We start from the raw sequence: 56,937 nt of genomic DNA, 5'->3' as shown, positions 1-56,937 counted from the left end.
TGCGACGTCGGCCAGGGCTATCTGTTCGACCGCCCGATTCCCGGCGCCGAGCTGATCGAAAAGCTCAAGCGCTACCCCCGCGGGCCGCTCGTCTGACGGCTTTCGCTACCCCTACGTCCATCCCTTCGCCAACACTGTGCCTTTCTTAACTAACCGGCATTGGGCACACTGACGGCCTATTTCGCTCAACCCAATCTGACTGAGAGGACTGATGATGGTCTTGCGCTCGGAAATCCTGGTGAACAAAAACGTGCTCCCTACTCAAGAACAAGCCCTGCCTGGCCGTGAAACCCCGATGACCGTGCCGGAAAAACACTTCGTACTCGACGCGCCGCTATTGGGCCCGTTTGCCGTGGACGTGGATTTCGCGATCTTCGGCCTGGGCTGTTTCTGGGGCGCGGAACGCAAATTCTGGCAGCGCGAAGGCGTGGTCAGCACAGCGGTGGGTTACGCCGGCGGCTTCACGCCAAACCCGACGTATGAAGAAGTCTGTTCGGGCCTTACCGGCCACAGCGAGGTGGTACTGGTGGTCTACGAGCCGGCAAAAGTCAGCTACGACCAGCTTCTGAAAATGTTCTGGGAACTGCACAACCCGACCCAGGGCATGCGCCAGGGCAATGACATTGGCACCCAGTACCGCTCGGTGATCTATGCCACCAACCCGGCCCAACTGGCGGCGGCCAGACACAGCAAGCAAGTATTCCAGGCCGAGTTGACCAAGGCAGGCAAAGGCACCATCACGACCGAAATCGAAGAAGCACCGACGTTCTACTTCGCCGAGGCCTACCACCAGCAGTACCTGGCGAAGAACCCGGAAGGCTATTGCGGGATTGGCGGTACCGGCGTGACGTGCCCGATCTGACCCCTCTGTCCTGAAAAAAGCTTCGCGAGCAGGCTCGCTCCCACAGGTCTGACGGCATGCACGAATGCTGCATGCCCCCCGGGCCAATGTGGGAGCGAGCCTGCTCGCGATGGCGGCCTTCCAGACGCCATCGCTGCATCAGCTTTCAGCGATCAACCAATCCATCTGCCACCCACCCTGGGTCTGCCCCAGTTTTTTCGACAGCCACGGCAGCAGTTCACGCAGCTCCTCTTCCAGCCCCCATGGCGGATTGGCAATCGCCAGGCCGGAGCCGTTCAGGCTGTTGGGCGTCGCCAGTGGGTGCACCAGCAGCTCCACGCGTAACAGCTTGGGTGCCCCCGTGCCGGCCAGGTCCTGGTAGAAGCGGCGCAACATCCGCTGGTCCTTCACCGGGTACCAGATGGCAGCCACTGTCTGGCGCATCCGGCCAATGGCCTCCTTGAGCGAAGCGGCGCAGCGCTGCATTTCGTCAAGCTGCTCGAAGGGCGGATCGATCAGCATCAGGGCTCGCTTCTCCGCCACCGGCAGCAGCGCCCGCGACACATGCCAACCTTCACCCAGGTGCACCGCTACGCGCCGGTCACCTTTCATGTTGTCCTTGAGCAACACACCGTCTTCAGGGTGTTTCTCATTGAGCAGCACACGGTCCTGCGACCGGGTCAGGCGCCGCGCCAGTTCCGGCGAGCCCGGGTAGTAGCGCAACTGCCCGTCCGGGTTCATCTCGTGCAGCACCCTCATGTAATCGGCGGTCAGCGGCGGCAGATCGCTCTCGCCCCACAACCGCGCGATGCCTTCCAGGTACTCACCGGTACGGTTGGCCTGGTCACCCTGCAAGTCGTACAACCCGATGCCCGCATGGGTATCGAGGTAGGCGAAGGGTTGCTCCTTGCGCGACATCAAGGCGATGAGGCGGGTCAAGGTCAGGTGTTTGAACACATCGGCGTGATTGCCGGCGTGGAAGGCGTGGCGATAATTCATGGCGGCTCCTGCGAAGGGCGACGAGTTTACCTCGAAGCGCATCGGACGTCAGGCGTTCGCAGCCCGGCGGACAGGCCACAATCAACCCAGCTCTCGCGTCAGATACGCCAGCAATGGCGCCTTTGATGCCTCAACCGGCTCCGATCGCTCAAGAAAGTGGGCAATCTTGCAGCGCAGGACGCTGTCGTCGACCCGCTCGAACAAATACGGATGCTCTTCGCCCAGCCAAGTGAGCAAGTTATCCAACAGACAGTCCGTCGGAACCTCGGCCATTGCCTCCAACAGCGCGACGGGTACTTGCCACCACGGAAAAGCCCGGGCCGCCCGCTGGGCATTCCCCACGATCTCAAGGGATTGCCCGTTGATCAGGCAGCGCGTGATGACCGGCAAGAGTTGCCCGGCCTCCACCTCCGTCGATTGCAGGATCGGCCGCATAAAGCGCCCATCCCAAAACCGCAGGAAGACCGGCTTGCCACCCGGCAACAACACTTGCGTGAGCCCCCGCAAATGTTCGGCAAGGGTCTGCTGACTCACACACGAAACCGCCAGCCAGCCCCAATCGAGCGAGTCGGTGGCGGCTATCCAATCAAGAAATCCGCTGTCCACGCTGACAAGCCCCACATAGGGCATGACCGATTCCCACTCGGCGTATGGCGTGTCGGTCCAGATCGGGCTCGCCTCCGAGCTCATCGAGCGCTTCCAGGCCGACAATACTCCGGCGCTACTGGCATTGCTGAATATGACGAAAAGTTGCTCGCAAGCCTGCAAGGGATACGCCTCAAGCCAGGCGCGGGGAGATTGAGCGCTGTTCATGGTCGCTCCTGGATATCGACAGGTTTGCGAAAGACCGATGGCGCTACGCAGACGCCGCTTCTGCAACGTTCACACTCCTCGCAGAACGGCGCCGAGCCCTGGAAACTGAGGATTTGCGCGAGGGAAAGCGCAGGCGCCGCAGCGACCCGCTTCTCGGCACTGCCTGGAACGCCGGATGCCGCGCTCATGACCGCCATCGGCGCCCCGCCGACCTCGATCGGCACGCTGCTGGAGATCCCTCCGGCCCCGATGTTGATCCAATGGCCGCCAGCCTGGAGAGTCACACTGGCACCCGCCTCCAATACCACGTGTTGGCCGGCGCTGACATGGAACTGCTGGCTGGCACTCAGCACCTGGCTGCCGACACGAATATGCCGCTCGCCACTCACCAGCAGATGATCATCCTGCCGGACTTCAGCCCGGCGCCGACCATGGGTAAGGCGCTGCTCATCGGCCTTGAGCTCGTGTCGCGCCGTACCGGTGACGACAATGCTGCGCTCATGATCGACCTGCACCCGCTGGTCGTGCAGCACATGCTGGGTCCAGTTTCGCTGGGCCCTCAGGTAGATCTCCTCGGCCCCCTTGCGATCCTCGATGCGCAGTTCGTTGTAACCGCCCCCGCCAGGGCTGCTCCGGCTGCGCAACAGGCTGCGGGTCTTGTCCGCCGGAAAGTCCAGCGGCACCGGGTTGGCGCCATTGGGCAGGCAACCCACTACCATCGGCTTGTCCACATCACCGTCGATGAACCCGACCAGGACTTCCATGCCAACCCGGGGGATCATCACCGCGCCATAGTGATCGTGGGCCCAACCGGAGGCCACACGCAGCCAGCAGCTGGAATGTTCGTCGTGTTTACCGTCGCGATCCCAGGCCAACTGCACCTTGACCCGCCCGAACTCATCGCAATGGATCTCGCTGTCGACCGGCCCGGTCACCACCGCCGACTGATAACCATGGGCCCGAGGCTTTTCGTGATGCAGGGGTGGCCGAAAGAACACGTCCCATGGCGTGGCGAGAAAGGTATTTTTGTAACCCTGGAATTCCTCCGGGCCGGCACTGGCGACTTCTTCCAGCACCTGCGGTTGACGGCCATGATGGTCGATGCGCGTCAGGAGCCAGAGATCATTCCATTGCTCCCGAGGATGCTCCCTGATGCACATGAAATGTCCGCTGACGAAGGCGCGTTCATCGCTACTGCCCTCTGCCACGCGGTAGTCGGCGCCATGGCGCTCAAGGGCGCGCCGAGTCAGATACATGCCGTCGTCACGGGCAGAGAAACCGCCGGGATAGCGATAGTCTTCAAGGGCAGGACGCTGCCGATTATCCAGGTGCGTTTCCAATAACAAGCCGGGCTTGCGGAAGTCGTAATCGCGCAACGTCACGGCAGTGCTGCGGGTCTGGAGCCGCACCGCCAGGCGCTTGATCGCCGGCTCGTCGGCGACCATGCCGCTGTCCGGCAGGTACAGCGTCGATTCGGACAGGCGGGGAAACACCGTCTGGTCGTCACCGAACACCAGCAGATGGCCATCAGGACGGTGCCTGAAGTGGTAATGGATACCGACTTCGGCGCAAATCCGCTCGATGAAGGCCAGGTCGCTTTCGCCATACTGCACACAATATTCGCGCTCGGGGTACTGCCCGCCAAGCGTGAACTGGCAGGCATCCGCCAGGATCCCGTGTTCCTTCAACACCCGGGCGACGATATCGGGCACGCTCAGGTGCTGGAAAATCCGCTGGTTGATGCGATGGCGCAGGTAGGCCAGGCGGGGCACCAGGCTGATCTGGTAACGGGTCAGGCGCTTGCCCGAATCCCCCTGGGTTACGCTATAGACCTGACCGTGTATGCCACCTTCCCCTTCACCGAAACCCAGAAATGCCTGGCGATGCAGAAGTTCTTCCAGTGCCAGGTCAGACCGCTCACTGACCAGCTCCAGGTCAAAACGATAGGGTTGACTGATGGCTTCCGTACCCTTGAACTCAAGCACCTTGAGCTCATTCGGTCCGCTGTCGAGCGTCAACGTGAAACGCGGTTGGTTGGCAGGCGGGAACATCCGATGTGCCTCTGCAAAATGGAGGCGGGCGATTGTGCATGAGCCCTGCGCAAAGCTGATCGACCCTCATTAAAAACAGATTTGCCTTACACCCAAGAAGATAAAGGCATGCGGTATCCGCTGTGTTTTCCGACAGACATTCCTTGCGTGACGGCAAACTGAAGTCACCGCACGAACAATCAGCAACTTCCTACACATTGACGGGCTCGGGACTGCAACTGGCCGTGCTAACGTTCTTTCGTCGCAAAAAGCAAAGGACGCACCGATGACGATCCGTTACGCAAAAATCGCAATGATTCTGGCGCTCGCAGCGTTCGCCTTCCTGACCGTGTTCAACAACGTCACGGACTACAGCTCCAACTTCAACTTCGTCCATCACGTGCTGAGCATGGACACCACATTCCCCGACAATGCCGCCCGATACCGGGCCATCGATCAACCCTGGATGTGGCATGGCGCCTATTGGCTGATCATCTTCGGCGAAGCGCTGACAGCGGGGCTTTTGGGGTACGGCGCAGTGAAACTGTGGCAGGCACGCCGGGCCGAGGCCTCGGTGTTCGCCCGCGCCAAGGGGTGGGCCGTTGCCGGTCTGACAGTGGGTTTCTTCGTCTGGTTCTTCGGTTTCATGGTCGTCGGCGGGGAATGGTTCCTGATGTGGCAGTCAGAAATCTGGAACGGCCAGGATGCCGCGTTCAGGTTCTATATGGCGATTTTGGGCGTGTTGATCTTTCTCAACCAGCCTGACACGGAGGTGAAGTGATGTGCGTCCGTTGAAGATCAGCGTGGGAGCGAGCCTGCTCGCGATAGCGGCGTATCAGCTTGCCTGGATGCTGAATGTGACACCTAATCGCGAGCAGGCTCGCTCCCACAGGTGGCATGCGCCGGTGGATAAATCCCGCTCATAAAAAACGGCCCACCTCCAGTGGAGACGGGCCGTTTTTATTGGCACCTTCAAGCGAGCCATCCAGGCCTCGCGGAAGATCTTACTGGTTCAGGCGAAAATCTTTCTCGGCCGCATCGAAGCGCTGCAGCATACCGGCGGTAGGCGAACCCATCTTGCTGACGAGGTAGATGGCCAGGCTGGCGAAGATGAAACCCGGGATGATTTCGTACAGACCCAGCAACGAGAAGTGCTTCCAGACGATCACGGTGATCGCACCCACCAGGATGCCGGCCAGCGCGCCGTTACGGGTCATGTTCTTCCAGATCACGGAGATCAGCACAACCGGGCCGAAGGCGGCACCGAAACCGGCCCAGGCATAGCTCACCAGGCCCAGTACGCGGTTTTCCGGGTTGGCGGCCAGGGCGATGGCGACCAAGGCCACCAGCAACACCATGGCACGGCCGACCCAGACCAGTTCCAGTTGGGAAGCGCTCTTGCGCAGGAAGGTCTTGTAGAAGTCTTCGGTCAGGGCACTGGAGCACACCAGCAACTGGCAGCTCAGGGTGCTCATTACCGCCGCCAGGATGGCCGACAGCAGGACACCGGCGATCCACGGGTTGAACAGCAGTTTCGCCAGCTCGATGAACACGCGCTCATGGTTTTCGGTCACCGGACCGGCCACTTCAGGGTGCGCCGAGAAGTAAGCGATACCGAAGAAGCCGACAGCCACGGTGCCGCCCAGGCACAGGATCATCCAGGTCATGGAGATGCGACGGGCGTTGGCGATGGACTTGACCGAATCAGCCGCCATGAAGCGCGCCAGGATGTGCGGTTGACCGAAGTAGCCCAGGCCCCAGCCCATCAGCGAAATGATGCCGATGAAAGTGGTGTTTTTCAGCATGTCGAAGGACGAAGGGTCCTTCGCTTCGATGGCCAGGAACGTGGTGTCCACACCACCAGTGGCCAGTAGTACGATGATCGGCGTGAGGATCAGCGCGAAGATCATCAGGGTGGCTTGCACGGTGTCGGTCCAGCTCACGGCCAGGAAACCACCGACGAAGGTGTAGGCGATGGTCGCCGCAGCACCGGCCCACAGCGCCGTCTCGTAGGACATGCCGAAGGTGCTTTCGAACAGACGGGCACCGGCGACGATGCCGGAAGCGCAGTAGATGGTGAAGAACACCAGGATGACCACCGCGGAGATGATCCGCAACAGGCCGCTGTGGTCTTCGAAACGGCTGGAGAAATAGTCCGGCAGCGTCAGCGCATCACCGTTGTGCTCGGTCTGCACCCGCAGGCGACCGGCCACGAACAGCCAGTTGAGGTAGGCACCGACGATCAGGCCGATGGCGATCCAGCTTTCCGACAGGCCGGACATGTAGATGGCACCCGGCAAACCCATCAACAACCAGCCGCTCATGTCGGAAGCACCGGCGGACAATGCCGTGACCACGCTGCCCAGGCTGCGACCGCCCAGGATGTAATCGGAAAGGTTATTGGTGGAGCGGTAAGCCATCAGACCGATCAGGACCATGGCTGCGATGTAGATCACGAAAGTGATCAAGGTGGGATTACTAACACTCATGAGTTACGCCCTGGCTTTGTTTTTATGTAGCGGTGGCAGTTGAAAGCGTCGACAACGCGGACGTTGTAGCGACGATTGGCAGTCCCGCGAATTTATGACTGATGTTTCCCCAGGAAAGCCATCAGCCGATGCCCCTCGACTTTGCAGCCGGTTGCACCTTGGCCGCGAATGCTATTCAACAAATGAAATAAGGTGCAACCTGTTTCGCTCGAATAAGTTGCACCTGATCGGTTTTATCGCAGAATCTGTGCTTTTTGCTCCTTTTTAGTGCAGTCCATAGCGGTCCGCTAGAAGCCAAAGCACTAAGCCGGTGCAGGATTGACGAGACCGGATTTGCTTCCGGATGAGCTGCCTGTCATTTCGCGAAAAAAAGGGTTGCACCCGGTTGCACCTCAATCATCGCGCAGCTAATCTTGCCGCCAGCTGATGCCACGCCATACGTGGTAAACATGAGGATAAAAATATGGCTACCACCACCCTTGGGGTCAAACTCGACGACCCGACCCGCGAACGCCTGAAGGCGGCCGCGACCTCGATTGATCGCACGCCACACTGGCTGATCAAGCAGGCAATTTTCAATTACCTGGAAAAACTCGAGGGTGGTGCAACCCTGACCGAGCTGAACGGTTCACCCCGCGCCGACAGCGAGGATGCCGGCGATGTGCAGGTCGACCACGCTCACCAATGCTTCCTCGAATTCGCCGAGAGCATCCTGCCGCAATCGGTCCTGCGCGCCTCCATCACTGCCGCTTACCGTCGCCCCGAGCCGGAAGTGGTGCCGATGCTGATTGAGCAGGCCCGCCTGCCGGCGCAAATGGCCGAAGCCACCAACAAGCTGGCCGCCTCGATTGCTGAAAAGCTGCGCAACCAGAAAAGTGCCGGCGGCCGTGCCGGTATCGTTCAAGGTTTGCTGCAGGAGTTTTCCCTGTCGTCCCAGGAAGGCGTTGCGCTGATGTGCCTGGCCGAGGCGCTGCTGCGCATCCCGGACAAAGGCACCCGTGATGCACTGATCCGCGACAAGATCAGTACCGGTAACTGGCAACCGCATTTGGGCAACAGCCCATCGTTGTTCGTCAACGCCGCCACCTGGGGCCTGCTGCTGACCGGCAAACTGGTCGCCACCCACAACGAAGCCGGCCTGACCTCCTCCCTGAGTCGGATCATCGGCAAGAGCGGCGAGCCGATGATCCGCAAGGGCGTCGACATGGCCATGCGCCTGATGGGCGAACAGTTCGTCACCGGCGAAACCATCGCCGAGGCCCTGGCCAACGCCAGCAAGTTCGAATCCAAGGGCTTCCGCTATTCCTACGACATGCTGGGTGAGGCCGCGCTCACCGAACATGACGCCCAGAAGTACCTGGCCTCGTACGAGCAAGCCATCCACTCGATCGGCAAAGCGTCCCATGGCCGTGGGATTTATGAAGGCCCGGGCATTTCCATCAAGCTGTCCGCATTGCACCCGCGCTACAGCCGCGCCCAGTACGAGCGCGTCATGGACGAGCTGTATCCACGCCTGCTGTCGCTGACCTTGCTGGCCAAGCAATACGACATCGGCCTGAATATCGACGCCGAGGAAGCCGACCGCCTCGAGCTGTCCCTGGATCTGCTGGAACGTCTGTGCTTCGAGCCGCAACTGACCGGCTGGAACGGCATCGGCTTCGTGATCCAGGCGTACCAGAAGCGTTGCCCGTATGTGATCGACTACGTCATCGACCTGGCGCGCCGCAGCCGTCATCGCTTGATGATCCGCCTGGTAAAAGGCGCGTACTGGGACAGCGAAATCAAGCGCGCCCAGGTCGAAGGCCTGGAAGGCTATCCGGTCTATACCCGCAAGGTGTACACCGACGTGTCCTACATCGCTTGCGCGCGCAAACTGCTGTCGGTGCCGGAAGTCATCTACCCGCAGTTCGCCACGCACAACGCCCATACCCTGTCGGCGATTTATCACATCGCCGGTCAGAACTATTATCCGGGCCAGTACGAATTCCAGTGCCTCCACGGCATGGGTGAACCGCTGTACGAACAAGTCGTAGGCAAAGTCTCCGAAGGCAAGCTGAACCGTCCGTGCCGCGTGTACGCTCCGGTCGGCACCCATGAAACTCTGCTGGCCTACCTCGTACGCCGCTTGCTGGAAAACGGCGCTAACACCTCGTTCGTCAACCGCATCGCCGACCAGTCCATTTCGATCCAGGAGCTAGTGGCCGATCCAGTGGCCAGCATCGAGCAGATGGCAACCCTGGAAGGCGGCTTCGGCTTGCCGCATCCGCGCATCCCACTGCCACGCGATCTGTATGGCAGCGAGCGCGCCAACTCCAGCGGCATCGACCTGGCCAACGAGCATCGCCTGGCCTCGCTGTCTTGCGCCCTGCTGGCGACCGCCCATAACGACTGGAAAGCCGCGCCGATGCTCGGTTGCGCTGCCAGCGAAGAAACCCCGGCCCCCGTGCTGAACCCGGCCGATCACCGCGACGTGGTTGGCCACGTACAGGAAGCCACGGTTGCCGACGTCGACAACGCCATTCAGTGCGCCCTCAATGCCGCACCGATCTGGCAGGCCACGCCACCGGCCGAGCGCGCCGCGATCCTCGAACGTGCCGCCGATCTGATGGAAGGCGAGATCCAACCGCTGATGGGCCTGCTGGCCCGCGAAGCCGGCAAGACCTTCGCCAACGCCATCGCCGAAGTGCGTGAAGCCGTGGACTTCCTGCGCTACTACGCGGTGCAGGCTCGCAACGATTTCACCAACGACGCCCACCGTCCATTGGGCCCGGTGGTTTGCATCAGCCCGTGGAACTTCCCCCTGGCGATCTTCAGTGGCCAGGTCGCCGCTGCCCTGGCCGCCGGCAACCCGGTACTGGCCAAGCCCGCCGAGCAGACGCCATTGGTGGCGGCCCAAGCGGTGCGCCTGATGCTTGAAGCCGGCATTCCGGAAGGCGTCCTGCAACTGCTACCGGGCCGTGGCGAAACCGTCGGCGCCCGCCTGGTGGGTGACGAGCGGGTCAAAGGCGTGATGTTCACCGGCTCCACCGAAGTCGCCCGCCTGCTGCAACGCAACATCGCCGGTCGCCTGGACAACCAGGGTCGGCCGATCCCGCTGATCGCCGAGACTGGCGGCCAGAACGCCATGATCGTCGACTCCTCGGCGCTGACCGAACAAGTGGTCATCGACGTGGTGTCGTCGGCCTTCGACAGCGCCGGCCAGCGTTGCTCGGCCCTGCGGGTCCTGTGCCTGCAGGAAGATTCCGCCGACCGCGTGATCGAAATGCTCAAGGGTGCCATGGCCGAATCGCGCCTCGGCAACCCTGAGCGCCTCTCGGTAGACATCGGCCCGGTGATCGACGCCGAAGCCAAGGCCGGCATCGAGAAACACATCCAGGCCATGCGCGACAAAGGTCGCACTGTGTACCAGATGGCAATCGCCGACAGCGACGAGTGCAAGCGCGGCACCTTCGTGATGCCGACTTTGATCGAACTGGAAAGCTTCGACGAGCTGCAACGGGAGATCTTCGGTCCGGTGCTGCACGTGGTGCGCTACAAGCGCAAGGAGCTGGACCAGTTGATCAACCAGATCAACGCTTCCGGCTACGGCCTGACCCTGGGCGTGCACACGCGTATCGACGAGACCATCGCCAAGGTCATCGACAACGTCCATGCCGGTAACGTCTACGTGAACCGCAACATTGTCGGTGCCGTGGTCGGTGTCCAGCCGTTCGGCGGCGAAGGCCTGTCGGGCACTGGTCCCAAGGCCGGTGGTCCGCTGTACCTGTACCGCCTGCTCTCGACTCGTCCTACCGATGCGATCCAGCAATCCTTCGTACGCGGCGACGCCGTCACGGCACCGGACCTGCGTCTGCGTGATGCCATGAGCAAGCCGCTGACTGCCCTGCAAGCCTGGGCCGACAGCCACAAGCTCGCCGAACTGAGCGCCCTGTGCGTGCAGTTCGCCGCCCAGTCGCAAAGCGGTATTACTCGCCAATTGACTGGCCCGACCGGCGAACGCAACAGCTACGCCATCCTGCCGCGCGAGCACGTGTTATGCCTGGCCGACGTGGAAGGCGACCTGCTGACGCAACTGGCGGCGGTACTGGCCGTGGGCGGCTCGGCCGTATGGCCGGAAACCGACACCAGCAAGGCCTTGTTCGCCCGCTTGCCGAAAGACATTCAGGCGCGCATCCAGCGCGTTGCCGACTGGACCAAGGACGACGTGCTGTTCGACGCCGTGCTGCATCACGGCGATTCGGACCAACTGCGCGGCGTTTGCCAGCAAGTGGCCAAGCGCGCCGGCGCCATTGTCGGGGTGCATGGCTTGTCCCAGGGCGAAACCAACATCGCGCTGGAACGTTTGGTGATCGAGCGGGCGTTGAGCGTCAACACCGCTGCGGCGGGTGGTAACGCCAGCCTGATGACCATTGGCTAAACCGTTGTAGACCAGGCACCTGCAATGGGTGCCTGGTAATCGAATCCCTGTGGGAGCGGGCTTGGTGGGAGCAAAGCTTGCTCGCGATCCAGGCGCTGCGGTCCTCAAGAGACCGCGGCGCTTTCATCGCGGGCAAGCCTTGCTCCCACCAAGCCCGCTCCCACATAGGATTAGTGTCGCCCTCGCCCCTGCATCACTGCCATCAATCATCCTGTTCAGCCTCTATTCCCACGCCTAGACTCGGCCCATTCCACAAAAGGTAGGCCGCCATGTCCGAGACGTTGCTCAGTTCCCGCAATCTGGCTTTCGAGCTGTATGAAGTCCTTGATGCCGAGGGCCTGACCCAGCGCGAGCGGTTTGCCGAGCACAATCGCGAAACCTTCGACGCGGCCCTCGGCACGGCTCGCAGCATCGCCGAGAAATTTTTCGCGCCGCACAACCGCAAGAACGATGAAAACGAGCCGCGCTACGAGAACGGCCAGGCGATCCTGATTCCGGAAGTGAAGCCGGCGGTGGATGCGTTTCTCGAAGCCGGCTTTCTCAACGCCGCGCGTAGCTTCGAGGCTGGCGGTATGCAACTGCCGACGTTGTTGTCCCAGGCCTGCTTCGCGCATTTCCAGGCGGCCAACGCCGCTTCCACCTCTTACCCGTTCCTGACCATGGGCGCGGCGAACCTGATCGAAAGCTTCGGCAGCGAGGAGCAAAAGCAACGCTTCCTGCAACCGATGATCGACGGGCGTTTCTTCGGCACCATGGCCCTGACCGAGCCCCACGCGGGCTCTTCGCTGTCGGACATTCGGACCCGCGCAGAGCCGGCGCCTGACGGCACTTATCGACTCAAAGGCAACAAGATCTTCATCTCCGGTGGCGATCATCCGTTGTCGGAAAACATCGTGCACATGGTGCTGGCGAAACTGCCGGACGCACCGCCTGGCGTTAAGGGCATTTCGCTGTTTATCGTGCCCAAGTTCCTGGTCAATGACGATGGCAGCCTCGGCCAGCGCAACGACGTGTTGCTGGCCGGGCTGTTCCACAAGATGGGCTGGCGCGGCACCACTTCCACGGCGCTGAATTTCGGTGACAACGGCGAATGTGTCGGTTACCTGGTAGGAAAACCGCACCACGGCCTGAGCTACATGTTCCAGATGATGAACGAGGCACGGATCGGCGTCGGCATGGGTGCGGTGATGCTGGGTTACGCCGGCTACCTGTATTCCCTGGAATACGCCCGCGAACGACCGCAGGGCCGGGTGCCTGACAGCAAGGATCCGACCACGCCACCAGTGGCGATCATCCAACACGCCGATGTACGCCGCATGCTGCTGACCCAGAAGGCCTACGTTGAAGGTTCGTTCGACCTGGGCCTGTACGCCGCGCGGCTGTTCGACGACACCACCACCCTGGAAAGCGAAGCCGAGCGCCGGCGCGCCCATGAACTGCTGGATTTGCTGACCCCTATCGTCAAATCCTGGCCCTCGGAGTTCTGCCTGAAGGCCAACGAGCTGGCGATCCAGATTCTTGGCGGCCACGGCTACACCCGCGAATACCCGGTGGAGCAGTATTACCGCGACAACCGCTTGAACCCGATCCATGAAGGCACCCACGGGATCCAGTCCCTGGACCTGCTGGGGCGCAAACTGGCGCAGAACGGCGGTGCCGGGCTCAAGCAACTGATTCGCCTGGTGGCCGACACCACTGAACGCGCCCAGGCCCACGCATCACTGGCGCCATTGCTCCAGCCACTGGAGGCGCTGGTGGCGCGCCTGCAAACGGTCACCCTCGGCCTGCTGACGGACCTGGGCCAAGGCAAGGTCAACAGCAGCCTCGCCAACTCGGCGCTGTACCTGAAGGTGTTTGGGCACATGGTGATTGGCTGGCGCTGGCTGGAACAGGCGATTCGGGCCGAGGAAGGCTTGGCCAAGGGGAATACGGCGGACAGCGACTTCTATAAAGGCAAACTGCAAGCGGCGCGGTACTTCCTGACCTGGGAAGTGCCGGGTTGTCATCATGAGCTGGAGCTGCTCGAAGCGCGGGATGATACGTGCCTGGGGATGCGGGATGAGTGGTTCTGAGCCTGCTCCTGTGCCGCGGCTTAAACCCAATCGCGAGCAGGCTCGCTCCCACAGGGGACAGGTGGTGAATGCAGATTTCGTGCTCACCGATGTCTAACTGCGGGAGCGGGCTTGTTCGCGAAGGCGGTGGATCAGGCAAATCATTTGCGACTGAAATACCGCTTTCGCGAGCAAGCCCGCTCCCACAATGAGACCACCAACCCTTGGTCCTTAGACTTCAGGCCTGCTGAATTGTCTTGGCAATCACATCGACCGTGGCGCTGACTTGCTCTTGGTAACGGTCGAGTTCCGCCTGATGAGCCTTTTGCATTTCCATCTGTTGCGAACACAGATTCATCGCGGCCAATACCAGCAGACGATCGCCGATCAGCGTCGGGTATTTCCTTTTGGTATCGGCCAGGGCGGCCTTGAGCATGGCAGCGGCGTCCAGCAGGGTCTGCTCCTGCCCAGCCGGGGCCTTGATTGAATAGTCTTCTCCCAGGATCGAGATGACTGTCACCCCATCGGCGCCGTGCCTCATGCGCTGACAGGACCGGCGCTGGCGCGCTCGATCAGCGCCTGGATGCGGGCAGCGGTAGCGCCGTGCAGTTCTTCCTGTTCCATCAGGCTCAGTTGCAGGCTCTCGTTTTCATCCTTGGCCCTGGCAAGTTCCGCGCTCAGGGTTTCGTTCTGGCCGGTGAGGTGACGGTTCTGTTGCACCAGGTCGTTGACCAGTTGCTCCAGTTGGCTGAGGGATGTTTCCAACATATTGATTTCCAGGCATTTTCAAGGGGCGCGTACGATAAAGAAAAGTCACCGCCGATGCCACGGTTTACACGGCGGCGGTGCTTCGCTCGCGAGCTGTAGAGACTGCGATTCGGGAGCCTGGTTCCTACCCTTCGTCGCCCGGCACCCGTAACCCTGCGACAAAAGCACACGCCGGCCTCAAGACTTCAGTCGTATGACCGATAAGTCGGGTAACAGCAGTCACAGCCCCGCACGGACGCGTCTTCTTCCGGTACTTCCCATGTCCCTACGTAATATGAACATCGCGCCGCGGGCGTTCCTGGGGTTTGCCCTGATCGGCGCCCTGATGCTGGCCCTCGGGGTATTTGCCCTGGCCCAGATGAGCAACATCCGCACCTCTGGCGAAAGCATCGCCCGCAACAGCGTGCCCAGCATCAAGGCCCTGGATGAGTTCACCCAGCTCACCCTGCGTCTGCGGGTGCTGTCCTACCGTTTGCTGACCAACCGCGAACCGGACATCCAGCAGAAAACCTACGAACTGTTCGAGCAACGCAATCAACAGATCCGCGCCGCCCAGACGGCCTACGAAAAACTCATCAGCGCCCCGGAAGAACGGGCCGCCTACGATCAGTATGTGCAGCTGCTGGGTCAGTACCGTCAGCTCGAAGAGCGGATGAAAACCCTCTCGCGCAATAATCAGATCGAGGAACTGCGGGCATTGCTCAACACCGAACTGCTGAGCAACTCCGAAGCCATCAACGCAATCCTGGGCCGCCTGCTGGAAATCAATAACCACCAGGCCGAGGCTTTCAACCAGAGCGCTGAGCAGCAATATTCAAAAGCCTTCATGCTGGTCGTCACGCTGCTGGTCATCGCCACCGGCCTGACCCTGCTGTTCGCCTGGCTGCTGACCAATAGCATTACCAAGCCGATTGCCAATGCCCTGGACGCCGCCGAGGAAATCGCCAAGGGCAACCTGACCCGGCCAATCACCGTCGATGGCACCGATGAAGCCGGTCGCCTGCTCAAAGCGATGGCGACCATGCAGGAGAAACTGCGCGACACCTTGCAGCGGATCTCTGGTTCGGCCACACAGCTTGCGTCGGCGGCCGAAGAGCTCAACGCCGTCACTGACGAGAGCGCCCGTGGCCTGACCCAGCAGAACAACGAAATCGAGCAGGCCGCCACGGCAGTCAACGAAATGACCAGTGCCGTGGAAGAAGTGGCGCGCAATGCGGTCAGCACCTCCGAAGCATCGAAAGACGCCACCACTTCCGCCGGTGACGGCCGTGACCTGGTGCAGGAAACCGTCAGCGCCATCGAACGCATGAGCGCCGACGTGCAAAGCACTGCCACGCTGATTGGCAACCTGGCCAATGAGTCCCGCGATATCGGCAAGGTGCTGGACGTGATCCGCGGCCTGGCCGACCAGACCAACCTGTTGGCGCTGAACGCCGCTATCGAAGCGGCCCGTGCCGGTGAGGCCGGTCGTGGTTTTGCCGTAGTCGCCGACGAAGTCCGCGCCCTGGCTCACCGCACGCAGCAGTCGACCAGCGAGATCGAACGCATGATCGGCAGTATCCAGAGCGGCACCGAACAGGCCGTGGATTCGATGCGCAACAGTACCGAACGTGCCGAGTCGACGCTGAACATCGCTCGCGGCGCCGGCATGTCCCTGGACACCATCAACACCGCCATCGTCGAGATCAACGAACGCAACCTGGTGATCGCCAGCGCCGCCGAGGAACAGGCCCAGGTGGCCCGCGAAGTGGACCGCAACCTGGTGAACATCCGCGACCTGTCGGTGCAATCGGCCACCGGCGCCAACCAGACCAGCGCCGCCAGTGCCGAACTGTCGCGCCTGGCCGTGGACCTGAACAGCATGGTTGGGCGATTCAGCCTTTAACCGCAAACCCATTGATCGCTCACAATCCATGAGCGATCAATGCTGTTGTGGCGAGGGAGCTTGCTCCCGCTGGGCTGCGAAGCGGCCCCAAAACTTCAAAAGCGACGACTGCTTCGCAGCCGAGCGGGAGCAAGCTCCCTCGCCACAAGGGCTGCGCCCAGAACCCGATCCCCCAACCTTTTTTGACAGCATCACATTTCAACAGGTTAGAATCGCTGGCACGCAGACTGCATGGTCAGTCTGTGCCCGCCCTTCAGTTTTCCCGGAGTAACGCCTTTGACTGCAACGACCATCAACAGCCTGTTCTTGATCGGCGCGTTGCTGGTAGGTGCGAGCATCCTGGTGAGTTCTCTTTCGTCCCGCCTGGGCATCCCGATCCTGGTGATCATCCTGGCCGTGGGCATGGTGGCCGGTGTCGATGGCGCCGGTATTCTTTTCGATAACTACGCCACGGCCTACCTGGTCGGCAACCTCGCATTGGCCGTCATCCTGCTCGACGGCGGCTTGCGCACGCGGGTCTCGAGCTTTCGCGTGGCGCTGTGGCCGGCGTTGTCGCTGGCCACGGTCGGGGTGTTGATCACCACTGGGCTGACCGGCCTGGCGGCGGCGTGGCTGTTCAACCTGAACCTGATCCAGGGCCTGCTGATCGGCGCGATTGTCGGCTCGACCGATGCGGCGGCAGTGTTTTCACTGTTGGGCGGCAAGGGCCTGAACGAGCGGGTCAGCGCCACCCTCGAGATCGAGTCCGGCAGTAACGACCCTATGGCGGTGTTCCTCACCGTCACCTTGATCGGCATGCTCGCCAGTGGCGAAACCGGCCTGCACTGGAGCCTGCTGGGACATCTGGTGCGCGAGTTCGGCATCGGCGCGGTACTTGGCCTGGGCGGTGGCTGGCTGATGTTGCAACTGGTCAATCGCATCAACCTGGCCAACGGTCTCTACCCGATCCTGGTCATCAGCGGCGGCCTGGCCGTGTTCGCCCTGACCAACGCCCTGCACGGCAGTGGTTTCCTGGCGGTGTACCTGTGTGGCCTGGTGATCGGCAATCGTCCGGTGCGCAGTCGTCACGGCATCCTGCACATGCTCGACGGCATGGCCTGGCTGGCGCAGATCGGCATGTTCCTGGTGCTGGGGCTGCTGGTCACGCCCCATGACCTGCTGCCCATTGCCCTGCCGGCCCTGGGCCTGGCGCTGTGGATGATCCTGTTCGCGCGCCCGCTGTCGGTCATGGTCGGCCTGCTGCCATTCAAGGCGTTCCATGGTCGCGAAATAGCTTTTATTTCCTGGGTCGGCCTGCGCGGCGCGGTGCCGATCATTCTCGCCGTGTTCCCACTGATGGCCGGCCTGCCCCACGCCCAGCTCTATTTCAACCTGGCGTTCTTTATCGTGCTGGTCTCGCTGCTGGTGCAGGGCACGAGCCTGCCGTGGGTCGCCAAGTTGCTGCACGTGACCGTCCCGCCCGAGCCGCTACCGATTTCCCGGGCGGCGCTGGAAGTGCACGTCACCAGCGAGTGGGAGCTGTTCATCTATCGCCTGGGCGCGGAAAAATGGTGCATCGGCTCCCCCCTGCGGGACCTGAAAATGCCCGAAGGCACGCGTATCGCCGCACTGTTTCGCGGCCAGCAACTGCTCCATCCGTCGGGTAGTACGGTGTTGGAAGTCGATGATTTGCTGTGTGTTATCGGCCATGAACACGATTTGCCGGCCCTTGGAAAACTGTTCAGCCAAGCGCCACAACGGGGCCTGGATCTGCGCTTCTTTGGCGACTTCGTACTCGAAGGAGACGCCCAACTGGCCGCGGTTGCCGCCCTGTACGGATTGCAACTGGATGGCATCGACCCGGACATGTCCCTGGGGCGCTTCATTGCCCAGAAAGTCGGCGGTGCGCCAGTGGTCGGCGACCAGGTGGACTGGAACAACACTCTGTGGACTGTCGCGGCCATGGACGGGAACAAGATCGCCAAAGTGGGCGTCAGATTCCCCGAAGGAAGTCGCCCGGGTCCCGGCTTGTTCCTCTAAACTGCTCCCACTCTCACTTGCTTGACCGGTCTCTATGCCTACCCTGCGCTCCTTTTTCGCCATCGCCCTGCTGGGCCTGAGTCTCTCCGTCTGCACACTGCAAGCCGCTGATCTTCCCACCAGTGCTTCGGTGCAGGCCAGCCTGGACAAGATCGCCGACCGCAAACTGCCGGAAGCCGACCAGAAAGCCCTGCAGGCCATCCTGCAGAACACTCTGACCCAGCTCAGCAACAAGGCCGACTACGAACAGAAGCTGCAGGCGCTCAAACAGCAACTGGCGACCGCGCCCAAGCAGAACATCGAGAACCAGCGCGAACTGGCGCGGCTCAAGGGCACCACGGTGGTGCCGGTGGCGCAACGCTATGCCAACCTGCCGATTCCCCAGCTCGAGCAAATGCTCTCGGATCGCTCCACCCAGCAGGGTGACCTGCAAAAAGCCCTGGCCGATGCCAACAGCCTGATCATCACCGCCCAGACCCGTCCCGAGCGCGCCCAGGCGGAAATTTCCAACAGCCAGACCCGCATTCAGCAGATCAACGCCACCCTCAAGGCCGGTCGAGACGCCGGCAAAACCCTGAGCGCCGAGCAGCGCGACCAGCTCAACGCCGAGTTGGCGGCGCTCAACGCGCTGATTCCGCTGCGTCGCCAGGAGCTGGCCGGTAATAGCCAATTGCAAGATCTGGGCAACGGCCAGCACGATTTGCTGATGGAAAAAATCGCCCGCACGGAGCAGGAAATCCAGGACCTGCAAAACCTGATCAACCAGAAGCGCCTGGCCCAGTCCCAGGAGACGGTGACCCAACAGTCCATCGAAGCCCAGAAGGCCGGTGGCAGCAGCTTGCTGGCGACCGAAAGCGCGGCCAACCTGAAGCTCTCCGACTATCTGCTCAAAAGCACCGACCGTCTCAACGAGGTGACCCAGCAGAACTTGCAGACCAAGCAACTACTGGACAGCGTCACCCAGACCGACGCCGCCCTGGACGAACAGATCAGCGTACTCAAGGGCAGCCTGCTGCTTTCCAAGATCCTCTACAAGCAGCGCCAGACCTTGCCGCGCCTCAAGCTGGACCAGAACCTGGCCGACCAGATCGCCGACATCCGCCTGTATCAGTTCGAAGTCAGCCAACAGCGCGAGTTGCTGAACAATCCCAGCGCCTATGTCGACAGCCTGCTGGCCTCCCAACCGTCGGAGCAGGCCACGCCGCAACTGCGCAAGACCCTGCTGGACCTGGCACTGACCCGTGTCGACCTGCTGGAACGCCTGAACCGCGAATTGAGCGCGGTGCTCAACGAATCCATCACCTTGCAGCTCAACCAGAAACAACTGCTCAGCACCGCCCAGAACCTGCGCGAAACCCTTGAAGAGCAGATGTTCTGGATCCCCAGCAACAAACCGCTGGATTTCGAATGGATGCGCGGGGTGCCAGTGCGCCTGGAGAAACAGGTCGACTCACTGCCCTGGGCTTCGAGCCTCAGTGAACTGGCCGATGGCCTGACCCAACGACCGCTGCTGTTCCTGCCCCTGGCACTGCTGATCGGAGCGCTGCTGTGGCGGCGCAAGAGTCTCTATGCCCGGCTGAACAAGGTTCACCAGGACGTTGGCCACTTCAAGCGCGACAGCCAGTGGCACACGCCCCAGGCGATCCTGATCAATATCCTCCTGGCGATGCCGTTGGCGTTGGCGCTGGCGCTGTGCGGCTACGCCTTGCAGATCGACGCCCGTGGCCAGAACGCCAATCTCGGCGCGGCGTTGCTGCAGATCGGCCAGGCCTGGCTGGTGTTCTACACCGCCTATCGCGTGCTGGCCCCCGGCGGCGTGGCCGAGTTGCATTTCCGTTGGGAGAAACCCCAGGTCGAGTTCCTCCAGGGCTGGATCCGCCGCCTTGGGTTGGTGGTCCTGGCGCTGGTGGCCGTGGTGGCCGTGGCCGAACTGCAACCCTCGGCCCTGGCCGACGACGTGCTTGGCATGCCGGTGGTCCTGACCTGCTACGCGCTGATGGCATGGTTGCTCAGCCGCCTGTTGCTGAGCAGCCCGACACACAAGAACGCCTCGCTGTTTCGCAAGGCTGTCGGCGTGCTGTTCACCGCGCTGCCGATCGCGCTGTTCGTGGCGGTGTGCTTCGGCTACTACTACACCGCGCTGAAGCTCAGCGACCGGCTGATCAACACCTTGTACCTGCTGATGTTCTGGCTGGTGATCGAGGCGACCTTCGTGCGCGGCCTGTCGGTGGCGGCACGGCGCCTGGCCTACCAGCGCGCCCTGGCCAAGCGCCAGGCCGCCAAGGAAGCCGGCGACGGCGAAGCGGTGGTCGAGGAACCGACCCTGGACATCGAGAAGGTCAACGAGCAATCCCTGCGCCTGATCCGCCTGGCCTTGCTGGGTGGTTTCATCGCCGCGCTGTACTGGGTCTGGTCGGACCTGATCAGCGTGTTCTCGTACCTGGACAACATCACCCTCTACGAATACACCAGCGGCACCGGCGCCAACATGAGCATGGTGCCCATCAGCATTGGCGACCTGCTCGGCGCGTTGATCATCATCGGCATCACCTTCGCCCTGGCGCGCAACCTGCCGGGCTTGTTGGAAGTGTTCGTGCTGTCGAAGCTGAACCTGGCCCAGGGCAGCGCCTATGCCACCACCACGCTGCTGTCCTACGTAATCGCCGGCGTCGGCTTCGTCACCACGCTGTCCACCCTGGGCGTGAGCTGGGACAAACTGCAATGGCTGGTGGCCGCGCTGTCGGTGGGCCTGGGCTTCGGCATGCAGGAGATCTTCGCCAACTTCATCTCCGGGATCATGATCCTGTTCGAGCGTCCGGTGCGGATCGGCGACACCATCACCATCGGCAACCTGTCGGGCACGGTCAGCAAGATCCGCATCCGCGCGACCACCATCACCGACTTCGACCGCAAGGACATCATCGTCCCGAACAAGACCTTCATCACCGGGCAACTGATCAACTGGTCGTTGACCGACACCGTGACCCGGGTGACCCTGAAACTGGGTGTGGACTACGGCTCGGACCTGGATCGGGTGCGCGAACTGCTGCTCAAGGCCGCCCGCGAGAACCCACGGGTACTGAAGGAACCGGAACCGATCGTGTACTTCCTGAACTTCGGTGAAAGCACCCTGGACCATGAGCTGCGCATGCACGTACGCGACCTCGGTGACCGCAACCCGGTGCTGGATGAGATCAACCGCTTCATCAACCGTGAGTTCAAGAAGGAGCACATCAACATCTCCTTCCGGCAGATGGAAATCTATCTGAAGAACCTTCAGGGCCAGGAGTACAAACTGGTGCCTGCCGAGCCCGACAAAAAGACCATCACGCCCGTGCCTTCGGCTGTTGCCAGCATCAAGCCGGTACCCGAGCCGCCGCAAGAAACACTCGACTGATGCGCGCTGCCTGAAGGCGTCGCGCCGGAGACGGCCATGAAAACGCTGGAAACGTTGACCTTCGATAACCGCTTCGCCCGCCTGGGCGACGGGTTATCGACCCACGTACTGCCCGAGCCCATCGACAACCCACGATTGGTGGTCGCCAGCCCGGCCGCCATGGCGTTGCTGGACCTGGACCCGGCCGAAGCCCAGACAGCGTTGTTTGCCGAGATCTTCGGCGGCCACAAACTCTGGGCCGAAACCGAGCCCCGGGCGATGGTGTATTCGGGGCATCAGTTCGGTCACTACAACCCGCAACTGGGCGATGGCCGTGGGTTGCTGCTGGGCGAGGTATACAATGAGGCCGGCGAGCACTGGGACCTGCACCTCAAGGGTGCCGGCCAGACGCCCTTCTCACGGATGGGCGATGGCCGGGCGGTGCTGCGCTCCTCGATCCGCGAATTCCTCGCCTCCGAAGCCCTGCACGCCTTGGGCATCCCCACCACCCGCGCCTTGTGCGTAATCGGTTCGGACACCCCGGTGTGGCGCGAAAAGCAGGAGCGCGCCGCCATGGTGCTGCGCCTGGCGCCGAGCCATGTGCGTTTCGGCCATTTTGAATATTTCTACTACACCAAGAAGCCCGAGCTGCATGCCGCCCTCGCCGAGCACGTGTTGAACCTGCACTTCGCCGAATGCCGCGAGCAACCGGAGCCGTACCTGGCGATGTTCCGCGAGATCGTCGAGCGCAACGCCGAGCTGATTGCCAAATGGCAGGCCTACGGTTTCTGCCACGGCGTGATGAACACCGACAACATGTCGATCCTGGGCATCACCTTCGATTTCGGGCCGTTCGCCTTCCTCGACGACTTCGACGCCAACTTCATCTGCAACCACTCCGATGACCAGGGCCGCTACTCGTTCAGCAACCAGGTGCCCATCGGCCAGTGGAACCTCAGTGCCCTGGCCCAGGCCTTGACGCCGTTCATCAGCGTCGAAGCCCTGCGCGAAACCCTTGGCCTGTACCTGCCGCTGTTCCAAGCCCACTACCTGGACCTGATGCGCCGCCGCCTCGGCCTGACCCTTGCCGAAGAAGACGACCAGAAACTGGTGGAGCGCCTGCTGCAACTGATGCAGAACAGCGGCGTCGACTACAGCCTGTTCTTCCGCCGGCTGGGCGATCAATCCCCCGAACTGGCCATCGCCACCCTGCGCGATGACTTCGTCGACCTCAAGGGCTTCGATGCCTGGGGCGAGCTGTATATTGCCCGCGTCAACCGCGAAGGCGTGGTCGACCAGGACCAGCGCCGCGCCCGCATGCACGCCGTCAACCCGCTGTACGTGCTGCGCAACTACCTGGCGCAGAAAGCCATCGACGCCGCCGAGTCAGGCGACTATGAAGAAGTCCGTCGCTTGCACACGGTGCTGAGCAAGCCGTTCGAAGAACAACCGGGCATGGACAGCTACGCGCAACGTCCGCCGGAGTGGGGCAAGCACCTGGAGATCAGTTGTTCGTCGTAACGTTCAGGTTTGCCTGAACGACAGTCATCGCGAGCAAGCTCGCTCCCACAGGGATTGGGTGTTGTCGCAAATATCGCGGCCACACAGTTCCCAATGTGGGAGCGAACTTGCTCGCGATGGCGATCTTCAATTCACCACAGACTTCTCAGTCCAACGCTTGAACATCAAGCCAATCCACTCCTGTAACAGTCAGCGTGTTTATTCCGATGTAGGACCATTCAGGACCAGGCTACGCCGCCTTGCGCCGTTACCTACAACTGCGCCAGAATCCGCCGGCTTGTGCGCCTTGGGGTCGGGCTTTATCGTTTCCTGGTCGCTGAAAATCAGCGATCGGGTTTAGCGATCCGACTCAACACAGACGCAACAATGCCCAGTCTCGATTGCAGTCTTTTACGTCTGCACCTCGCGTAATGGTGGCTGTGCGTGGGAGACCTTCTGGTCTACCCGGGGTTTCTGTGACCCGGATCGCTAACCTGCGTACAGCCGCCACCTTTACTTGTTTAGCGATAGGTCGTGGCGGCTCAACCAATCACGGAGATTCGCCATGTTCAAAGCAACCCCCAACCCGCCAGATACCGATCCAGCCCACCCAAACTCAAAAGAATTCGACGAAACGGCCGAGCGCGTCCTCGACTACTACCTCAACCCCAAACCCAGCAAACCCGAGGCTGATCCCAGCCAACTGTTCACCGTCGTCAATGGCGTCGACACCGAAACCCTGCTCGCCAACCTTAGCGAAAACCTAGCCTCGGCCAACGCCATGGTTAGCGACCTGGCCTTCGACCTGAAAGGCTCCAGGCGGCACGTAGCCATGGGCATTCAGCAGTTGATCGAACTGAGCAGCTTATTGGCGAACCGCGCACTGGACAACGTCGAGCCCCGCCAGTCGACATAGCGCCTCCCCTGTGGCGCGGGAGCAAGCTCCCTCGCCGCAGTTAGTGCGCCGCGCCAAGCCATCAAATAAAGGTCTCAACCGATACGCCGAAGCGCTCCGCCAACCAGCGGATCTGCCTTAAATTGAGCTGGCGCTTGCCGCTCAATATCTCCGATACCACCGACTGGGTGCCTATGCCCGGCAAATCGCTCTGGCTCAAACCGTGTTCGCGCATCAGATAACGAAGCGCCTCAACGCCAGTGGCCTTGGGCATTGGCCGGTGTTGATGATCCCAGGCCTCGATCCATTCACCGATGATGTCCACCAGGCTCATCAGCGGATGGGCTTCTTCTTCGCCAACCAACTCCAACAATTCATCGAGCGCTGCGACCAATCGGTCGTAATCCTCTTCGCTCCCGGGCTTACGCAGCAGGGGCGACACAAACTCCCAATGGGCGGCGACTTGTTCGATCAGCGGACTCATCTTTTTACTCATCTCATTTTGCTATGGACGAGTTAACCACGGACTTGGCTAATCGCAAACTGCGATAATTTCGGCAAGAGTGATGAAAACAGACGAAGCTTCTGTGGCGAGGGGATTTATCCCCGTTGGGTTGCGAAGCAGCCCCAAAAACCAGTCAACGTGGTGCAGCAGATAAGCCGCATCAGCCGGGTTACGACTGCTTCGCAGCCGAGCGGGGCGGTGCGACGTTTCGCTAAATCCCCTCGCCACAATGTTTCTGACTGGCGTTGAGTGGTTCATCGCCCGCCCAAACCGTCTGCCTGCTCATCCAACCTTATCGTTCCCCTGCTCAGGCGTCTCGATCCCCGGTTCTGCCTCCTCAACCCCCTTCTCCTTGGGTTTGGCAGGTGGCTTTTCCTCGGGATAGCCGGGCATGCCGCGGGCGTCTTCGGGGGTCAGTTCATCCCGTTCATGGCGGCGGTCGATGGCGTAGGCCGGGGCGGCGTTGGGGTCTTCGTCGCGGCCGGCGGTGCCGAGGACGAAGCCGTCGTCATTGGGGTTGTCCACTGCCTGGGGAGTGGTTGGGTCTTGAGGATGGCTCATGGGACCTCCTGGGTTTGCAAACAGGTACGTGGTGTCTTTTTGAGGCCGTGAGACCTTTTCAGTGCGGCGCACCTGATGAATGGCAACCTTGATAAATGTCGTTGGAAAAGCCTGGAGCGAGTCCCTGTGGGAGTGGGCTTGCTCGCGAAGGCGGTCTGACAGACAGCAGCTCTATCGAATGTGCCGACCTCTTCGCGAGCAAGCCCGCTCCCACAAGGCAAATACGCTGGCATAGCTGCCTCCACGCTACGCCATATCACTCTGGCTGAACTCCTCGGCCAGAAAATCAATCAACGTGCGCACCGACGGCAGCAACCCGCGGCGCGAAGCGAAGATCGCATGGACGATGCCGCACTTGGGCGTCCAGCCCGGCACCAGCTCCACCAGCCGCCCGGCAGCTACGTCTTCGCGCACCACCACTGTGGGCAGATGGGCGACACCGATGCCGGCCAGTACGGCGTGACGCAAGGCCAGCAGGTCGTCGGTGACCATGCGTGGTTCATGGCGGATCAGCGCGCGGGTGCCGTCGGGGCCGAACAACTCCCACTGGTATTCGCGCTGCGCCGCGCCCCAGTGCACGCTCGGCAGGCCGTTGAGGTCTGCCGGGGAAGCCGGGGAAGACAAGTGCTCCAGGAACGCCGGACTGCCCACCAGGCATTGGGTGCTGTTGCTCAGCACTTTCATGACCATGTCGGTGTTTTCCAGCGGCGGAAAGCGCACCCGCAAAGCGATGTCGAAACCTTCGTGGATCAGGTCGACCCGGCGGTTGGTGCTCTCGATGAACAACTCCACCCGTGGGTACTTGAGCATGTAGCGGGTCAGCATCGGCCCGACCCAACTGTTGAGCAGCGCCGTCGGGCAACTGATGCGCACCAGCCCCTGGGGTTCGGAGCGGTTGCGCTCGATCACTTCCGCCGCGCTCTCGGCTTCGACCCGCATCGCCAGGCAACGCTGGTAATAGGCCTGGCCGATCTCCGTCAGCGTGCAATGGCGACTGGTGCGGTGGAGCAGCCGCACCCCGAGTCGCTCTTCCAGTTGGGCGATACGCCGGCTGAGTTTTGACTTGGGCATGTCCAGCGCGCGACCGGCGGCGGCGAAACCACGGTGCTCCACGACCTGGGTGAAGTAGTACAGCGTGTTGAGGTCTTCGATGATCGTTCTCCAAATAGAACGCTAAGGCTGATTTTCGCAGTCTAGCGATTCAAAGGTGCCAGTTTTAATCTACACCCATCGAAACGCAACACGGTTTGAAGCCGAAGCGCTTCGACCGGATGAGTCACCGATCAATCGCTACACCGACATTAAAAACCTTAACCACGCCGAAACCTTCGGCAACCAAAACTTAATGAGGGCTACGCCATGACTACTTCCTACAACCGTCTCGACAAAGATAACGCCGCCGTTCTGCTGGTGGACCACCAGGCTGGCCTGCTGTCGCTGGTGCGTGACATCGACCCGGACCGTTTCAAGAACAACGTGCTGGCCCTGGCCGACCTGGCCAAATACTTCAAGCTGCCAACCATCCTCACCACCAGTTTCGAAACCGGCCCCAACGGCCCGCTGATGCCAGAACTCAAGACCCTGTTCCCGGACGCGCCATACATCGCCCGTCCCGGCCAGATCAACGCCTGGGACAACGAAGATTTCGTCAAGGCCATCAAGGCCACCGGCAAGAAGCAACTGATCATCGCCGGCGTGGTGACTGAAGTCTGCGTGGCTTTCCCGGCACTCTCGGCCTTGGCTGAAGGTTTCGAGGTATTCGTAGTCACCGATGCCTCCGGCACGTTCAACGAACTGACCCGTCAATCGGCCTGGGACCGCATGTCTTCCTCGGGGGCGCAACTGATGACCTGGTTCGGCCTGGCTTGCGAACTGCACCGCGACTGGCGCAACGATGTGGAAGGGCTGGCGACCTTGTTCTCCAACCACATCCCGGACTACCGCAACCTGATGACCAGCTACAACACGCTGACCAACGCTAAATAACAGCCACACCGATCCACCTTTGTGGGAGCGAGCCTGCTCGCGATGACGGCAGGACAGTCAATGATGTATTGACTGTCAGGTCGCAATCGCGAGCAGGCTCGCTCCCACAAAGGTTTGCGGTGTGCTTTGCACGGTGTTCAAATCTTCGCCAATGATTTTCTGGAGACTGCCCAATGCTGATCCCCTGCCCCCATTGCAACGGGCTCAACCGCATCCCCGCCGAACGCCTGGGCGACCAGCCCAAGTGCGGGCGCTGCAAGGCCCAGGTGCTATTGAGCAAGCCGTTCGAACTCAAGCAAGGCGACTACGCCAGCCAGATCAAGGGCGATCTGCCGTTGCTGGTGGATGTCTGGGCCGATTGGTGCGGACCGTGCAAGTCTTTCGCGCCGGTGTTCGAACAGGCCGCTGCGCAACTGACGGGCAAATGCCGGTTGGCCAAGCTCGACAGCGAGGCTAATCAGCAGTTATCGGCGCAGTTGGGGATCCGCTCGATTCCCAGCCTGATCCTGTTCAAGGACGGTCGGGAAGTCGCGCGCCAGAGCGGGGCGCTGCCGTTGCCACAGTTGATGGGTTGGTTGCGCAGCCAAGGGATTTGAAGCCCTGAGATCAAATGTGGGAGCGGGCTTGCTCGCGAATGCGGCGTATCAGACACATAGATGTCGACTGACACACCGCATTCGCGAGCAAGCCCGCTCCCACATTGGTTTTGCACAGGCCAGAATCAGGCGCCTTCCAGCAGGCTATGCAACTCCATGAACTGCTGGGTCAGCTTGTGCCGTGGATCAAGGTGAATCAGCGGCAAACTGGCCTGATGGGATTCGCGCATGCGCACCGAGCTGCTCAGGTACACCGGCAATACCGGCAAGCCTTCGGCAATCAATTCGTCGAGGATCTGCTGTGGCAGGCTGGCGCGGGCCTGGAATTGGTTGACCACGATGCCTTCGACTTCCAGCTCTTCGTTATGGTCGTCCTTGAGTTCTTCGATTTCCGCCAACAGGCCGTACAGGGCCTGACGGGAGAAGCTGTCACAGTCGAAGGGGATCAGCACCCGATCAGCGGCGATCAACGCTGAAACCGCGTAGAAATTCAGCGCTGGCGGGGTATCCAGGTAAATCCGGTCGTAATCCTCCTCCAGCTCTTCAAGCAGTTTGCGCAGCTTGTTGATCTTGTGCTTGGCCTCAAGCTTGGGCTGCAGATCCGTCAATTCCGCCGTGGCGGTGATCACGTGCAAGTTGTCGAACGGCGTTTCGTAGATATCCACCTTGTTCTTTTTCGAAAAGGGCCCGGATGACAGGGTTTGCTTGAAGAAGTCGGCAATGCCCATGGGAATGTCATCGCCGGTCAGGCCCGTCAGGTATTGCGTGGAGTTGGCCTGGGCATCCAGGTCCACCAACAGCGTGCGATAGCCTTCGCTGGCGCTGACTGCCGCCAGATTGCAGGCGATGCTGGACTTGCCCACGCCACCTTTCTGATTGAACACCACACGCCGCATGTCAAAACCTCCGTGTATCAAAGATCCCCGAGTGTAGTAGGCCGCGACACCGCTTAGCTACCTTCTGCGTAGAAGGACTACGGCAACAGTGGCTTTTCCAACAATTGAAGCGTCAATTCGCCCGGAAAATGACAGAAAGAACCGACAGACAAGCCGGCAAGGATCGCGACAATAGTTCGCAGCTGAACCAAACCGTACATTTCGCTGGACAAAATGTAACCAGTATTTGCTACAAGCCAATCGCACCGGGATAATGCGCGCCACTTGGGTCGCAAGACCATGCAGGGTTGGACGCGGGTCAAACCACTGAACCGTGACAATAAAAGCCCGCAGGGGTGGGATGAATTTTTTGATCAATTTCAATATCGCCCAATGGCGCGCGTGGGCCCCTGGGCTCGAAAGCGTGGACGATTGGCAGGCCTGGAGCCGACAGCCGGTCGTATTGCCGCCCAGTGATGCCGCCCCTGACGTATCGTTCCTGCCGGCCATGCAGCGCCGGCGCCTCAGCCGCCTGGCGCGGATGGCCTTCAGTGTCGGCTGGCCGCTGGCCGAGGGCGAGCCGGACCTACCGTTGGTCTTTATTTCCCGCCATGGCGAAACCCCGCGCACTTTCGAGATTCTCAAGGACCTGGCAGCCGACCAGCCCTTGTCGCCGACCCAATTCAGTCTGTCGGTGCACAACGCAGTGATTGGCCTGTGGTCGATCATGCGCGGCGAAACCAGCGAAATGACCGCACTGGCCGCTACCGGCGACGGATTGGAGCACGGCGTGCTGGAGGCCGCCGCGCTGCTGAACGAAGGATCGCCGGCAGTATTGCTGGTGATCACCGAAGAGCAACCCCCGCAGGTCTACGCACCGTGGGTCAATGACGTGCCGTTTCCCTATGCCATGGGTTTGCTGCTGACCCCTGGCGACGACTGGCAACTGGACCTGAGCGCGCAAGCCGGCCAATTGCCGGGCAGTGACTGGCCCCATGCCCTGGATCTGTTGCGTACCCTGCTGAACAACCAAACCACCTGCCAACATGCCTGGAAGAATCGTGTATGGACCTGGCAACGCAACCGGTGACCGGTAAACATCGCGACGCCTATTACTGGCGCCTGATCGCGACCGCCGCAAGCTTCGCCCTGTTCGGGCTGGGCGGGCTGTGCCTGCGTTTGCTGGTGTTCCCGTTGCTGGCCTGGTGGCCCGGCGATGCCCAGGCCCACCGGCAACGGGCCCGACGCACGGTCGGGCGGTTGTTCTGGTTCTTTATCCGGTTCATGGCCCGCACCGGGGTGCTGACCTACCGGATCGATGGCGCCGAACGGCTTGGGCGCCCTGGACAAATGATCATCGCCAATCACCCGTCGCTGATCGACGTGGTGTTCCTGATCGGGTTGGTGCCCAACGCCAACTGCGTGGTCAAGCAAAGCCTGTGGGACAACCCCTTCACCCGCGGCCCGCTGCGCTCGACCCAATACATCAGCAACGACGGCAGCATGGACATGCTCGATGCCGCCAGCGATGCGCTGCAGGATGGCCAGACCCTGATCGTCTTCCCCGAAGGCACGCGCACCCAGCCAGGCCAGGCACCGGCCTTTCATCGGGGGGCGGCGGCCATCGCCCTGCGGGGTGCGAAAATCCTCACGCCCGTCACCATCAAGGTCTGCCCCACTACCCTGACCAAGGCCGAACCCTGGTATCGCATTCCCCAGCGCCGCGTGCACTTCAGTTTTCGCGTGGGGGCCGATATAGATCCACAGGCCTTCGCCGCGCTCGGCCCGCCACCCCAGGCTTCGCGCAGGCTAAACGATTTTCTGCATCACTATTTCATCAAGGAGCTCGCCGAAGATGAGCGATCTGCACCGTGACATCAAACAGCTGATCATCGATGCCCTAGGCCTGGAGGACATCGACATCGACGATATCGGCGACCACCAGACCCTGTTCGGCGAAGGCCTGGGCCTGGACTCGGTGGATGCCCTGGAGCTAGGCCTGGCGATCCAGAAGAAGTACGACATCAAGATAGATGCCGACGCCAAGGACACCCGTAACCATTTCAGCAATGTGGCAAGCCTTGCGGCCTTCGTCACTGCAAAACTCCCCTGAGACCGGACCATGCAAACTCGTGACGACATTTTCAATACCCTGCGCGATGCTCTGGTCGAGCTTTTCGAACTGGCTCCTGAACGCGTAACGCTGGAGTCGAACCTGTACCAGGACCTGGAAATCGACAGCATCGATGCGGTCGACCTGATCGACCATATCAAGCGTCAGACCGGCAAGAAAATCGCCGCCGAAGAATTCAAGTCGGTGCGCACCGTCAATGACGTGGTCGAGGCGGTCTATCGACTGGTCCAACCGGCCGCATGACCCGGCTGATTGGCCTCGGCCTGCTGCTGGCGGGCCTGCTGTACCCCTTTGCGGTGTATTTCGGCATGGAGCACTTCGCCCCGTGGCAGTTCGGATTGCTGCTCGGTAGCCTGTGGCTGGCCCGGGCATTGCTTGGCAAGGGCGGGCCCGGCAGCCGTTGGATGGCGGCCACGGCGATCGTGTTTTGCGTACTGCTGGCACTGTTCGACAGCCCGCTCCTGCTGCGCTGGTACCCGGTGCTGATCAGCGCGTTCATGCTCGGGCTGTTCGTCCTGAGCCTGAAATACGGTCCCCCGATGATCGAACGCCTGGCCCGCCTGCGCGAACCGCAGCTGCCGGCCAAGGCGGTGGTGTACACCCGCCAGGTCACGGTGGCCTGGAGTGTGTTTTTCCTGTGTAACGGTTTGCTCGCCGCCGCCCTGACTCTCTGGGCGCCGCTGAGCTGGTGGATGTTGTACACCGGCCTGATTTCCTACGGATTGATGGGGCTGCTGTTTGCCATTGAATGGCTCATACGACAACGGGTAAGAGGCCGCCCATGAATTGGATAACACTTGAGCAGATGCTGCTCAGGGCTGAGTCGGAGCGCGCCGTTGCGCTCGATCCGGCGCTCGATCACGCACAACTTCGGGACGCGGCGTTGTGCCTGGCGGCCGGCCTGCAAGCCCGCGGCGTGCGGCAGGTGGCAGTGCACCTGGAAGATGCCGCCGACCTGGCCACCGCCCTGCTCGGCGCCTGGCGCGCCGGCGTCCGGGTCTTGCTTCCCGCCGACCTGCAAGCGCAGACACGCCAGCGCTGGGCGTTGGATGTGGACCTATGGCTGACCGACCAGCCCGGCGACACGCATCCCAACGACCTGCAACAGGCGCCCATGGAAGCCGCCGAACTGGACCTCGATCACTGCTGGCTGAGCCTGTGCACCTCCGGCTCCAGCGGCGAGCCCAAGCGCATCGAGAAAACCCTGCGCCAGTTGAGTAACGAAGTCCACGCCCTGGAACAATTGTGGGGCGCCGACCTGGGCCCGGCCTGCATGATCGGCAGCGTTGCCGCCCAGCACATCTACGGATTGCTGTTCCGGGTGCTGTGGCCACTGTGCGCCGGGCGTCCGTTCGTGCGCCGGCAATTGGCGTTTCCCGAGGACCTGCAACGCGCCAGCCGCGAACAACCGGCCTTCGCCTGGGTCGCCAGCCCGGCGCTGCTCAAGCGCATGGGCGATAACCTCGATTGGCCGGCCCTGAGCAGCGTGCGCCGGGTGTTCTCCTCCGGCGGCGCCTTGCCCCCCGAGGCGGCGCAAAGCTTGCAGCAACGCCTGGGACAATGGCCGACGGAAATTTTCGGCAGCTCGGAAACCGGCGGTATCGCCTGGCGCCAGGGTGACGGATTGTGGCAGCCCTTTGCCGGCGTCGAGCTCAGCCAGGACAGCGACGGCGCTTTGCTGATCGCTTCGCCCTATCTGCCGGCCGGGCATGTGGAACATACCGCCGACGCGGCGCGAATCGCCGCAGATGGGCGCTTTGAGCTACTCGGACGACTGGATCGCATCGTCAAGCTCGAAGAAAAACGCATCTCTCTGCCGATGCTGGAACAAGCGCTGATGGCCCACGACTGGGTCAGCGAAGCGCGGCTGGGGGTGGTACAGGAGAAGCGTGCCTCCCTCGGCGCACTGGTGGTGCTGAGCGAAAACGGCCTGCACGCCTTGCGCAACCTGGGCCGGCGCGCCGTTACCGAAGGCCTGCGCCGGCACCTGAGCGAGCATTGCGAAACCCTTGCCCTGCCTCGGCGCTGGCGCTGGCTGCGGCAGTTGCCGCTCAACGCCCAGGGCAAGTTGCCCCAGGCCGAGGTCGAGGCGCTGCTGATGGCGCCACGCCCCAAGGCCCCTGACGTGCTGGAGCAAGTCGAAACCGACGGCGAGTGGAACCTGCAACTGGTCGTGCCTGCGGACCTTGCATACTTCAGCGGTCACTTCCCCACCGCGCCGGTGTTGCCAGGCGTGGTGCAGGTCGATTGGGCCTTGAGCCTGGGCCGGCAACTGCTGGACCTGCCGCCCCGGTTCGTCGGCATGGAGGTGCTGAAGTTCCAGCAACTGGTTCGCCCTGGCGATGAAATCCAGCTGCACCTGCGCTTCGACCGCGAGCGCGGCAAGCTGTACTTTGCCTATCGCAATGACACGGCGGCCTGTTCCAGTGGGCGGATTGTGTTGGGGGTGGCTAATGACTAATCGCACCGCCCTACTGTGGCGAGGGGATTTAGCGAGACGTCGCACCGCCCCGCTCGAGTGCGAAGCGCTCGCTAACGAACGGTGTCGTTGCACAGAATTTGGGGTTGCTGCGCAACCCAGCGGGGATAAATCCCCTCGCCACAATGAATCTGTGGAAGGCGCAAACCATGCATAACCCCTGCGCCGTCATCCCGGTCTACAACCACGAAACCGCCATCACGGCGGTGGTCCAGGCGTTGCTCGCCAACGGCCTGCCCTGTGTGCTGGTGGATGACGCCAGCAGCCCGGCGTGCGCCGCCGTGCTGGAGCGGCTGGCCGAGGACGAGCAGGTTCATCTGGTCAGGTTGGCGATCAACCAGGGCAAGGGTGGCGCGGTGATGACCGGTCTGCGGGAGGCGTCACGCCTGGGTTTCAGCCATGCCTTGCAGGTGGACGCCGACGGGCAGCACGATCTGGGCGACGTGAAGACCTTCATCGAGCAATCCCGCGCCCACCCGGACGCGGTGATCTGCGGTTATCCGCACTACGACGCCAGCGTACCGAAAGGTCGCCTGTACGCGCGCTACCTGACGCACGTCATGGTCTGGATCAACAGCCTGTCCCTGCAAATCCGCGACTCCATGTGCGGCTTTCGGGTCTATCCCCTGCCGCCGACCCTGGCGCTGATCGACTCGGCCAATATCGGCAAGCGCATGGATTTCGATTCGGACATCCTCGTGCGCCTGGCCTGGCGCAATCAGCCGATGCGCTGGCTGCACACCCGGGTCCATTACCCCCAGGACGGGGTCTCGCACTTTCGCCTGTTCCACGACAACGTGCTGATTTCCAGCATGCACACCCGGTTGTTCTTCGGCATGCTGGTGCGCTTTCCCCTGATTCTCTGGCGACGGTGGTGGGCATGAGCCTTCAGGCAGACAAGCAACATTGGGCCGACCGCCAGGAACGCGGCAGTTTCTGGCTGATGAAACTCACCGCGGTCGCCGCCAAGGTGCTCGGCCGGCGCTTGCTGACCCCGGTGCTGTACGGCATCGTCCTGTACTTCTTCATTTTCGGCCGCAGCGCCCGCCAGGCCGCCTGGCAATACCAGCAGCGCCTGGCCGACTGGAGCGAGCGCCCCGAGCTGCGCCCGACCCACCGGCGGGTGTTCGGCCAGTTCATGGCGTTTGCCGACTCCCTGTTGGACAAGCTCGATGTCTGGAACGGCAAGCTGAGCATCGAGCAGATCGAAATCGTCGACACGGCGCTGTTGCGCAATCATCTGCGTGATACCCGCGGGCAGATGCTGGTGGGCGCGCACCTGGGCAATCTGGAAATGTGCCGGGCCCTGGCCGAGCTGGGCGAGAAAGTGACCATGAACGTGCTGGTGCATACCAAGCACGCCGAGCAGTTCAACCGCTTGCTCGGTGAAGCCGGCGCCACGCACCTGCGGCTGATCCAGGTCAGCGAGCTGGACCCGGTGATCATGCTGCAACTGAGCGAACGCCTGGAGCGCGGCGAGTGGCTGGCGATTGCCGGCGACCGCGTACCGCTGCACGGCGGACGCAGTGTGACCGTGGATTTCATGGGCCACCCGGCGGCATTCCCCCAGGGGCCCTGGTTGCTGGCGGGCCTGCTGAAATGCCCGGTCAACCTGCTGATGTGCCTCAAGCACGAGGGGCGCTATCGCGTCACCCTCGAACCCTTCGCCGATGCCGTGGCGTGGAAACGCACTGACCGCGAGCAAGTGATCGCCCACTGGGCCGGTCGCTATGCCGAGCGCCTGGCGCAGTACTGCCTCCAGGCCCCCCAACAGTGGTTCAACTTTTACCCTTTCTGGAAGACCGATGACGATGCCCACTCTTGAGCCGGTAACCTTCGGCGAACGCCCCTTGCGCATTGAAGATGTGCTGGCCCTGGCCAACCGCCGGGTGCCGACGCAGTTGCAGGATGACCCGGCGTTCCGCCAACGCATTGCCAAGGGTGCGCAATTCCTCGATTCCCTGCTGGACAAGGAAGGCGTGATCTACGGCGTGACCACCGGTTACGGCGATTCCTGCGTGGTCGCCGTGCCGTTGCACCACGTCGAGGCCCTGCCACGTCACCTGTACACGTTCCACGGCTGCGGCCTGGGCAAGTTGCTCGACGCCCAAGCCACCCGGGCAGTGCTGGCGGCGCGTTTGCAGTCGCTGTGCCACGGCGTGTCCGGGGTACGGGTGGAGTTGCTGGAACGCCTGCAGGCCTTTCTCGAACACGACATCCTGCCGCTGATCCCGGAAGAAGGTTCGGTGGGTGCCAGCGGCGACCTGACGCCGCTGTCCTACGTCGCCGCGACCCTGTCCGGCGAACGGGACGTGATGTTCCGTGGCGAACGCCGTCTGGCCGCCGATGTGCACCGCGAACTGGGCTGGCCCCCGCTGGTGCTGCGGCCCAAGGAAGCCCTGGCGTTGATGAACGGCACCGCCGTGATGACCGGCCTGGCCTGCCTGGCTTTCGCCCGCGCGGACTATCTGCTGCAACTGGCGACTCGCATCACCGCGCTGAACGTTGTCGCCCTGCAAGGCAACCCGGAACACTTCGACGAGCGCCTGTTCGCCGCCAAGCCCCACCCGGGGCAGATGCGAGTTGCCGCATGGCTGCGCAAGGACCTGGCGATCGACGCGCCGACCGCGCCGCTGCATCGCCTGCAGGATCGCTACTCCCTGCGCTGCGCACCCCACGTGCTCGGAGTGCTGGCGGACAGCCTGGGCTGGCTGCGCTCCTTCATCGAAACCGAACTCAACAGCGCCAACGACAACCCGATCATCGACGCCGAAGCCGAGCGCGTGCTGCACGGCGGGCATTTCTACGGTGGACATATCGCCTTCGCCATGGACAGCCTGAAGAACCTGGTGGCCAACGTCGCCGACTTGCTGGATCGCCAGCTCGCGCTGCTGGTGGACGAGCGTTACAACCACGGCCTGCCGAGCAACCTGTCCGGCGCCAGCGCGGAGCGGGCGATGCTCAACCACGGCTTCAAGGCCGTGCAGATCGGCACCAGCGCCTGGACCGCCGAAGCCCTGAAAAACACCATGCCGGCCAGCGTGTTCTCGCGTTCCACCGAGTGCCACAACCAGGACAAGGTGAGCATGGGCACCATCGCCGCCCGGGATGCGATCCGCGTGCTGGAACTGACCGAACAAGTCGCCGCCGCGACGCTGCTGGCCGCCAACCAGGGCGTATGGCTGCGCAGCCGCGCCGAAGACGCGCGACCGCTGCCGCCGGCCCTGGCCGCCATGCACCGGCAATTGGCCGAGGATTTCGCCCCGGTCATCGAAGACCGCGCCCTGGAAGGCGAACTGCGCCTGTGCCTGCAACGCATCGCCGAGCAACACTGGAGGCTGCATGCGTAGCCAAGGTGTTCTGCACGTCGACACCCACATCGTGGTGCCGTTCTTCGATGTCGATTCAATGAACGTGGTCTGGCACGGCCACTACGTCAAATACCTGGAAGTGGCCCGCTGCGCCCTGCTCGACCTGATCGGCCACAACTACTACGACATGCTCGAATCCGGCCATGCGTGGCCGATCATCGACCTGCAACTGCGCTATGTGCGCAGCGCCGTGTTCGGCCAGGCCCTGACCGTGCGTGCCAGCCTGGTGGAATGGGAAAACCGGCTGAAGATCAACTACCTGATCAGCGACGCCGCCACGGGCGAACGCTTGACCCGCGCCAGTTCGGTGCAAGTGGCCGTGGACCTCGCCAGTCGCGAAATGCTGCTGGCCTCGCCCCGGGTCTTTGTTCAAGCCGTTGAAAGGAAACTGCCATGAAGCGCCTGTCAGTCTGGCTGCTGTTGTGCTGCCTGTCGCCCCTGGCCCAGGCCTTCGACCTGCAACAGTTGAGCGAGCAACTGGCCCGCCCGGAAGTGATCCACGGGCAGTTCATCCAGGAAAAACATCTACGCGCCCTGCCCCAGCCCCTCACCAGCAAGGGGCGCTTCGTGCTGGCGAAAAACCACGGCCTGCTGTGGCTGCTGCAAACCCCGCTGCAACAGGACTACCGCATCACCCCCCAGGGCATCGCCCGGCGGGACGGCAACGCCTGGCAGATGCTGCCGAACAAGAGCGCCGGGGCCGAGCAGAATCGCTTGTTCCTGGCGGTATTGCAGGGCGACAGCAGTGGCTTGCTACGGGACTTCGAACTGAGCCTGTCGGGCGAGCCACAGCAGTGGAAACTCACCCTGACCCCACGCTCGGTGCTGCTCAAGCAGGTCTTCAACCAGATCAACATCGACGGCGGCGAACTCGTGCAGCGCATCGAACTGCTGGAAACCCAGGGCGACAGCACCGTGCTGCGCATGCAGGACAGCATCAGCACGCAACCCTTGAGCGAAGCGGAGCAACATGATTTTGCCGAGTGAACGGATGCTGCCCCGGCTGTTCCTGGTCCTGCTGCTGGCAGTGCTGGCGCTCGCCGGTTGGCAATGGCGCAATGGCGCGCCGCTGTCGGCCAATCTCATGGAGCTGGTGCCGGGCACATCGCCCGATGCCCTGGAGCTGATCGCCGAACAACGCATGCAGGAGCCGCTCAATCGCGAAGTGCTGGTGCTGGTGGGTCACACCGACCGCCAGCACGCCATCGCCCTGGCACAGACCCTGGGTGAGCAATGGCAGGCCAGCGGCCTGTTCGACAAAGTCCAGTGGACGTTGCAGGCCGACTTGCCGGCGCTGCGCACGCAATTGCTCAACGGGCGGTTGGCGATGCTCTCGGCGGCGGACCGGCAGCAATTGATCGAACAACCCCAGGCATTCATCCAGCAACGGGTGCAGGCCCTGTTCGATCCATTCAGCGGTTTCAGCCTGGTGCCGAACCAGGACGACTGGCTGGGCCTGACCGGGCGCATCCAGAACAGCCAGCCACAACGCGGCGCGATTAAATTCGACATTGGCAGCGGTGCGTTGGTCGCCGATGCCGACGGTAAAAGCTGGGTGATGCTGCGGGCCCGCGCCCAGGGCAACGCCTTCGATATGAACCTGCCGTTGCAAGTGGCCGAACTGCTGCAGCGCAGCCGCGACCAGGCGGGCCAGGCCCAAGGGCAACTGCTGGCGGCCAGCGGCCTGCTGTACGCCGCCAGCGGCCAGCAACAGGCGTCGCGGGAAATCACCTGGGTTGGCGGTGGCGCGACGGTCGGCATCCTGTTGCTGCTGTTGCTGGCCTTCCGACGTCTGCGCGTGTGGCTGGCGTTCGTGCCTGTGCTGGTGGGCATGCTGTTCGGCGCGGTGGCGTGCGTGGCCTTGTTCGGACGCATGCATGTGATGACCCTGGTCCTGGGTTCCAGTCTGATCGGCGTCGCGGTGGACTACCCACTGCACTACCTGTCCAAGAGCTGGAGCCTCAAGCCATGGCGCAGTTGGCCGGCCTTGCGCCTGACCCTGCCGGGGCTGAGCCTGAGCCTGGCGACCACCTGCATCGGCTACCTGGCCCTGGCCTGGACGCCGTTCCCGGCCCTGACCCAGATCGCGATCTTTTCCGCCGCCGGGTTGGTTGGCGCCTACCTGACCGCCGTCTGCCTGCTGCCGGCGCTGCTCAAGGGCGCCGACTTGCGTCCGGCCCAATGGCCGCTGCGGCTGTGCGAATGCCTGCTCAAGGTCCGCCAGGCACTGTTGGCGCGGGTACCAACACCCGTACTGCTGGTGTTGCTGCTGAGTTTTTGCGCAGGCGGCCTCTGGCACCTGACCACCAAAAACGACATTCGCCAGTGGATCGGCACGCCCCAGCACCTCACCGACGAAGCCCGCGACATCGCGCGCATCACCGGCTTCCAGCCCACCAGCCAATTCTTCCTGATCCGCGCCGACGACCAGGCACAACTGCTGGAGCGCCAGACCGCCCTCAACGAGCGGCTCGATCAATTGATCGGCCTGGAAAAACTCCAGGGCTACCTGTCGCTGAACCAACTGGTCAGCCCGCCTGCCGAACAGCAGAAAGTGCGTAAGGCCCTGGCCCGCTTGCCAGCCTTCTGGCAACCGCTGCTGGACCTGGGCGTGCCGGTCGCCGCGCTGCAAACGGAGCTGGCGCAACTGCAAGCCTTGCCGGTGGAAGACATCGATGCCGCGTTGACCGGGCCCTTGGCCGAGCCCTATCGCACACTCTGGCTCGGCCCGACAGAACAAGGCGTGGCCGCCATGATCAGTCTGCAAGGCTTGAACGACGCCGCGCTGCTGCGGGTGCAGGCAGTGGATTTGCCAGGCGTGCAACTGGTGGATCGCCTGGGCGACCTGAACCGGGTCTTCGCCGCGACGCAGGTCAGCGCCGCCGAGTTGAAACTGGCCTCCTGCGTGCTGATCGTGCTGGTGCTGATCTGGCCGTTCGGGGTCGGCGCGGCCTTGCGGATCGTCGCCCTGCCATTGCTGGCCGCCCTGTGCAGCCTGGCGAGCCTCGGCTGGCTGGGGCAGCCACTGACCCTGTTCAGCCTGTTCGGCCTGTTGCTGGTGACGGCCATCGGCGTCGACTACGCGATCCTGATGCGCGAGCAGATCGGCGGTGCCGCCGTGAGCCTGCTGGGCACACTGCTGGCGGCGGTCACCACCTGGCTGTCGTTCGGCCTGCTGGCGCTGTCCAGCACCCCGGCGGTGAGCAACTTCGGCCTGGCAGTGAGCCTGGGGCTGGCCTTCAGCTTCATGCTGGCGCCGTGGGCCGGGCATCAGGCCCACGCGGCTGCCGTCGCGGAGCCCGCCCCATGATGACCCTGCTGTTCTGGCTCATGGCCCTGGGGTTGTTCGCCGTCGCAACCCGCACAGGCTGTCGCTTCGGGTTGATCCCGATTGTCAGCCAGTTGTTGCTGGCGACGTTTGGCCTGCCGCTGCTGATGTATTTCTGGATCGAGCCGGGTTGGCAGCTCAGCGGCGCGCAACTGGTGTCGCCCGTGTGGCTGAAGAACCTCTACAGCCTCGCGTTCGCGCTGTTGCTGGGGCACATTCTCAGCGACGTGATCGACCTGCGCCTGGATCGCCAGAGCGTGAAAATCGCCCTGCCCAGCTTCGTCGTTCCGTTTGCCTGCGGCCTGGCGACAGCGTTCTGGCTGCTGCCGCCCCAACCCTGGATCAGCTCCCTGGCGGTGGGGCTGCTGTTTGCGATCACCGCGATCCCGGTGCTGTACCTGTATCTGCGTCACATCGACTACCCGCCCGCCGCCACGCGGCGATTGGTGCAGACGGCGATCATGATCGACCTGGCCTGCTGGAGCCTGTTCGGCCTGGCCCAGGGCAGCCTGCACTTGAGCAGCCTGTTGCTGCCGCTGGCCTGTGCCGGCGTGCCGCTGCTGTTGCGTCTGCTCGGCCTGCGCCAGCCGTTGCTGTACAGCGGCGTGTTTTTTGCGCTGTTGGTGGTGGCCGAGCATTACCGGCTCAACGCACTGATCGTCGGCATCGGCTATCTGCTGTGCATGGCCGCACTCAAAGTGCCCTTGCGGCTGCCGCTCGATGCCGCCTGGATGCAGGGTTTGCAGACCTACCTGGCGATCCCGCTGATCCTCACGTTCGGCATTGTGCAGATCAACGTCCACAGCGCCATGAACAGCCTCGACTGGGTGCAATGGACGGCGTTGCTGCTGTTGCCCATTGCCAGCAAACTGCTGGGCAACTGGCTGGGGCTGGGTTGGGCCGACGCCCCCTTCGCCGGCGCCAGTCGCTGGCGCGAAAGTGTCTTGCTGAATATTCGCGGCTTGAGTGAAATCGTCTTCCTCAATCTGCTCTTGCAACAACAGCTCATCAGCCCGGCGCTGTATTTCACGCTGATGCTGATGGGACTGATCGCGACATTGTTGCCGGCCGTGGCCGGTTTCCACCGTATTCCCTCGATTGCCGTCCCGGCCAGGAGCTCCAGTGCCAACAGTTGAAATGGAACGTCGACAGGTCATCGTGATCGGCGCAGGCCCTTCCGGCGCTATCGCGGCGGCGCTGCTCAAGCGCAAGGGCCACGATGTGCTGGTCATCGAGCGCCAGCATTTCCCCCGGTTCTCCATCGGCGAGAGCCTGTTGTCCCATTGCCTGGATTTCGTCGAAGAAGCCGGCATGCTCGACGCGGTGAATGCCGCTGGATTCCAGCGCAAGAACGGCGCCGCGTTCGCCTGGGGCGAGCGCTACAGCGCTTTCGATTTCGGCGACACCTTCAGCGACGGCAAGCCCACGACCTTCCAGGTGCAACGCGCCGACTTCGACAAGTTGCTGGCCGACCAGGCCGCCCTGCAAGGCGTGGAAATCCGCTACGGCCAAGCCATTGCCAGCGTCGATTTCAGCCTCGCCAAGCCACAACTGGGCGTGCAGCGCGAAGACGGTAGCAAGTACCGGGTCGAGGCTGACTTCGTACTCGATGCCAGCGGTTATGGCCGGGTCTTGCCGCGCCTGCTGGACCTTGAGGCGCCGTCGAATTTCCCGGTACGCCAGGCCGTGTTCACCCATATTGAAGATCGCATCGACGCGGCGACTTTCGACCGCGAAAAAATCCTCATCACCACCCATCCGAGCAAGCGCGACGTGTGGTTCTGGACCATCCCGTTCAGCGGCGGGCGTTGCTCGGTGGGCGTGGTCGCCGCCGCGGAACATTTCGCTGGCCGCACCGACGACCTCGATGCCTGCCTGCGCGGTTTCATCGACGAAACCCCAAGCCTGGCCGGCGTGCTGCGTAACGCCGTGTGGGACACTCCGGCACGGACCATCGGCGGCTACTCGGCCAACGTCAAGACCCTGCATGGTCCTGGCTTCGCCCTGCTGGGCAACGCCGCGGAATTCCTCGACCCGGTGTTCTCCTCCGGCGTGACCATCGCCATGCGTTCGGCGAGCATGGCCGCCGACGTACTCCACCGGCAGTTGCAAGGTGAAAGCGTGGACTGGCAAAGCGAGTTCGCCGAACCCCTCAAGCGCGGCGTCGACACCTTCCGCTGCTACGTCGAGGGCTGGTACGCCGGCACCTTCCAGGACGTGATTTTCTACACCGAAGGTTCGGACGACATCCGTCGCATGATCAGTTCGATCCTGGCCGGCTACGCCTGGGATCAGCGCAACCCGTTCGTCAGCGAACCCAAGCGGCGCCTGCGCATGCTCTCGGAAATCTGTGCGAGCCCGGCGCCATGAGGCAGCAACCATGAGCTACCTGAGCGACAACTACGTCGAAGAGACCCGCTTCGGCTTCTGGTTCCTGCGCAGCCACACCTGGCAGCACCATGTGTTGCGCGTGGCGATCAACGACCTGCGCAGCCTGTTCAGCACCCCGCTGCCGGCCAGCCCGGTGCTGCTGGACGCTGGCTGCGGCCAGGGCAAATCGTTCCAGTACCTGCACCAGGTGTTCGCGCCACACCATCTGATCGGCGTGGATGCCGACCCCCACAGCCTGGACCTGAGCCGGGAGGAAGCCGCGCGCCAGGGCATCGCCGTGGAGCTGATCGGCAGCGACTGCGCGACATTGGCAGTGCCCGATGCCAGCGTCGACCTGCTGTTCTGTCACCAGACCTTCCATCACCTGGTGGAACAGGAAAAAGCCCTCGCCGAGTTCTATCGCGTACTCAAGCCCGGCGGCTACTTGATGTTCGCCGAATCCACCGAAGCCTACATCGACACCTGGGTGATCCGCTGGCTGTTCCGCCATCCCATGCACGTGCAGAAAAGTGCCGCGCAGTACCTGGAGATGATCCAAGGGCAGGGTTTCCAGTTCGAGGCCCGCAACGTGTCCTACCCGTACCTGTGGTGGAGCCGTGCCAAGGATTTCGGCCTGCTGGAACGCTTTGGCCTGCGTCGTCCCAAGCCATTTGGCGAGCGTGAAGAAACCCTGGTCAACGTGGTGGCCCGCAAACCTCTCGAAGGGGCTGCCGGATGATCCGTGGCCTGCTGATCGCCTGTGTGTTGCTGCTCAGTGCCTGCGCCAGCCGCGCGCCGCTGCCCGCGCGCATGCCGACCCTGGCGTTGCCGATGCAACTGCACATCGAGCGGACAATGGCCGGCCAACGCCAGGACTGGTTGCTGGTGATCCAGCGCGAAAACGCCGGCATCCGTTGGTCGATGATGGACCCGCTGGGCATTCCCGTGGCCCGTCAGCGCCTGGTCGCTGGCCAGTGGCAGGCCGACGGTCTGCTACCGCCCAATGCCGAGGCCCGGGAGCTGTTCGCCGCGCTGCTGTTCGCCCTGACCCCCGAAGCCGAGCTGCCCGGCAACTACCCGGCCGCCCGGCTACAGGCTTCGCAACGGAGCCTCGATAGTCGCTGGCAGGTGCGCTACGAGCAGCCGCTGGATTTTGAACTGAGCCTGCCCCAAGGCCCCCGCTACCGCATCACACCGTTGACCGAGAATGCCCCATGACCGCCTATTTGAATGCCCTCGGGGTGATCTGCGCCCTGGGCCGCGACAAACATAGCGTCGCCCGCAACCTGTTTGCCGGCGACTGCTCGGGCGTGCGTATCGAAGATGGCTGGGTGGCCGAACGTGCCTTGCCGGTCGCCTCGGTGCCGGGTGAACTCGCACCTATTCCCCCTGCCCTCGCGGCGCAACGCAGCCGCAACAATCAGCTGCTGTTGGAAGCCGGGCTGCAGATTCGCGCCGAGATCGACCAGGCCATCCAGGCCTACGGTCACGCCCGCATCGGCATCGTCCTGGGCACCAGCACGTCGGGCATCGATGAGGCCAGCCAGGGCATCGCCCACTATCTGCGCGAGCAACGCTTCCCCGATGGCTACGACTATCAGCAACAGGAACTCAGCGCGCCGGCCAATTTTCTTTCCGACTGGCTCGGTTTGAGCGGTCCGTCCTACGTGATTTCCACGGCCTGCACCTCCAGCGCACGGGCCTTGATGAGTGCCCGACGCCTGCTGGACCTGGGCCAGTGCGATGCCGTGCTGTGCGGTGGCGTGGACAGCTTGTGCAAACTGACCCTCAACGGTTTTTCCGCACTGGAGGCGGTATCGAGCGAACGCTGCAATCCGTTTTCGGTGAACCGCAGCGGCATCAACATTGGCGAAGCGGCGGTGCTGTTCCTGATGAGCAAGACGCCGGGAGACGGCCCCAGGATCGCCCTGCTGGGCGACGGTGCCAGTTCCGATGCCCATCATATTTCCGCCCCCGAACCCAGCGGTCGCGGCGCCCGCCAGGCCATGGAAAAAGCCCTGCGTTGCGCGGGCCTCGAAGCCTGCCAGATCGACTACCTGAACCTGCACGGCACCGCCACGCAGCACAACGACGCCATGGAGAGCCAGGCGGTGGCCGGGCTGTTTCCGGCGGGCGTGCCCTGCTCGTCCACCAAACCCATGACCGGCCACACCCTCGGTGCGGCCGGGGCGCTGGAGGCGGCGTTCTGTTGGCTGGCCCTGGCCCCCCAAAACAGCACCCAGGCCTTGCCGCCGCATGTCTGGGACGGCCAGGCCGATCCTGCCCTGCCGGCGCTGGACTGGGTCACCGCCAGTACCCGCCTGAACCCGGCCATCCCGCGCCGCCTGATGAGCAATTCATTTGCCTTCGGCGGCAACAACGTCAGCCTGATTATCGGAGACGCCCCATGATTGACTGGCCGCTCGCCGAACTGCTGCCCCACGCAGGGGACATGATCCTCATCGACCGGATCCTGTCGTTCGATGACGAACAGATCCATACCTGCACCACCGTCAAGCCTGGTGGTTTGTTCAATCGCGACGACGGCGCGCTGCCGGCCTGGGTCGGCATCGAGCTGATGGCCCAGAGCGTGGCGGCGTTCGCCGGTTGTCACGCACGCCGGCGCGGCGACGCCGTGGAGCTGGGCTTTCTGCTCGGCACCCGCAAGTTCGAATGCAACGTCGATTGTTTTCCCGTCGGCACCGAGCTGAGCATCCATGGCGTGCGCTCCCTGGAAGACGACAACGGCATGGGCGTGTTCGAATGCCACATCCACGCCCCCGGCATCCATGCCACGGCCCGGCTCAACGTTTTCCGTCCGCCCCAGGCCGCCCATTACCTTCATGAACCGTCCGCAACAGGAAACCCGTCATGACTGAATCCGTACTGGTCACCGGCTCCAGCCGTGGCATCGGCCGCGCCATCGCCCTGCGTCTGGCCCAGGCCGGGCACGACATCGTGCTGCATTGCCGCAGTGGCCGCACCGAGGCCGAAGCCGTCCAGGCAGACATCCAGGCCTTGGGCCGCCAGGCGCGCGTGCTGCAATTCGACGTGTCCGACCGTGCCGCCTGCAAAGCCACCCTCGAAGCCGACGTCGAGACCCACGGTGCCTATTACGGTGTAGTGCTCAATGCCGGCCTGACCCGCGATGGCGCTTTCCCAGCCTTGAGCGAAGACGACTGGGATGTGGTGATGCGCACCAACCTCGACGGTTTCTACAACGTGCTGCATCCGGTGATGATGCCGATGATCCGTCGTCGCGCCGCCGGGCGGATCGTCTGCATCACCTCGGTCTCGGGGCTGATCGGCAATCGCGGGCAGGTCAACTACAGTGCTTCGAAGGCCGGTTTGATCGGCGCCGCCAAGGCGTTGGCAATTGAGCTGGGCAAGCGCAAGATCACCGTCAATTGCGTCGCGCCAGGCCTGATCGACACCGCCATGCTCGATGAAAACGTACCTGTGGAAGAACTGATGAAAATGATCCCCGCCCAGCGCATGGGCACTGCGCAAGAAGTGGCGGGTGCGGTGAATTTCCTGATGTCCGCCGAAGCCGGCTACATCACCCGCCAGGTCCTGGCCGTCAACGGAGGCTTGTGCTGATGAAGCGCGTCGTCGTCACCGGCATGGCCGGCATCACCTCCGTGGGCAGCGACTGGGAGACCATCGCCGCCAACTTCGCCGCCAACCGCAGTGGCATCCGGCGCATGGATGAGTGGGATCGGTTCAGCGAACTGAACACGCGCCTGGCCGGCCCCATCGACGACTTCCAGGTCCCGGCCCACTGGACCCGCAAGCAACTGCGCAGCATGGGCCGCGTCTCGCGCCTGGCGGTCGCCGCGGCGGAACAGGCCCTGGCCGACGCCGGCCTGTTGGGCGATGAGTCGATCAAGGACGGGCGCATGGGCGTGTCCTGCGGTTCGTCCACCGGCAGCACCGACGAGATCAAGGCGTTCGGCAACATGCTGCTCAACAGCGTGGCCGAAGGGCTGAACGCCAATTCCTATGTACGGATGATGCCCCACACCACAGCGGCCAACATCAGCATCTTCTTTGGGCTGACCGGACGCCTGATCCCCACCTCCAGCGCCTGCACCAGCGGCAGCCATGGCATCGGTTATGCCTATGAAGCCATCAAGTTCGGGCGCCTGCCGTTGATGCTGGCCGGTGGCGCGGAAGAGCTGTGCCCGACCGAGGCGATGGTCTTCGATGCGCTGTACGCCACCAGCCTGAAAAACGATGCGCCGCAAACCAGCCCGCGCCCCTACGACAAGGGCCGCGATGGCCTGGTGATCGGCGAAGGCGCCGGCATGCTGGTACTCGAAGAACTGGAACATGCCCTGGCCCGTGGCGCAAAAATCCATGCCGAGGTCGTCGGCTTTGGCAGCAACGCCGACGGCCAGCACGCCACCCGCCCCGAACTGGGCACCATGCGCCGGGCCATGGAGCTGGCCTTGGAAGACGCCGGCCTCGAACCCTCGGCCATCGGCTACGTCAACGGCCACGGCACTGCCACCGAGCAGGGCGACATCGCCGAAACCCTGGCCACCAGCAGCCTGTTTGGCGAACACATGCCCATCAGCTCGCAAAAGAGCTTCCTCGGCCACACCCTGGGTGCCTGCGGGGCGCTGGAGTCCTGGTTCAGCATCGAAATGATGAACCGTGACCTGTACGTGCACACCTTCAACCTCGATGAGGTCGATCCCCAGTGCGGCAAGCTCGATTACCTGCGCAACGAATTCCGGGCGATGAGCCACGAATACGTGATGAACAACAACTTCGCCTTTGGTGGGGTCAACACCTCGCTGATCTTCCGCCGCTGGCGCTGAATCGGATTCAAAACCCTGTTACCTCTCGTCAAGGAGACCATGATGTCGTTGAAGAAAATCGCCGTAACCGCCGCCCTGTTGCTCAGCACCCTGCCAAGCCTCAGCCAGGCCCGTGATACCGCGCTGTTCCTGCCGTTCGACAAAGTCGTCGCCGAGGCCATCCGTACCGGCAAGATCGACGGCAGCGTGAAGTTCTACCTGGCCGGCAACAAACCGGCCGGCAACGTCACCGTGATCAGCCCTGGAGCCGTGACCAACAAGAAGACCAACGCCTTCAACAAATCCGATGAAGTGGCCTGCGAATGGGTGCTGCAATCGGCCCTGATCAGCCTGCACCAAGCCGCCAAGAATGCCGGCGCCAACGCCGTCACCAACATCGTCAGCTTCTACAAGAGCAACGAACGCAAGGACCCGACCACCTACGAATGCCACGCCGGCGCGATCATGGCGGGCGTTGCGTTGAAAGGGGATCTGGCGAAGGTGCAATAAGCCCGGTACGGCTGTTGGCACCGATCCGACGCAATCGCGAGCAGGCTCGCTCCCACAGGATTTGGCGGCGCACCAGATATTGCGTACACCATGAATCCATTGTGGGAGCGAACTTGCTCGCGATTGCAGTGGGTCAGCAGCGGTGATGTTGGCTGGGGGCTGCCGCTATCACCTGCGCCTTTTCATTTGTAGGTAGCCCAGAGTACCGAAGGGATCAGTCGCGCTTTGCAGGGGCAGGTACTGTGGCTATCCAACGTGCCGGCCATGTGCCTGCCATGACTGACCATATGCGCGATGCCGCCCCTGATCTGATAGGTTTTTCCATCCCGTCCACACGAGACGCGATCACCTTCGCGGGCATGCAGCAGGCCAAACATGTTGCCCTTGTTATCGCCTTCCAGCACTTTTCCACCGCAAGTGGTCTTGTCACCCAAACCGATGAAGTACCCCTCGTTCATTGGATGCTCTCCTTCACTCCATTCGAGTGCAGGTAATGAACATCCGCCAGTTTGAGCGCGGGCAAAAAGTCCTCTGCCATCGGCACGCCTTCACGCACGATGATCAGAAAACGTCTCTGAAGCGTATTGATGATCTCGTCGCCATTGCTCAAGCGGCTGCCGACCAGGGCGATGTTGCTATTGGCGACTCCGGCGGCAGTTACGATCCGCGCGGTGCTTCCGTCGGCGTACACAACCTGGTCGCCTTTCTGCGCGGCTCGTACTTTCCAGCCATCATCCAGGGTGAACGTCAACGACGATGACACTTGCTGGATCGTTCCGCCGTTACGCGTCTGGCTACCCTCGGTGGCCACCCGGTAAATAGCGATTGGGGGATGAGCCATGACGAACGCTTTTTGTTGATTAAGAAATGCGATGACTTTTTCGTCAAAACCATCAAGCGCCTGTTGCTCCAAGTACAAATCGTCCAAATGACGAAGATATTCACGAGAGACTTCGTTGGTGTATGGGGTATACGAAGATGAGTGCATTTCCAAGGGCCTTATTCATGGGCTTTAGGCTACCTCCCTTTCCACCGAGGAGGAGCATTGAGCCAGACGATTCGGAATGATGAATAAGACGTCGCAGCGCTGGAGAAACGCAATCCCAACAGGGTGGACATTTGGAGCAAATAGGAAACATCGCAACTAAAAATGCGTATTTTCCTACAGTCAATGGGAGGAGGGTATACACGCTTTGCCCGGTATCTTCACCCGCCCCTGTTTTGCTCCACCCCAATTACCGCTTGTCGGGACTGTCAACTTCGACAGTATCGATGAGACTGGGAAAGCTTCAGGCTTCAAACGCCTGAAAAAACACCTTCCAGATTAACGTTCGATAAAAACAGTTCGGCGTCATTCATAAACTGCACCGCGTATTTCATGAAACTAATTTGGCTCCAAAAATGGACAAAAAAATGAGGGACACAATAGCCTGGTCGGGCGTCACTCCCTTATCTTCTCGACACCAAGCCACCTCGCCGCCTGTAGAACAAAACATTGTTGTAGAGGGTGCGTTATTCACGCGTGGCTACGTGTATGTGAACGGCATCCGCATGCACTATCTTATAAGCGGTAATGGCGAAAACCCGGTGTTGCTGGTGCATGGGTTTCCGGGGAGCTGGCGCAATTGGGAAGCATTGATGGGGCCATTGGTGCGTGCGGGTTATACGCCTATCGTTCCTGATTATCGCGGCGCAGGAGAAACCGATATCTCAGAAAGCGGCTATGACAAAAAAAGCATGGCGCATGATTTGCACGAGTTGGTCATCCACTTGAATATCAAACAAGTGGATGTTGTCGGCCATGACATGGGTTTAATTATTGCCTATGCCTACGGAGCACTTTATCCGGGTGAAACCAAACGTATTATCTTGATGGACGGATTCATTCCTGGCATACCAGGCTGGGAAGCGGCCTACAACGGAGACCCGTCAGCCGGTATTGCAAGCAAATGGCATTTTCGCTTCTTTGGCGAGACAGCCTTGGCCATGATCCAAGGACGGGAAGAAATTTACCTGAACATGTTTTTCGATAACTTCGTATTTTCCCGCAACAATGCAGTGTCGGACAGCGTGCGTGCTGCGTTGGTGAAGGATTACTCCCGACCTGGACGTATGGAGGCGGCCTTCAAGCTTTATTCAGCCTGGATAGAACATGATGTGAATGACAATCAGGAGTTCGCCAGCCATAAACTGACGGTGCCTGTGCTCACCATCGGCGGGGACCATTCGAGAGGAAACACCTTGGCCGAGCAAGTCAAATACATCACTACACAACCGTACGCTTTTATACTGCACAACACCGGGCATTGGGTACTGGAAGAAAAAACACAGGCGACCTGCGAAGCGATCCTGGCATTTTTGCGTGATAAAAAATAACCGTTGGCCTCATCCATCAATACTCATCGCGAGCCAATTCGCTCCTGCATGGATTATGTATCCGCAACACCTGTACACCGCCTGACACCGCCTCATGCGGTATCTATATACCGCCTCTTCTTCGCGCTTCTTCAATAGGTTGTTACTTCCGAAAACTTTCAGGAAGAGAACATGCTGGAGAATACCCCCTTACAAACCGCTAGCGCCCTGCTGGTACACCAACTCAATGCCTCGCAGCAACAGATGATTCGCCTGAACGACGCTGTTCCGCGCGCGTCGAAGGTGGCTGCGCGGCACTTGAATGACTGGTTCACAAAAACTTTCCCTACCATGGTGAACAAACTGGCAGTCAACGAAATACTCGTGTGCCGACTGCAAGACGAAACAGTCCCCCTCGACACACTCTTCTGGGGTGCGCTGGCAGGAAAGATCAAGGCTCACGAGTTCTTCGACGATTTGGGCGATATCGACATCGTCACCGACCTGAACAGCGTCACGGATATGCCGGCAGCCCTGAATACCCGTGACGCCAAGCAAGCCATCAAGCAACTGATAAGCATCACTGCGACAACGTATGAGCAAATGCTGGCGCGGGCGCTGGACAACTTCTGGGACAACCCGCCCGACCCTAGCCAGGACCGCAGTGTCAGCGTATGGCTGGCCGATGAATTCGGCAGGCAACTCAAGGCACAAGCCGATCTCCACCAACTGGACGGTACACTCAGCCTGCCGCTGCACAAGGCAGTGACGGAGCAGGCACTGTCGGCACTGGACGCGACGGATCGCGCCAGGCTGGCGGAACGTGACCGGCCCGGGGTGTATAGCCTGAGTATCACCCCCGAAGGTTGGGCGTTCAGCGTACCGGTATCGGGCGCCGTTGCGTTGACCCAGCGTGACAATGTCGACTACCCGGGAAGCGCGCTGTTGTATAGCCCAGGTAAACCGCTGGAGGTATACGCCGACCTGGCGGCGCTGAAATCCAGCCTGGAGAAGGACGATGACGTTCAGTATGAAGTGACCACCGCCCCCATCGCCGGGGACTTCCTTGCCCACCTGGTTACGGACCTGCGAGCGGCGCAAAAAACCGCCGTGAGCGATGCACTGCTGAACGGGCCGGGGGACGATGAGAAGATCAATACCTGGATAGACAGGATCGATGCCGCGGCGAACGTCAAGAACAGGCTGGACCTGGCGGGCGCCATGGACGAGCGCGCGTTACGGCTGTACCAGAAAAAACTGGACGACTGGCTGCACGCCAACCCGCACGTGATCGGCAGCGACCGCGTGGCCTGGTGGAACGCGCTGCAGGACCTGCAGACAGCCCTGGCGGATACCCCACCCCCGCCCGATCCCGTGACACTGGCTTCCCCTGACGCCCTCCGGGACCGGACCCGCACGCTGCTCGCCGGGTTCATCAAGGACAAATACCCCCCGGTCGATCCTGACCAGATATTCCTGTGTATCCGCAAGCAGACCGTCGACCCGCACGCACCAACGGGTGAGTCACCGTTCGGGTCCGGAGTATCGCTAGGCAACGTGAAGGCGATATTCGATGACTGCCGCTCCTTGACGCAGTGGGCAATGTCCAACCTGACACCGGACGAACGCAACGCTGCCCACCACACCGAAGAGGGGCCGCTGAGCTTCGCGCAGATCGTAGAGGTCATTGAAAGAGCGAACGTGGGTAGCCGTATCCCACCCGCATTGCAGCTTGCGGCCCGGGAGCGCCAGACACAATGGATGGCTCTGAAAGCCAAACAAATGCGAGCGCAGGCGTGGGCCGCGCATATATCCGGGGACTTGACACACGACAAGGACAACACCGGCCTGAACCTGGTACTGGCGGCGTTGGACAGCCCAACGCCGGAGGTGCGCCGCAAGGTCAATGGGCACGAAGTGGTGGTCCGGCAGATCCAGTGGGGCGACAGCGTGCTGAAAGAGCTGCTGGCCTTCGGTGTCAGGAAACTCGCCAGCCGGCCTTCATTGACGCTGTACACGCCGGGCGCGCCGGACGGAAAAATGTTCAGGGACATCCATGCGGGAAGTGATCGGGATTTGGAAGCAGCCCTGGTCGCGACACTCACCGCCACGCTGGATATGACCCGCTGGCTGATTGCGCAACTGCCGCTGATGGAACAAGCCGATCAGTTCGCCAGCCTGGTGCCGGCAGCGGAAAACCTGACGTTCAACGAGAAGATAAAGAAAGTCACGCAGTCCACTTTCTCGTGGATAAGGCATCGGGTTCAGGATGACTTCGCGTTGAGAGTCGCCTCCCCCGTGGTTAAAGGCGACCTGCTCAAGGCGTTGCACGAAACGCAGATCACCCACGCGCTCAAGACGGCTGACACGCTGACGGTGACGAACGCCGAACGCAACAGCACAGCGGCCCAGGAGGGGCGCAGGAATGGCATCACGTTGCTGACGGGCGCGATGGCGATGTTCTACGGGGGTCGCCTGGGCGGGGTATTGGGACGCGCGATCCTGCCGGTGATGGCTGGAGGCGCCGCAGTGGCGGCAATAAAGGACGACGGTGGCAGCTTCAGCCAATGGACCAGTGACTTCATCAACGGCCTGGGCGAAGTCATTGCCGAGGCCGGGCAGGACCTGATCATGGCCCGCGCCGCCCGACGCCGAAGCAAGGACCGTCCAGAACTGTCGTCCCTGCCGCGCATGCCTGACCCGGAGCTGGGACCGTTCCTCCTGAAAGGCTTTGACGGTAAAGGGCTGATACCCGAGGGCCGTAACCTGTTCAGGGACGCGGGTGGACAAGGCTATTTAAAGCTGGGGAGTGGCTACAGTAAAACCGCGGTACAAGCGGGCGAGCGGATTATCTATGCGGCGAACAACCGTACTCATCAACTGACCGTGGCTTGGAAAAATGGCCGGTGGCAGATCGAAGCGCCAAAACGGCTGCTCGGTGGCGGAATCATACAAAGTCTACTCGGCCGGACGCCGGAGACCCCGCAACAGAAAACCTACAACGCATTGGTAGAAGGCGTACTGGTGGACCATCGCTGGCCGCCCCGGGAAGTGGTGAATCAGGTAAAGAAGATCATCCACTCAATGCCCGAAGAGCTGGCCGAGCGCATCCTGCGTGAGAGCATGAATGACATCCACGTGCGCGACATCGACACTTACCTCTCCCGAATAAACCAGATAAAGATAAACAAAAGACTCCACGGCCTCGCGCAACATAAAAACCCCCACGAAAGCCTGCTGTACAAATTCAACATATGGCAGGCCGTCGACTACTGCACCCGGGACATCAGCGCAGAGGAAAGGGGGATCGTGCTTACGCCCCCGCAAAAAATAAAAATATTCGACATGACCCTGCCGCTCAAGAAAGAGCTTTTCGACAGCGAAGGCGACTTGAAGATGATGATGTCCTCCTTGACAGACAACCTCACCGGCGCCTTATTCATCACCATCACCCCTCAACAGGGGCGAAAGAAAGCCGCCATGGATAAGATCCAGGGCGATATTCATGACGTGATCGAAGTCGCGGAAAAACGCTTCTGGGCCGAGCTGGGCGACCTGTATTCAGGGGAGGGACCTGAAGTAGAAGCCGCCAGGGAGAAATACAAAGGAAATCCGGAAAACCTCCTGGAATATAAAAATAAAAAGTACAGCGCCTTCAGGGACGAGATGAAAAAAAGACGCATACCCGGACTCCTGACGGAAATCCGGAATAATAAGATTCCTTATGTCATCGCCAACAAAGGCAAGTCGCAGCGAAAGACCTTATTGGTCACCGGTGAGGACATCACCAACTTCACGAAAAACCTCTCGAACTACGACACGTTCGATATCGAAGTCGTGACCCAGGTCCCGACGAAAAAGGTTCCTGGCAAGTCCCCGACCACCAGCACTGCGCCGGTACTGGCAGAAGCATCCACCGCAACGGAAAAATTTACGGTGAGCCTCAGCACACTGGCAGAAACCCAGATGTCATATGACAACTTTCCCGAAGCGGCCAGAGCCAAGGTGACAGAAATCATGGATGACATTCGGGCCGGCAGAGCCACGACAAAACGAATCAACAAATATTACTGGTACGACATGGCCCAGCTATCCCCCGGCAGTGGCAGAGGCGCATGGCGCGCGGCGTTTGAACGCAAGGGTGATACCTGGACCCTCCAAGGGTTTTATGACTATCACGTCAATAGACCTGCGACGGTTTGGGAAGGCTAAGGAAAACCATAAATGATTGCTCCCACGGGGTACGTCAGGTTGTCGATGCTACGGCTATAACGAGAAAGGGCGCCTTACGGCGCCCTTCACAAACAGGCTGGCTTGTCATCCATCATGCTGACCGGTTCAGGTACTGGCATGCAGTCAGTCCCAACGTTTTGACAATTTTTTATTCAATGGTCCTGGGAAGTTCAGGCAACGCATTGATCATCATCAGGCTAACCCCATAGAAAAGGGCGCTTTTCAGCGCCCTCTCAAACAGCAAGGATCAGAGACAGTCGAGTCACTCAGCTTGAATCAACTTGCTTTCCACTACCCCGGCGCGGCCGGTTTTTTCATCGACAACCTGCAGGTTGTTACGAGCCTTGATGAAACCCACTTTCACTTCCTGCCAGACAAAATAGTTCTTGCCCGCCTCTGTGCTGAGCTTGAGCTCTGAATCGTTTTCCGCAGACGACACCAACGTCTGCTGGCCAGCCGGTACCGATAGCATCAAATACGACTTGGCAACGGTCTGCCCGACAGCTTTACCGTTGAGCGTTACCGGCATCTTCACCCCGGCGCCCATGCTTTCGTTGCGATAAACGTAGATGTTCGCTTTGTCAGGGACGGTCTGGAAGGTTTTCGCCTGCGCATCCTGGGTGTCATCCGCCATTTTTACCGAAGCACACCCTGTGGTCAGCGCGGCGACTGCCAGCAGGGCAGTAAAGGTCAACTGCTTGAACATCCTGTTTCTCCATGATTGGGTTGGTCGAACAATGGGATATCGGCTGAAACGGTGAAAAACTGAAGCAATGTTGGCTTGCTCGGTCACCGGTGGCGCCTGGCAACAGCAAGCCTCAAGCCCAGACAGGTAACCTTCCGTAAAACTTGTAATCCATTTCCCAAGCTGTCATTCGGGCATTGAGTCTCTTATTCATGCGTGCTCAGTTAGCCGTCAAAATAAGCAATGCCATGGCATAGGGATAAAATTCGTGAGAACAAAAAACTCTCTTTGGCCTTACCTGATGAGCCTTTCAGCCACTCCAATCATGGGCGGTTATAACTTGTTCTCAAACTACACAAACAACCTCTACCCAGCCGAACATGACATTATCGCCATTCCATTCGCAGCGATGACCGGCACCCTGCTCACATTACTATTCCTGCTACTTCTCCAGCATCCTTATCGCTTAAGAAAATCAATTAACGCGCGCAATACCCTTCTTACCAAATCCGCGAGCGTCCTCGCCACGACCGTAACGGTGATCCTGTTGCTGGAGCACATACTCTACTGGTCAACGCCAAAACATTTGCCAACTTTCTGGGTTTTCCTTACCACCCTATTTTTTTACATTCATTACCAACTTCAACTTTATGGCTTCATCCGCGCTAGTACTAACCATTAGATAACTCCACTCCATCGGTCAACAGCGCCACAAACGCCTTCGCCATCGGCGAACGCTGGTCCTTGCGCTGTACCAGCCACACCGCCGACACCGCCGCCGGGTCGAGCAGCGGTCGATAGACCACGCCGTCGATACGCATGCGCTGGTATGACGCAGGCAGGACCGAGACGCCCAGCCCCGCCGCCACCAGGCCGATGATGGTCATGGCTTCGCCGGCCTCCTGGGCGAAGTGCGGGCTGAAGCCGGCGTCGCGAGCCAGGCTCAGGAGTTGCGCGTAGAGGCCGCTGCCGTAGCTGCGGGGGAAGAACACGAAGGGTTCCTGGGCCAGAGACGAGAGGAACAGGCCCGCTTCGCTGCCCTGGGCCAGGGGATGCTTGGAGCTGAGCACGGCCACCAGCGGTTCGCGGCTGAGTTCGATTTCCTGCAAGGAGTCGGGCAGTGGCAATGGACGCATGATGCCCACCTCGATCGCTTCGTCCACCAATGCATCCGCGACCTGGGTGCTGCTCATTTCCCGCAGGTTCAGGTGCACGGCCGGGAAGCGTTGGCGAAACGTGAAGATCGCTTGGGGAATGGTCGAGTTGAAAGGTGCCGAGGAAGTGAAGCCGATTTTCAGCTCGCCCAACTCGCCCAACTGGGCACGGCGGGCCACGTCGGCGGCCTTGTCGACCTGGGCCAATACCCGTCGCGCCTCTTCGAGGAACAGTCGCCCGGCCTCGCTCAGTTCGACCCGACGATTGGTGCGCTCGAACAGCCGCGCACCGATCTCCTGCTCCAGCGCCTGGATCTGCTGGCTCAAGGGCGGTTGGGAGATGCCCAGGGCCAGGGCCGCGCGGCCGAAATGCAGCTCTTCGGCCACAGCGATGAAGTAACGCAGATGACGCAATTCCATGGGCAATCCAATAGGTCGCAGAACGTCTTAAACATGTCGAACAATATATTGGATAGAAACATTAGCCGGCTATATGCTTTTTTCATTGCCTGCCTGGCCGTGCTCGTTCGAGGTCCATCGTGAAAACTGCTGTCGCTCCACTGGCCCATGAAATCCCACCTCGTGTACAGGATGATGTCGTCGCCGAATTGAAGGACATCTACATCGAGAAAGGCACGCCGATGTTCATGCGCACGGTGCTGGCGCTGTTCAGCGGTGGCTTTGCGACGTTCGCCCTGCTGTACTGCGTGCAACCGATGATGCCGCTGCTGTCCAAGGAGTTTTCCATCAACGCGGCGCAGAGCAGCCTGATCCTGTCGGTGGCGACCGGCTTGCTCGCCATCGGCCTGTTGATCACCGGCCCGATTTCCGACCGCATCGGTCGCAAGCCCGTGATGGTCGCGGCGCTGTTCGCCGCCTCGGTGTGCACGATTGCCAGTGCCATGAT

The 56,937-nt window shown here is 61.6% G+C and carries 51 protein-coding genes and 1 pseudogene (2 of these 52 cut by a window edge); 38 read left to right on the top strand and 14 right to left on the bottom strand.

The features are described 5' to 3' along the window. Both AC30D9_RS15055 and msrA read left to right on the top strand, forming a co-directional pair. Positions 1–96, top strand: the end of a protein-coding gene (locus tag AC30D9_RS15055; protein ID WP_134922580.1) for a putative bifunctional diguanylate cyclase/phosphodiesterase. The gene continues 2,598 nt to the left of window position 1, outside the view; the window shows 96 of its 2,694 coding nt (coding positions 2,599–2,694); its start codon lies off the left edge, out of view; the stop codon is at positions 94–96. Positions 97–214: 118 nt separating this feature from the next. After that, positions 215–862: a peptide-methionine (S)-S-oxide reductase MsrA gene (gene msrA / locus AC30D9_RS15050; RefSeq protein ID WP_490144393.1), complete on the top strand. Its 648-nt coding sequence runs from the start codon at positions 215–217 to the stop codon at positions 860–862. Between the two features lie 138 nt (positions 863–1,000). Here msrA and AC30D9_RS15045 read toward each other — a convergent pair whose 3' ends face one another. The 3 genes from AC30D9_RS15045 to AC30D9_RS15035 form a co-directional block, all read right to left on the bottom strand. Next, the gene (locus AC30D9_RS15045) at positions 1,001–1,840 is read right to left on the bottom strand and encodes a 23S rRNA (adenine(2030)-N(6))-methyltransferase RlmJ (protein ID WP_134922579.1); all 840 of its coding nucleotides are present in this window, start codon (positions 1,838–1,840) and stop codon (positions 1,001–1,003) included. Between the two features lie 81 nt (positions 1,841–1,921). After that, positions 1,922–2,653, bottom strand: coding sequence for a DUF4123 domain-containing protein (locus AC30D9_RS15040; RefSeq protein WP_490144310.1), 732 nt, complete (start codon positions 2,651–2,653; stop codon positions 1,922–1,924). Next, on the bottom strand, positions 2,650–4,704 hold the full coding sequence (locus AC30D9_RS15035; RefSeq protein ID WP_490144309.1) for a type VI secretion system Vgr family protein: 2,055 nt from the start codon (positions 4,702–4,704) through the stop codon (positions 2,650–2,652). Before AC30D9_RS15035 ends, AC30D9_RS15040 begins: the two co-directional genes overlap by 4 nt. A 265-nt stretch (positions 4,705–4,969) precedes the next feature. Here AC30D9_RS15035 and AC30D9_RS15030 point away from each other — a divergent pair, with 265 nt between their 5' ends. Then, positions 4,970–5,464, top strand: a complete 495-nt coding sequence (locus AC30D9_RS15030; RefSeq protein ID WP_307573717.1) for a DUF2165 family protein — start codon at positions 4,970–4,972, stop codon at positions 5,462–5,464. A 223-nt stretch (positions 5,465–5,687) separates the two neighbouring features. On the opposite strand, the gene putP is transcribed toward AC30D9_RS15030, so the two are convergent. Then, entirely contained in the window at positions 5,688–7,172 is a 1,485-nt protein-coding gene (putP, locus tag AC30D9_RS15025) for a sodium/proline symporter PutP (RefSeq protein ID WP_134922575.1), read from the bottom strand. Between the two features lie 463 nt (positions 7,173–7,635). Here putP and putA point away from each other — a divergent pair, with 463 nt between their 5' ends. Together putA and AC30D9_RS15015 are read left to right on the top strand one after the other, a co-directional pair. Next, entirely contained in the window at positions 7,636–11,589 is a 3,954-nt protein-coding gene (gene putA, locus AC30D9_RS15020; RefSeq protein ID WP_307573715.1) for a trifunctional transcriptional regulator/proline dehydrogenase/L-glutamate gamma-semialdehyde dehydrogenase, read from the top strand. Between the two features lie 269 nt (positions 11,590–11,858). Next, entirely contained in the window at positions 11,859–13,661 is a 1,803-nt protein-coding gene (locus tag AC30D9_RS15015) for an acyl-CoA dehydrogenase (RefSeq protein WP_490144308.1), read from the top strand. A gap of 217 nt (positions 13,662–13,878) precedes the next feature. Here AC30D9_RS15015 and AC30D9_RS15010 read toward each other — a convergent pair whose 3' ends face one another. Then, positions 13,879–14,181: a cell division protein ZapA gene (locus AC30D9_RS15010; protein ID WP_134922572.1), complete on the bottom strand. Its 303-nt coding sequence runs from the start codon at positions 14,179–14,181 to the stop codon at positions 13,879–13,881. Continuing rightward, positions 14,178–14,408: a hypothetical protein gene (locus AC30D9_RS15005; RefSeq protein ID WP_134922571.1), complete on the bottom strand. Its 231-nt coding sequence runs from the start codon at positions 14,406–14,408 to the stop codon at positions 14,178–14,180. The genes AC30D9_RS15010 and AC30D9_RS15005 overlap by 4 nt, the downstream gene beginning before the upstream one ends. A gap of 193 nt (positions 14,409–14,601) precedes the next feature. On the opposite strand from AC30D9_RS15005, the pseudogene AC30D9_RS15000 reads away from it, so the two are divergent. From AC30D9_RS15000 to AC30D9_RS14975, 6 genes and pseudogenes are all read left to right on the top strand, one after another. Next, positions 14,602–15,438 (top strand): annotated as a pseudogene (locus AC30D9_RS15000) (MCP four helix bundle domain-containing protein); the annotation flags it as partial. Next, a complete protein-coding gene (locus AC30D9_RS14995) occupies positions 15,421–16,293 on the top strand; it encodes a methyl-accepting chemotaxis protein (protein ID WP_432421856.1) in 873 nt (290 codons plus the stop codon). The pseudogene AC30D9_RS15000 and the gene AC30D9_RS14995, both read left to right, overlap by 18 nt. A gap of 276 nt (positions 16,294–16,569) precedes the next feature. Continuing rightward, positions 16,570–18,312 carry a potassium/proton antiporter gene (locus tag AC30D9_RS14990; protein ID WP_307573709.1) on the top strand — a complete coding sequence of 581 codons (1,743 nt, stop codon included), beginning with the start codon at positions 16,570–16,572 and terminating at the stop codon, positions 18,310–18,312. A gap of 34 nt (positions 18,313–18,346) precedes the next feature. Continuing rightward, positions 18,347–21,709, top strand: coding sequence for a mechanosensitive channel MscK (gene mscK, locus AC30D9_RS14985; protein ID WP_134922569.1), 3,363 nt, complete (start codon positions 18,347–18,349; stop codon positions 21,707–21,709). A 36-nt stretch (positions 21,710–21,745) separates the two neighbouring features. Beyond that, complete coding sequence (gene selO / locus AC30D9_RS14980) at positions 21,746–23,209, top strand: protein adenylyltransferase SelO (protein WP_490144307.1); 1,464 nt, start codon at positions 21,746–21,748, stop codon at positions 23,207–23,209. Between the two features lie 544 nt (positions 23,210–23,753). Continuing rightward, positions 23,754–24,104, top strand: a complete 351-nt coding sequence (locus tag AC30D9_RS14975; protein WP_134922567.1) for a DUF6124 family protein — start codon at positions 23,754–23,756, stop codon at positions 24,102–24,104. A gap of 61 nt (positions 24,105–24,165) precedes the next feature. Here the strand turns inward: AC30D9_RS14975 and AC30D9_RS14970 are convergent, their stop codons facing one another. The 3 genes from AC30D9_RS14970 to AC30D9_RS14960 form a co-directional block, all read right to left on the bottom strand. Next, positions 24,166–24,567 (bottom strand): helix-turn-helix domain-containing protein, encoded by a 402-nt coding sequence (locus AC30D9_RS14970; RefSeq protein WP_490144306.1) that lies wholly within the window; start codon positions 24,565–24,567, stop codon positions 24,166–24,168. Positions 24,568–24,870: 303 nt separating this feature from the next. Then, positions 24,871–25,149, bottom strand: coding sequence for a hypothetical protein (locus AC30D9_RS14965; RefSeq protein ID WP_490144305.1), 279 nt, complete (start codon positions 25,147–25,149; stop codon positions 24,871–24,873). A gap of 246 nt (positions 25,150–25,395) precedes the next feature. Next, on the bottom strand, positions 25,396–26,301 hold the full coding sequence (locus AC30D9_RS14960) for a LysR family transcriptional regulator (RefSeq protein ID WP_209022198.1): 906 nt from the start codon (positions 26,299–26,301) through the stop codon (positions 25,396–25,398). A 207-nt stretch (positions 26,302–26,508) separates the two neighbouring features. On the opposite strand from AC30D9_RS14960, the gene ycaC reads away from it, so the two are divergent. Both ycaC and trxC read left to right on the top strand, forming a co-directional pair. Further along, positions 26,509–27,135, top strand: a complete 627-nt coding sequence (gene ycaC / locus AC30D9_RS14955) for an isochorismate family cysteine hydrolase YcaC (RefSeq protein WP_109752086.1) — start codon at positions 26,509–26,511, stop codon at positions 27,133–27,135. A 173-nt stretch (positions 27,136–27,308) separates the two neighbouring features. After that, a complete protein-coding gene (gene trxC / locus AC30D9_RS14950) occupies positions 27,309–27,731 on the top strand; it encodes a thioredoxin TrxC (RefSeq protein ID WP_122565348.1) in 423 nt (140 codons plus the stop codon). Positions 27,732–27,856: 125 nt separating this feature from the next. Here the strand turns inward: trxC and AC30D9_RS14945 are convergent, their stop codons facing one another. Then, complete coding sequence (locus tag AC30D9_RS14945; protein ID WP_307573699.1) at positions 27,857–28,627, bottom strand: ParA family protein; 771 nt, start codon at positions 28,625–28,627, stop codon at positions 27,857–27,859. Between the two features lie 340 nt (positions 28,628–28,967). On the opposite strand from AC30D9_RS14945, the gene AC30D9_RS14940 reads away from it, so the two are divergent. From AC30D9_RS14940 to AC30D9_RS14840, 21 genes are all read left to right on the top strand, one after another. Continuing rightward, positions 28,968–29,696, top strand: coding sequence for a beta-ketoacyl synthase chain length factor (locus AC30D9_RS14940; RefSeq protein ID WP_490144304.1), 729 nt, complete (start codon positions 28,968–28,970; stop codon positions 29,694–29,696). Beyond that, positions 29,672–30,481: a lysophospholipid acyltransferase family protein gene (locus AC30D9_RS14935; protein WP_109752082.1), complete on the top strand. Its 810-nt coding sequence runs from the start codon at positions 29,672–29,674 to the stop codon at positions 30,479–30,481. Before AC30D9_RS14940 ends, AC30D9_RS14935 begins: the two co-directional genes overlap by 25 nt. Next, positions 30,462–30,719, top strand: coding sequence for a phosphopantetheine-binding protein (locus AC30D9_RS14930; RefSeq protein ID WP_134922558.1), 258 nt, complete (start codon positions 30,462–30,464; stop codon positions 30,717–30,719). The genes AC30D9_RS14935 and AC30D9_RS14930 overlap by 20 nt, the downstream gene beginning before the upstream one ends. Before the next feature lie 9 nt (positions 30,720–30,728). Then, complete coding sequence (locus AC30D9_RS14925; RefSeq protein WP_134922557.1) at positions 30,729–30,983, top strand: acyl carrier protein; 255 nt, start codon at positions 30,729–30,731, stop codon at positions 30,981–30,983. Then, positions 30,980–31,525: a COG4648 family protein gene (locus tag AC30D9_RS14920; RefSeq protein WP_109752080.1), complete on the top strand. Its 546-nt coding sequence runs from the start codon at positions 30,980–30,982 to the stop codon at positions 31,523–31,525. The genes AC30D9_RS14925 and AC30D9_RS14920 overlap by 4 nt, the downstream gene beginning before the upstream one ends. Continuing rightward, positions 31,522–33,201: an ApeI family dehydratase gene (locus AC30D9_RS14915; RefSeq protein ID WP_490144303.1), complete on the top strand. Its 1,680-nt coding sequence runs from the start codon at positions 31,522–31,524 to the stop codon at positions 33,199–33,201. The genes AC30D9_RS14920 and AC30D9_RS14915 overlap by 4 nt, the downstream gene beginning before the upstream one ends. A gap of 167 nt (positions 33,202–33,368) precedes the next feature. Continuing rightward, positions 33,369–34,103 carry a glycosyltransferase family 2 protein gene (locus AC30D9_RS14910; RefSeq protein ID WP_490144302.1) on the top strand — a complete coding sequence of 245 codons (735 nt, stop codon included), beginning with the start codon at positions 33,369–33,371 and terminating at the stop codon, positions 34,101–34,103. Next, the gene (locus tag AC30D9_RS14905; protein ID WP_307573690.1) at positions 34,100–35,044 is read left to right on the top strand and encodes a lysophospholipid acyltransferase family protein; all 945 of its coding nucleotides are present in this window, start codon (positions 34,100–34,102) and stop codon (positions 35,042–35,044) included. The genes AC30D9_RS14910 and AC30D9_RS14905 overlap by 4 nt, the downstream gene beginning before the upstream one ends. Beyond that, positions 35,025–36,569 carry an HAL/PAL/TAL family ammonia-lyase gene (locus AC30D9_RS14900; protein ID WP_490144301.1) on the top strand — a complete coding sequence of 515 codons (1,545 nt, stop codon included), beginning with the start codon at positions 35,025–35,027 and terminating at the stop codon, positions 36,567–36,569. Before AC30D9_RS14905 ends, AC30D9_RS14900 begins: the two co-directional genes overlap by 20 nt. After that, a complete protein-coding gene (locus AC30D9_RS14895) occupies positions 36,562–36,987 on the top strand; it encodes an acyl-CoA thioesterase (RefSeq protein ID WP_490144300.1) in 426 nt (141 codons plus the stop codon). The genes AC30D9_RS14900 and AC30D9_RS14895 overlap by 8 nt, the downstream gene beginning before the upstream one ends. After that, positions 36,984–37,577 carry an outer membrane lipoprotein carrier protein LolA gene (locus tag AC30D9_RS14890; protein ID WP_490144299.1) on the top strand — a complete coding sequence of 198 codons (594 nt, stop codon included), beginning with the start codon at positions 36,984–36,986 and terminating at the stop codon, positions 37,575–37,577. Before AC30D9_RS14895 ends, AC30D9_RS14890 begins: the two co-directional genes overlap by 4 nt. Continuing rightward, on the top strand, positions 37,561–39,900 hold the full coding sequence (locus AC30D9_RS14885; RefSeq protein ID WP_490144298.1) for an MMPL family transporter: 2,340 nt from the start codon (positions 37,561–37,563) through the stop codon (positions 39,898–39,900). Before AC30D9_RS14890 ends, AC30D9_RS14885 begins: the two co-directional genes overlap by 17 nt. Next, the gene (locus AC30D9_RS14880) at positions 39,897–41,054 is read left to right on the top strand and encodes a sodium:proton antiporter (RefSeq protein ID WP_134922550.1); all 1,158 of its coding nucleotides are present in this window, start codon (positions 39,897–39,899) and stop codon (positions 41,052–41,054) included. Before AC30D9_RS14885 ends, AC30D9_RS14880 begins: the two co-directional genes overlap by 4 nt. Beyond that, complete coding sequence (locus AC30D9_RS14875) at positions 41,041–42,288, top strand: NAD(P)/FAD-dependent oxidoreductase (RefSeq protein ID WP_490144297.1); 1,248 nt, start codon at positions 41,041–41,043, stop codon at positions 42,286–42,288. Before AC30D9_RS14880 ends, AC30D9_RS14875 begins: the two co-directional genes overlap by 14 nt. Positions 42,289–42,298: 10 nt before the next feature. Continuing rightward, the gene (locus AC30D9_RS14870) at positions 42,299–43,027 is read left to right on the top strand and encodes a class I SAM-dependent methyltransferase (protein WP_134922548.1); all 729 of its coding nucleotides are present in this window, start codon (positions 42,299–42,301) and stop codon (positions 43,025–43,027) included. Next, complete coding sequence (locus AC30D9_RS14865; protein ID WP_490144296.1) at positions 43,024–43,506, top strand: DUF3261 domain-containing protein; 483 nt, start codon at positions 43,024–43,026, stop codon at positions 43,504–43,506. The genes AC30D9_RS14870 and AC30D9_RS14865 overlap by 4 nt, the downstream gene beginning before the upstream one ends. After that, positions 43,503–44,699, top strand: coding sequence for a beta-ketoacyl-[acyl-carrier-protein] synthase family protein (locus AC30D9_RS14860; RefSeq protein WP_490144295.1), 1,197 nt, complete (start codon positions 43,503–43,505; stop codon positions 44,697–44,699). Before AC30D9_RS14865 ends, AC30D9_RS14860 begins: the two co-directional genes overlap by 4 nt. Beyond that, positions 44,696–45,163 carry a hotdog family protein gene (locus tag AC30D9_RS14855; protein ID WP_490144294.1) on the top strand — a complete coding sequence of 156 codons (468 nt, stop codon included), beginning with the start codon at positions 44,696–44,698 and terminating at the stop codon, positions 45,161–45,163. The genes AC30D9_RS14860 and AC30D9_RS14855 overlap by 4 nt, the downstream gene beginning before the upstream one ends. Continuing rightward, complete coding sequence (gene fabG, locus AC30D9_RS14850; protein ID WP_490144293.1) at positions 45,160–45,888, top strand: 3-oxoacyl-ACP reductase FabG; 729 nt, start codon at positions 45,160–45,162, stop codon at positions 45,886–45,888. Before AC30D9_RS14855 ends, fabG begins: the two co-directional genes overlap by 4 nt. Further along, on the top strand, positions 45,888–47,114 hold the full coding sequence (locus AC30D9_RS14845) for a beta-ketoacyl-ACP synthase (RefSeq protein WP_490144292.1): 1,227 nt from the start codon (positions 45,888–45,890) through the stop codon (positions 47,112–47,114). The genes fabG and AC30D9_RS14845 overlap by 1 nt, the downstream gene beginning before the upstream one ends. A 42-nt stretch (positions 47,115–47,156) precedes the next feature. Continuing rightward, positions 47,157–47,603, top strand: coding sequence for an excinuclease (locus AC30D9_RS14840; RefSeq protein ID WP_134922542.1), 447 nt, complete (start codon positions 47,157–47,159; stop codon positions 47,601–47,603). A 182-nt stretch (positions 47,604–47,785) separates the two neighbouring features. On the opposite strand, the gene AC30D9_RS14835 is transcribed toward AC30D9_RS14840, so the two are convergent. Both AC30D9_RS14835 and AC30D9_RS14830 read right to left on the bottom strand, forming a co-directional pair. Next, the gene (locus tag AC30D9_RS14835) at positions 47,786–48,061 is read right to left on the bottom strand and encodes a PAAR domain-containing protein (RefSeq protein WP_490144291.1); all 276 of its coding nucleotides are present in this window, start codon (positions 48,059–48,061) and stop codon (positions 47,786–47,788) included. Continuing rightward, on the bottom strand, positions 48,058–48,591 hold the full coding sequence (locus AC30D9_RS14830) for a hypothetical protein (RefSeq protein ID WP_490144290.1): 534 nt from the start codon (positions 48,589–48,591) through the stop codon (positions 48,058–48,060). The genes AC30D9_RS14835 and AC30D9_RS14830 overlap by 4 nt, the downstream gene beginning before the upstream one ends. A 413-nt stretch (positions 48,592–49,004) precedes the next feature. Here AC30D9_RS14830 and AC30D9_RS14825 point away from each other — a divergent pair, with 413 nt between their 5' ends. Beyond that, a complete protein-coding gene (locus AC30D9_RS14825) occupies positions 49,005–49,979 on the top strand; it encodes an alpha/beta fold hydrolase (protein ID WP_245150887.1) in 975 nt (324 codons plus the stop codon). 171 nt (positions 49,980–50,150) lie between these two features. Continuing rightward, complete coding sequence (locus tag AC30D9_RS14820) at positions 50,151–54,170, top strand: dermonecrotic toxin domain-containing protein (RefSeq protein ID WP_490144289.1); 4,020 nt, start codon at positions 50,151–50,153, stop codon at positions 54,168–54,170. 283 nt (positions 54,171–54,453) lie between these two features. Here AC30D9_RS14820 and AC30D9_RS14815 read toward each other — a convergent pair whose 3' ends face one another. After that, complete coding sequence (locus tag AC30D9_RS14815) at positions 54,454–54,897, bottom strand: DUF2846 domain-containing protein (protein ID WP_134922538.1); 444 nt, start codon at positions 54,895–54,897, stop codon at positions 54,454–54,456. Positions 54,898–55,144: 247 nt separating this feature from the next. Here AC30D9_RS14815 and AC30D9_RS14810 point away from each other — a divergent pair, with 247 nt between their 5' ends. Continuing rightward, entirely contained in the window at positions 55,145–55,558 is a 414-nt protein-coding gene (locus tag AC30D9_RS14810; protein ID WP_490144288.1) for a hypothetical protein, read from the top strand. On the opposite strand, the gene AC30D9_RS14805 is transcribed toward AC30D9_RS14810, so the two are convergent. Next, positions 55,548–56,450, bottom strand: a complete 903-nt coding sequence (locus tag AC30D9_RS14805; RefSeq protein WP_134922536.1) for a LysR family transcriptional regulator — start codon at positions 56,448–56,450, stop codon at positions 55,548–55,550. The genes AC30D9_RS14810 and AC30D9_RS14805 overlap by 11 nt on opposite strands. Positions 56,451–56,590: 140 nt before the next feature. Between AC30D9_RS14805 and AC30D9_RS14800 the strand changes: the two genes are divergently transcribed. Then, positions 56,591–56,937: the 5' end (the start) of an MFS transporter gene (locus tag AC30D9_RS14800; RefSeq protein WP_432421855.1), read on the top strand. The gene runs 910 nt beyond the window's last position; 347 of the gene's 1,257 nt are visible here — the first part of the coding sequence; its start codon is at positions 56,591–56,593; the stop codon falls past the right edge of the window.

The sequence above is a fragment of the Pseudomonas sp. DF11 genome (genome assembly GCF_058148565.1).
The sequence above is the reverse complement of the archived record's forward strand: the minus strand, read 5'-3'. Positions and strand labels throughout refer to the sequence as shown.

What these genes read in the sequence shown, in the direction of transcription:
- msrA (WP_490144393.1), top strand. Translation starts at nt 215, where the DNA reads ATGGTCTTGCGCTCGGAAATCCTGGTGAACAAAAACGTGCTCCCTACT.
- AC30D9_RS15045 (WP_134922579.1), bottom strand. Translation starts at nt 1,840, where the DNA reads ATGAATTATCGCCACGCCTTCCACGCCGGCAATCACGCCGATGTGTTC.
- AC30D9_RS15040 (WP_490144310.1), bottom strand. Translation starts at nt 2,653, where the DNA reads ATGAACAGCGCTCAATCTCCCCGCGCCTGGCTTGAGGCGTATCCCTTG.
- AC30D9_RS15035 (WP_490144309.1), bottom strand. Translation starts at nt 4,704, where the DNA reads ATGTTCCCGCCTGCCAACCAACCGCGTTTCACGTTGACGCTCGACAGC.
- AC30D9_RS15030 (WP_307573717.1), top strand. Translation starts at nt 4,970, where the DNA reads ATGACGATCCGTTACGCAAAAATCGCAATGATTCTGGCGCTCGCAGCG.
- putP (WP_134922575.1), bottom strand. Translation starts at nt 7,172, where the DNA reads ATGAGTGTTAGTAATCCCACCTTGATCACTTTCGTGATCTACATCGCA.
- putA (WP_307573715.1), top strand. Translation starts at nt 7,636, where the DNA reads ATGGCTACCACCACCCTTGGGGTCAAACTCGACGACCCGACCCGCGAA.
- AC30D9_RS15015 (WP_490144308.1), top strand. Translation starts at nt 11,859, where the DNA reads ATGTCCGAGACGTTGCTCAGTTCCCGCAATCTGGCTTTCGAGCTGTAT.
- AC30D9_RS15010 (WP_134922572.1), bottom strand. Translation starts at nt 14,181, where the DNA reads ATGAGGCACGGCGCCGATGGGGTGACAGTCATCTCGATCCTGGGAGAA.
- AC30D9_RS15005 (WP_134922571.1), bottom strand. Translation starts at nt 14,408, where the DNA reads ATGTTGGAAACATCCCTCAGCCAACTGGAGCAACTGGTCAACGACCTG.
- AC30D9_RS14995 (WP_432421856.1), top strand. Translation starts at nt 15,421, where the DNA reads ATGGCGACCATGCAGGAGAAACTGCGCGACACCTTGCAGCGGATCTCT.
- mscK (WP_134922569.1), top strand. Translation starts at nt 18,347, where the DNA reads ATGCCTACCCTGCGCTCCTTTTTCGCCATCGCCCTGCTGGGCCTGAGT.
- selO (WP_490144307.1), top strand. Translation starts at nt 21,746, where the DNA reads ATGAAAACGCTGGAAACGTTGACCTTCGATAACCGCTTCGCCCGCCTG.
- AC30D9_RS14975 (WP_134922567.1), top strand. Translation starts at nt 23,754, where the DNA reads ATGTTCAAAGCAACCCCCAACCCGCCAGATACCGATCCAGCCCACCCA.
- AC30D9_RS14970 (WP_490144306.1), bottom strand. Translation starts at nt 24,567, where the DNA reads ATGAGTCCGCTGATCGAACAAGTCGCCGCCCATTGGGAGTTTGTGTCG.
- AC30D9_RS14965 (WP_490144305.1), bottom strand. Translation starts at nt 25,149, where the DNA reads ATGAGCCATCCTCAAGACCCAACCACTCCCCAGGCAGTGGACAACCCC.
- ycaC (WP_109752086.1), top strand. Translation starts at nt 26,509, where the DNA reads ATGACTACTTCCTACAACCGTCTCGACAAAGATAACGCCGCCGTTCTG.
- trxC (WP_122565348.1), top strand. Translation starts at nt 27,309, where the DNA reads ATGCTGATCCCCTGCCCCCATTGCAACGGGCTCAACCGCATCCCCGCC.
- AC30D9_RS14945 (WP_307573699.1), bottom strand. Translation starts at nt 28,627, where the DNA reads ATGCGGCGTGTGGTGTTCAATCAGAAAGGTGGCGTGGGCAAGTCCAGC.
- AC30D9_RS14940 (WP_490144304.1), top strand. Translation starts at nt 28,968, where the DNA reads ATGAATTTTTTGATCAATTTCAATATCGCCCAATGGCGCGCGTGGGCC.
- AC30D9_RS14935 (WP_109752082.1), top strand. Translation starts at nt 29,672, where the DNA reads ATGGACCTGGCAACGCAACCGGTGACCGGTAAACATCGCGACGCCTAT.
- AC30D9_RS14930 (WP_134922558.1), top strand. Translation starts at nt 30,462, where the DNA reads ATGAGCGATCTGCACCGTGACATCAAACAGCTGATCATCGATGCCCTA.
- AC30D9_RS14925 (WP_134922557.1), top strand. Translation starts at nt 30,729, where the DNA reads ATGCAAACTCGTGACGACATTTTCAATACCCTGCGCGATGCTCTGGTC.
- AC30D9_RS14920 (WP_109752080.1), top strand. Translation starts at nt 30,980, where the DNA reads ATGACCCGGCTGATTGGCCTCGGCCTGCTGCTGGCGGGCCTGCTGTAC.
- AC30D9_RS14915 (WP_490144303.1), top strand. Translation starts at nt 31,522, where the DNA reads ATGAATTGGATAACACTTGAGCAGATGCTGCTCAGGGCTGAGTCGGAG.
- AC30D9_RS14910 (WP_490144302.1), top strand. Translation starts at nt 33,369, where the DNA reads ATGCATAACCCCTGCGCCGTCATCCCGGTCTACAACCACGAAACCGCC.
- AC30D9_RS14905 (WP_307573690.1), top strand. Translation starts at nt 34,100, where the DNA reads ATGAGCCTTCAGGCAGACAAGCAACATTGGGCCGACCGCCAGGAACGC.
- AC30D9_RS14900 (WP_490144301.1), top strand. Translation starts at nt 35,025, where the DNA reads ATGACGATGCCCACTCTTGAGCCGGTAACCTTCGGCGAACGCCCCTTG.
- AC30D9_RS14895 (WP_490144300.1), top strand. Translation starts at nt 36,562, where the DNA reads ATGCGTAGCCAAGGTGTTCTGCACGTCGACACCCACATCGTGGTGCCG.
- AC30D9_RS14890 (WP_490144299.1), top strand. Translation starts at nt 36,984, where the DNA reads ATGAAGCGCCTGTCAGTCTGGCTGCTGTTGTGCTGCCTGTCGCCCCTG.
- AC30D9_RS14885 (WP_490144298.1), top strand. Translation starts at nt 37,561, where the DNA reads ATGATTTTGCCGAGTGAACGGATGCTGCCCCGGCTGTTCCTGGTCCTG.
- AC30D9_RS14880 (WP_134922550.1), top strand. Translation starts at nt 39,897, where the DNA reads ATGATGACCCTGCTGTTCTGGCTCATGGCCCTGGGGTTGTTCGCCGTC.
- AC30D9_RS14870 (WP_134922548.1), top strand. Translation starts at nt 42,299, where the DNA reads ATGAGCTACCTGAGCGACAACTACGTCGAAGAGACCCGCTTCGGCTTC.
- AC30D9_RS14865 (WP_490144296.1), top strand. Translation starts at nt 43,024, where the DNA reads ATGATCCGTGGCCTGCTGATCGCCTGTGTGTTGCTGCTCAGTGCCTGC.
- AC30D9_RS14860 (WP_490144295.1), top strand. Translation starts at nt 43,503, where the DNA reads ATGACCGCCTATTTGAATGCCCTCGGGGTGATCTGCGCCCTGGGCCGC.
- AC30D9_RS14855 (WP_490144294.1), top strand. Translation starts at nt 44,696, where the DNA reads ATGATTGACTGGCCGCTCGCCGAACTGCTGCCCCACGCAGGGGACATG.
- fabG (WP_490144293.1), top strand. Translation starts at nt 45,160, where the DNA reads ATGACTGAATCCGTACTGGTCACCGGCTCCAGCCGTGGCATCGGCCGC.
- AC30D9_RS14845 (WP_490144292.1), top strand. Translation starts at nt 45,888, where the DNA reads ATGAAGCGCGTCGTCGTCACCGGCATGGCCGGCATCACCTCCGTGGGC.
- AC30D9_RS14840 (WP_134922542.1), top strand. Translation starts at nt 47,157, where the DNA reads ATGTCGTTGAAGAAAATCGCCGTAACCGCCGCCCTGTTGCTCAGCACC.
- AC30D9_RS14835 (WP_490144291.1), bottom strand. Translation starts at nt 48,061, where the DNA reads ATGAACGAGGGGTACTTCATCGGTTTGGGTGACAAGACCACTTGCGGT.
- AC30D9_RS14830 (WP_490144290.1), bottom strand. Translation starts at nt 48,591, where the DNA reads ATGCACTCATCTTCGTATACCCCATACACCAACGAAGTCTCTCGTGAA.
- AC30D9_RS14825 (WP_245150887.1), top strand. Translation starts at nt 49,005, where the DNA reads ATGGACAAAAAAATGAGGGACACAATAGCCTGGTCGGGCGTCACTCCC.
- AC30D9_RS14820 (WP_490144289.1), top strand. Translation starts at nt 50,151, where the DNA reads ATGCTGGAGAATACCCCCTTACAAACCGCTAGCGCCCTGCTGGTACAC.
- AC30D9_RS14815 (WP_134922538.1), bottom strand. Translation starts at nt 54,897, where the DNA reads ATGTTCAAGCAGTTGACCTTTACTGCCCTGCTGGCAGTCGCCGCGCTG.
- AC30D9_RS14805 (WP_134922536.1), bottom strand. Translation starts at nt 56,450, where the DNA reads ATGGAATTGCGTCATCTGCGTTACTTCATCGCTGTGGCCGAAGAGCTG.